The organism is Nonomuraea sp. NPDC049378, from assembly GCF_055586745.1.
Map to the genome: position 1 here is coordinate 109,452 of NZ_JBVJHP010000013.1, position 56,261 is coordinate 165,712.

Consider the following 56,261-nt stretch of genomic DNA (forward strand, 5'->3'; position numbering starts at 1 on the left):
ATAAAGTGAACCCATGTCAGTTCATATTCAGAACTCACCCGCCGCCGCCTATCGCCGGGCCGGCGAGGCACACGACCTCGACGCGCTCATGACCACGCTCGCCGCCGACGTGACCCTGCACTCCCCGCTCAGCGCCGGCGCCACCTTCGAGGGCAAGGAGCAGGTGGGCGAGCTGTTCTCCGTCGTGCTGAGCGTCCTGTCCGGCATGCGCTACCACAGCGACATCGGCGACGACCGGACCCGCGCGCTGACCGCCACCGCCCGCCTGGGAAGCCTGGAGGTCCACGAGGCCGCCATCGTCGAGGTGGACGGCGACGGGCTGGTCAGCGACATCACCCTGTTCGTCCGGCCGCTGCCCGCCTTGACCGCGCTGATGGGCGCGCTGGGCCCCGGCATGGCCCGCGCGTCCGGCCGGCCGGGTCTGGCGCTGCTCGTCGGCGCCGCCGTCAGGCCGCTGGCGGCGATGACCCGGCTGGGCGACAGGACGCTGGTGCCGCTGGTGACCCGGCGAGACAGAAGGTAGGCGATCTCATTCGAGAGCAGTGCTCTTGACATGGGCCGCATCAATAGAGAGCATTGCTCTCATGAAAGAGCGGCGCACATCTCAAGGAGCACCGATGTCTCCCAAGCCGGTCGCCGCGGCGTTCGCCGCGGCAGGGATCCTCTTCTTCCTCTATCCCGCGATCCGCCCCTCGGGCGACGATGCCGCGGCCATGGCCTCCTCCGCCTGGGTCGCCGGGCACTCCGCCGCGATGGCCGGGTTCGTCCTGCTCGGCCTGGCGGTGCTCGGGCTGCACCGGGTGCTGGGCGACCGGCTGTCGCTGCGGGCCGCGGCGGTGACCTGGGCGGGCGCGGGCCTGACACTCCCCTACTACGGCGCGGAGACGTTCGGGCTCAACGTGATCGCCCAGCGCTCCCTGCGCGACCAGGCGCCCGCGCTGACGGAGCTGGCGGCGGAGTTCAGGTTCGGGGCCGTCCCCGTCAGCATGTTCGCGGCCGGGCTCGTCCTGCTCGCCGCCGGCACCGTGATGGCCGCGGTGTCCGTCCGGCGGTCAGGAACGCTGCCCAGGTGGAGCGGGACGGTGCCGGCACTGGGTTTCGTGCTGTTCATCCCGCAGTTCTTCGGGCCGTACCCGCTGCGCATCGCGCATGGCGCCCTCATCATGGCCGGCGCGCTGTGGCTCGCGGCGGCGATCGTGAGCGGGCGCCGCGGGAAAGCGGTCACGGGCCGATCAACCGCCTGAAACGCGGTGCGTACGCGCTGAGCTGGCCCGGAACCCCCGAACCCCCCGGTCAGGAGACCCGCGGACGGGACCCGCAGGAAGAACCGAGGCCCCAAGCGCGATTGGATCACCCCTCGGGTGGGAATCCCATCACGGTACCAAGCGTTAGACACCGTGGGAGACAGACCCCCCACGCATGGGGGCCCTGTAGGAGGCATTTAAACATGGGCGAGCGCGCGCTTCGTGGCACCCGGCTCGGGGCAACCAGCTACGAGAACGACCGTAACACGGATCTGGCCCCACGCCAGGAGGTGTCCTACACCTGTCCTAAGGGGCATCGCTTCGAGGTTCCGCTTGCCGCCGAGGCTGAGATCCCCGCGACGTGGGAGTGCCGCATGTGCGGTGTGACCGCCGTTCGCGTGGACGGCGAGCAGCCGGAATCGAAGAAGACCAAACCGCCGCGGACACACTGGGACATGCTCCTGGAGCGGCGATCCATCGAAGATCTCGAGGAGGTGCTCAACGAGCGGCTCGCCGTGTTGCGAGCCCAGCGTCGTAAGAGCGCCTGATCTCCTCTCACGGTGAAACCCCCGGGCGGCGCCCGGGGGTTTTCTCGCGCGGGAACGTCAGGATTCGCGGTCTTCCCTGATCACCTCGCCGTGCACCACCCGGGCGCCCTTCGGCGCGCCCTCATCGGGAGAGGCGGCGCCGGGGAAGTCACCACCCGGCGGGAACATGCCGGCGTAGGGGGAGGCGGCGGCCATGCGCTTCACCCTGCGTTCGAAGAACGACGAGCCCAGGCGGCGCATCAGCGGCCGGGTCACCGGCAGGACGCACGCCAGCCCGAGAACGTCGGAGACGAAGCCCGGCACCAGCAGCAGCCCGCCGCCCACCAGGATCAGGCCGCTGTCGGCCAGCTCGCGCTCGGGCATGCGCCCGGTCTGCATCGACTCCTGAAGGACACGCCAGGCCCTGCGTCCCTCGCGGCGCATCAGCCAGGCCCCCAGCAGGCTGCCGCCGATGAGCAGGGCCACGGTCGCCGGCCCGCCGATCGCGGCCCCGACCTGGAACATCAGCCAGATCTCCAGGACGGGGAAGAGCAGGAAGGGCAGGAAGAGCAGGAGCCGCATCGTTTCCTCGTTTCCACACGCGCGTACAGCAGGAACAACGCGCGGCGCGGCCGAACCGTTCCGCCCGGCGGCGGATCGCGGACGGTCGGCGCGTTCCAGACGGCCCACGCCGCGCACACGGTGGTCCTGCCGGGGTCGTCGGGCTCGATCCGCCGCGAGGCGCCACCCGGACCAGGCGCGGCCATGCGCCGCCGCGTCCCGAGCTCGCGGATCCTCGCCCTAGCCGTGGCCTCGCCTGCCGCGCAGGCGTTTGGGCAGGCCCGTGACACCCCACAGCCCGATCCGCCACAACGCCTCGGACATGACCTTGCCGCTCATCTTGCTCTTGCCGACCGTACGCTCCACGAACGTGATCGGCACCTCGACCACCCGCAGCCCGTGCCGTGACGTACGCAGCGTCAGGTCGACCTGGAAGCAGTAGCCCTGCGACTCCACCCCCGCCAGCCCCACCTTGTCCAGCGTGGCCGAGCGGTAGGCGCGGAACCCGGCGGTCGCGTCGCGCACGGGCAGGCCGAGCATGACCCGCGTGTAGATGTTGGCGCCCTTGGACAACATCTCGCGCCGGTGCGGCCAGTTGACCACCTTGCCGCCGGGCACGTAGCGGGAGCCGATCGCCAGGTCGGCCCCGTCGGCCAGCGCCTCCAGCAGCTTGGGCAGCTCCTCCGGCTGGTGGGAGCCGTCGGCGTCCATCTCGACCAGCACGTCGTAGCCTTCGTCCAGGCCCCACCGGAACCCGGCGATGTACGCGGCGCCGAGGCCCTGCTTGCCGGGCCGGTGCAGGACGTGCACGTGGTCGTCGCCGGCGGCCAGCCCGTCGGCGATCTCGCCGGTGCCGTCAGGGCTGTTGTCGTCGGCCACGAGCACGTGGGCCACCGGCACCGCGGCCCGCAGCCGCTCGACGATCTTGGGAAGGTTGTCGCGCTCGTTGTATGTCGGCACGACGACGAGCACCCGGCCGAGAGTCTCCATGTCAGTCGTTCCTCATCCGGTCTTCTCGCCGCCTGCCACGCCACGCGACGACTCCGGCCGCCGCCGCTCCCATCATCATCAATGCCCACTCAGGAAACGCCCCCACCCTGGTTGCAAGCGTTTTCTCAGTGCGTACGGGCACCGTGACCACGTTCATGTCCGCGACCAGCTCGCGGGTCTGCCAGGAGACCTTACCGTCAGGCGTGACGAACGCGGAGATCCCCGTGGTGGCCGCGGTCACGACGGCCCTGTTGTGCTCCACCGCCCGCAGCTTCGACATCGCCAGCTGCTGCGGCGGCAGGTTGGACAGGGCGTAGCTGGCGTTGTTGGTCTGCACCACGAGAGGGGTGCCCCCGGCACGCACGGTCTCGCGCACGGTGCCGTCGTAGGCCACCTCGTAACAGTTGACCGCGCCGATCGTCACGGGCCCCATCCGCAGGTCGCCAGGCTTGTCGCCCGGCACCGACTGGCGGCCCACCAGGCCGGCCCGCTCCCACAGGGCCAGCACGATCTCCTTGAGCGGCGTGAACTCCCCGAACGGCACCAGGTGCTGCTTGTCGTAATAGTCGCCCGCGCCGGTCACCGGGTCCCACACGAGGCTGCGGGTGGCGCGGTGCTCGTCGCCGATCGCCACGACCGCGCCGACGAGCGTGGGAACCCCGACGTCCCGAACGGAGTCGTGGATGGTCTCCCGGGCGAACTGGTCGCGGTAGGGGTCGATGTCGGTGGAGTTCTCCGGCAGGACGACCAGGTCGGGCCTGGGGAGCTTGCCCTCGCGTACGGCCTGGGCCAGGCGCTTGGTCTCGTTCGCGTGGTTGCGCAGGACGACGGCGGGCTCGTCGCCGAGCACGTTCATGCCCCGGCCGGGCACGTTGCCCTGCACGATGCCGATGTTGACCGTACGGCCCTCGTCGCCGGGCCTCGGCACGGCCAGGCTCAGCACGGGCACGGCCAGGGCCAGCGCCACGGGAGCCGCCCTGCGCCAGAGCGCGCGCCCGCCGCGCGACAGGAAGGCGCGGGCCAGCAGGGCGCCGCACAACACGACGGCGAACGACACCAGCGGCACGCCGCCCAGCGCCGCGTAGGTCGTGAACAGCGACTCTCCCTGGCTGAAACCCACCCGCGCCCACGGGAACCCGCCGAAGGGCACCAGGCCGCGCAGCCACTCCATGGCCACCCACAGGCCGCCGAACCACACCGGCCAGCCCGGCAGGCGGAACACGAGCGCCGCCGCGGCGGCCATGGCGGCGTAGAAGAGGCTCTCCGCGCCGACGAGCATGAGCCAGACGTCGTCGCCGATCGTGCGCACCCACGCCACGCCGGGGAACAGGAACGCCGCGGCGCCCACGTAGCCGAGCCAGGCGGCCCTTCCGGGGCGGGTGCCGTGGAGGGAGGCGACGATCAAGGCGATGCCCAGCGGGGCCAGCCACCACCAGTCGAGCGGCGGGAAGGCGGCGAACAGCGCCAGCCCGCCGGCCACGGCCGCCGCGACCCTGGCCGCCAGCACGCGCCGCGGCTCGTGTCCCGGCCCGCCGGCGGCCTTGGGACCACGCACGTCCTGGCTCGCCTCGGACGCGGGCGCGGGCCCGGACCCGGCCGGGGACGGGGACGTCGGGTCAGGCCCGGACCCGGACACAGATCCAGGCTCGGACTCCGGCCCGGACCCGGACCCGGACACAGAACCAGGCTCGGAGGTGGGCGCGGGCTGGGACTTCGGCTCGGGTCCGGACCGCGACTCGGACGTGGGCTCGGGTCCGGGCAGGTCCGGTGCGGCGGCCGGGCCAGAGGGCGCCGCCGCCGCGGGCTGGGGCGACGCGGCGGCAGGGGCGTGACCACCGCCAGGGGTCGAGTCGCGCCCGGGTGTGGGCGGTAGGCTCGCTCTGTCCTGAACCACTCCGGGGTCTCCTCCGCCGTCATCGCACGCCTGCTTGCGAAAACGCTACCGTCCCACAGCCCCACTTCATGCAGCGCGGCGCGGGGAGATCGAAAAAAGGCGGGCGGTCGCGGCAGGGTGATCCCGCGGGTGACGGGACCACCCATGCGCACGGCGGTCCTGCGCACGAGAACGGGAAGAGGGCCCGGAAACCCTTCGGACCGGACCCGTCTCGTCGGCGGCGAGCGCGGAATTCCGTTGTCTACTGGGCTCCCGGGCCCGTCCCGGGTCCAACCCCCCGCCCGGTTGGGGTGCCCCGACTCGACGGACCGACGGCCCTGCACCTGGCTGTGTGGACGAAGTCACACTCCGTCACGGACGCAGGATCCGGCGATGTCAGAGACGGCCAACCGGCCAAGTCCCGTGCTGGACTGCGCAGCAAACTACCGACTCCACCTCAGATGTCAACCGTGTCCCGATCAGCAGAAACATCAAGTTTTCGCAGGTGGTACATGATCGGCGGCCCGCGGTAAAGCGGATCAAAGCCCTTTTGCGGGCGCCTGCGAGCGGCCGGGCAAGCCCCTCAGCGCCTCGGAGAGCGGCTGCTCGTGCACGACACCGAGCCGTTGCGTGGCACGGGTGAGAGCAACATACAGGTCGCTCGGCCCTCGTGGCGACTGGGCGGCGATGACGTCGGGCTCGGCCACGACGACCGAGTCGAACTCCAGCCCCTTCGCGTCCGTCACCCCCATCACGGCCACCGGCGCGTCGAGCGCCTCCGCGCCCTTCGCCCGGCCCGCACCCGGCGCCACCACCACGGTGCCGGCCACGGCCGCGGCGACCTCGGCGCCGAGCGTGCCGAGCAACCTGTCGGGCACCACCACGGCGACCTTGCCGCCCTCTCCCACCTCGGCCTTGACCAGCTCGGCCAGCGCGGAGAGCGGCGCGGACCAGGGTTGCACGCCCAGCTCGCGGACGGACACCGGGGCCTCGAGCGCGGAGTCGACGGTGGCCAGGACGCGCGCCGCGACCGCCATCAGCTCCACCGGCGTGCGGTAGTTGACGGTCAGCCGCTCCTGGCGCCAGCGCCCGGCCACGTACGGGTCGAGCACCTCCGCCCAGGAGCGCGCGCCGGCCACCGAGCCGGTCTGCGCGATGTCGCCGACGATCGTCATCGAACGCGTGGGGCAGCGCCGCATGACGGCCCGCCAGGCCATCGGCGAGAGTTCCTGGGCCTCGTCCACGATCACGTGCCCGTAGGCCCAGGTGCGGTCGGCGGCGGCGCGCTCGGCGGTGGTGAGGTGGGGGCCGTCGCCACGCTGGCGTTCGGCGAGGCGCTCGGCCTCCATGACGTCGGACAGGCCCGTCAGCTCCAGGACCTCGCGGGCGTAGGCGAGCTCGGCCTCGCGCTCGCTCTCCTCGGCCTGCCTGGCGGCGGCCAGCTCCTCCTCCGCCTGCATGGCGCTGGCGCGCAGCACCTGCTCGTCGATGTCGCCGAGCAGGTCGGCCGCCTCGTCGAGCAGCGGCACGTCGGACTCGGTCCACGCGCCGCCGTCCCGGCGCAGCAGCGCGCGCTCGCCGGGGGCGAGGGAGGAGGCCGCGTACTCCAGGCGCTCGGGCGAGCCGTACAGGCCGAGCAGGAGGCGCTGCGGGGTGAGGTACGGCCACAGCCGGTTGAGCGCGGACTTGACGACCGGCTCGGTGCGCAGCTCCTCGCGCATGTCGGCCAGGTCGTCCTCGTCGATGAGCCCCTTGCCGATCTTGCGGGCCTGCTGCCGGGCCAGCGCGTTGAGCAGCGACCTGACGAACACGGCCCGGGCCTGGTTGTGCGGGCGGCGCGAGCGGGTCGCCTTGTTCCTGGCCGCGTCGAGCATGGCGCGGTCGATGGTGAGGGTGAGGCGGCCGAGGGTGAGCTCGACGGGCCGGCGCGGCACCCGCTGCCGGTCGCGTACGGCCTTGGCGATCACCGCGGCCATCCGCGCGTCCCCCTTCAGCGCCGCCACCTCGGCCCGCTCGCGGGCGGTGGCGGTGACGCCGGGATAGAGCTCGCCGACCGTGGACAGCAGCACGTCGTTCTCGCCGAGCGAGGGCAGGACCTGCTCGATGTAGCGCAGGAACGTGAGGTTGGGCCCGAGGATGAGCACGCCCCTGCGCTCCAGCCGCTCCCTGTGCGTGTAGAGCAGGTACGCGGCGCGGTGCAGGGCCACCACGGTCTTGCCGGTCCCGGGGCCGCCCTGCACGACCAGGACCCCGTTCAGGTCGCCGCGGATGACGCGGTCCTGCTCGGACTGGATGGTGGCCACGATGTCGCGCATGCGGCCCGTGCGCCGCTCGTCCAGCGCGGCCAGCAGGGCCGCCTCGCCGTTGAGCGTGGCGCGGTCGTCGTCGGTGAGCGAGTCGAGGTCGAGCAGGTCGTCGTCGACGCCCACCACCGCGCGGCCCTTGGTCTGCAGGTGGCGGCGCCTGGTCACGCCCATCGGGGCGGCGGGTGTGGCGCGGTAGAACGGCTGTGCGACCGGCGCCCGCCAGTCGATCAGCAGGCGCTGCTGCTCGTCGTCGGTGAGGCCGAGCTTGCCGATGTAGAGGCGGCCCTCCTCGACGTGGTCGAGCCGGCCGAAGACCAGGCCGCGCTCGACCGCCCAGAGCCGGGCGAGCCTCACGGCGTACATCTCGGCGAACGTGTCGCGCTCCGACCTGTTCTGCATCGTGCCGACGGCGCCGCTGGCGAGCACCTCCTTCAGCTGTCGCTGGGTGCGCTCGCGCAGCTCGTCGAGACGGTCGTAGAGGCGGGTGACGTACGCCTGCTCTCTGGCGCGTTCCGTTTGACGCGTTACCGCCTGACCATTAATGTGGTTAATGGGACACTCCGGGCCATTCTGCTTGTTGTTACGACAAACGATGACATTAGCACGCCTGATGCGGCACTCCCATCGCTTCGTCCCGTTCACTGCAACTCTCGGATTATCGGTGATCCGCCGCGTAGCGGATATCCGGACCCGCGCCCGGTCATCCATAGCAGGTGCGGCAGGCGCGCTCCCCACACGACACACACGGCGGAAGCCTGGTGTGCCCGGGCGCCCGCTACTGACGGCCCCGGTGGGCGCCGCGGGCCGGGCCCACCGGGGCCGTGCGTGACCTGCGGAGAACGGCGCCCGCCAGGACCGCCGCGCCGGCGGCGGCGTAGGCGGGCGTGCCGACCTCCGGGGCGAGGTAGGCCACCGCGCCCGCCAGGGGGACGCCGAGCCACTCCCAGCGGCCGTCCAGGGCCACCAGGGCGACGATGAGCAGCGCGTACCACGGATATCCGGGGGTCAGCAGCAGGAACGCCGTGCCGGTGACCGCCAGCGCGCCCCGCCACGGCCGGTCCGGGTCGCCGCGCGTGACGACGTGGAACGTCACCGCCGCCATGACGAGGACAACGGCGGGCACGGCCCAGGAGTCGGGCAGCACCAGCCGCAGCAGCCCGTAGCGGCCGCGCGCCCCGGCCTCGCCGTAACCCTCCTCGGCCACGTACCCGGACAGGTAGCCCAGCACCGAACCCCGCGACACCAGGACGTAGGGCAGGTAGGCGGCGGCCACGACGAGAACGGCGAGCGCCGTCGTCCACACGGCCCGCCGTGCCGCCCGGCCGCTCGACGGCGCACCGGACAGCGCACCCGGCAGCACCACGGCAGGCACCAGCTTGACCGCGATCGCCCCGCCGAGCAGCGCCCCCCGCAAGGAAGGCCCCGCCCGCCCGCCGAGGGCGAGCACCACGGCGGCGACGGCGAGCATGTCGACGTGGGCGTTGTTCACCGCCTCCATGGGAACGGCCGGGCACCACGCCCAGCACGCGGCCCGCCGCGCATCGTTCCCGCGCAGCAGGACCAGCAGCGTGCCCGCGGCCAGCAGCGCACCGGCGACCTGGAGCGGCTTGTGCCGGGCGTCGCCGGGCGACAGCCGGTCCACCACCATGAAGTACGCCTCCGCCAGCGGCGGGTAGATCGTGTGCGCGGACGGCCTGTTGATCCTCGTGCACGCGTCCCCTTCGATCGGGTAGAAGTGCCCCTCCGAGCAGCGGGGGAACAGCCACGGGTCCCGGAGCGAGGCGAGGGCGGGGTCGGCCGGGGCGTGGTCGTAGGGCGAGATGCCGGCCGACTGGACGCGGCCGTCCCAGGCGTAGCGGAAGGAGTCGGTGCTGGTCGCCGGAGGCCCGAGCAGCCCGGTGGCGATCACGGCCAGGCCGCCCGCCAGCACCAGCCTTCCCGCCGCCGGGCCCGGCACGCCGCGCGACGCCCACACCGCGGCTCCGAACAACACCCACGTGATCGCGTACCACCCCACCAGGATGCTGCCGGGGGGCGCTTGGAAGATCCCGGCCAGCACGGCCGCCTGGAGGGCGAGCAGCGCGGCGACGGCCGGGCCCCGCCACTTCCCGCCCGGACCACCACGCCGCTCACCACCACGCGGCGCAACCCCACGCGACGGCCCGCCGTGTGGCGCCCCGACGCGCGGAGGGTCGGCGCGCGGAGGGTCCGCCGCGCGGCGACGGGGGCCCCGCCGTCCGGACTCCCCCATCGCCCGCCTCGCCTTCCCCGCCACGCCCGCGGCGTCTCCCCTGACAGGGACACGTCCACATCATCGGCCACGCTCCCCCGGAAGGCGCCGATCTCCGGCTCCCCTGGCGTGCCTCGCGAGGACCTCAGCGATCCTCCGGCGGGACGGGGTCAGCCGGTGCGTTCCGCCGGGGCTTCGCCGGCCAGTTCGGGGGCGCGGTGCTCGTAGGGGGTGCTCAGCACGACCGTGGTGCGGGTCGAGACGTTGGCCGAGGCCCGGATCTGCTGCAGCAGGTCTTCGAGCGCCACCGGCGAGGCCACGCGGACCTTCAGGATGTAGCTTTCGTCACCCGCCACGCTGTGGCACGCCTCGATGGCCGTCAGGTGCGCCAGCCGGTCCGGGGCGTCGTCGGGGGCGGCGGGGTCGATGGGCTTGATCGACACGAACGCGGTCATCGGCAGCCCGACGGCGTCGTGATCGATGATCGCTGCGTATCCGCGGACGACTCCTCGCTTCTCGAGCCTGCGTACGCGCTGGTGCACGGCCGAGACCGAGAGCCCGGTCTCCCTGGCCAGATCGGTGAAGCTCATGCGGCCGTCGCGGGCCAGCAGCGTGACGATCCGGCGGTCGATTTCCTCCACCGGTCAAAGGTAGCCGGTCATGGTCACGACATGGTCCCGACCGGGGTGACGCCCCTGCGGATGGCGTGCTCCATCAGCGTGATGAGCACCTCCCTGCCGGAGTCGCGCCTGCGGGCGTCGCAGAGCACGATCGGGATGTCCGGCTCCAGGCCGATCGCCGAGCGCACCTCTCCGACGGTGAAGGGCCTGCTGCCGTCGAAGCAGTTGAGCGCCACGACGAACGGCTGGTCGCGCTTCTCGAAATAGTCGACGGAGGGGAAGCAGTCGTCGAGGCGGCGGGTGTCGGCCAGCACCACGGCGCCGAGCGCGCCCACGGCCAGCTCGTCCCAGACGAACCAGAACCGTTCCTGGCCGGGGGTGCCGAACAGGTAGAGCATGTAGTCGTTGCGGATCGTGATGCGGCCGAAGTCCATGGCCACGGTGGTGGTGAGCTTGCGCTCGACGCCCGCGAGGTCGTCGATGTGCGCCCCGATATGGGTGAGCGCCTCTTCCGTGCGCAGGGGCCGGGTCTCGGACACGGCTCCGACCATGGTGGTCTTTCCCGCGCCGAAGCCCCCGGCGATCAGAATCTTGATCGCCGTGGGAAGCCGCCAACGGTCAGTGTGACCGAATTCCATCCAGCACCGCCTGTACCTCTCCCGCGCATGCACAACCCCGCCCCTGTGGTGCCGTGGTCAGTGGTACCTGTCAAGGCGCGTTGAGGAGGTCGATCCACATGCCTGGCATCGAGACACCCTAGCAACGCCACATTTTCCTCTCAAGCCGCAAGCTTTTACAAGAAACAAAATGTCACGGTTTGTTGCCTATAACACCCTTATTCGCCGATACTGCCGGGCCGGTGTCAAGCTCGCCTGTCAAGGAATCCGACAAGTCTTTTACGCTGTCCGGTCGAAGTCCGAAATTCCGTTGATGCCGGCGGTGAAGCCGATCTGTCGTCGCAGGTAGGTGGCGGTACGCGGGCTGCGCTCGCGTACCGGCTCGATGAGGTCCGCGGCCTCGCGTGCCAGCCCGGCCATCGCCTCCCTCACCTCGGTGCTGCTGACGCCGAGCGACAACACGTTCAGGTCGCCCCAGCTCACGTCCTTGCGGTAGGAGGTGACGTCGCCGAGCAGGTGCAGGTAGCGCTGGACCAGCCTGCTGACGTCCCGCAGGTCCTCCAGGTGCGCCCTGGCCCAGCGGTCGGCGGTGTAGATCCAGTGCGACAGGTCGACGAAGCACGAGCCGCGGCTGTCGGCGTTGTCGAGGTAGCGCTCCAGCGTCGGCACGGCGTTCCTGTCGCGCCACACCCACGCCCTGACCATGCACGCCAGCATCCTGGCGAGCTGGTCGCGCCAGAGCCACCGCAGCTCGCCGAACTCCCCGGCCGTGGCCAGTTCGTCCCGCAGGTCGGCGAGGAAACGGGTGGCCGCCGACCGGGGCACCGCTCCGTCGGCGACGGACAGGCACTCGCGGACCACGCGGCCGGCCTGCTCACGGGTGATCGCGGTGTGGTTGACCAGCCGGTCGACGGCCATCACCCACAACGCGGCCCTGTTGGCCACCTTAAGGCGGTCGGCGCTGGCCCAGGGCGCGCTGAAGGCCATGGTGAGGGTGAGGGCGTCGTAACACCCCGCGTCGAAGGCCGCCGCGCGGAACAGCCCGCTGTACATCTCCGCGCACCGTCGCAGGTCCGGCTCTGTGCTGTTACCGAATTGTTTCATGATCGCGCGCGTGCGATCAAGGTATCAGCAGCGTGACCGATCAGCCCGCTCCGATATCTGCGGGCGACACTCCCCTGGCCGGCCCCAGCCCGGCGGAGGACCCCCGGGGCGCCCTCCGCCCTGGGCGAAGACCCGGGCAGGTCTAGCCGTCCAGGCGTCCCCAGGCCACGGTGGCGTCGTCGTGCGGCTTGCCCGACACCGGCCCGCGGGCCGACTCCAGCTCCCGCACGGCCGCGATCAGCGCGGCGGGCCCCCTGTCGGCCAGCGCCGCCGGCACGTCCGACCAGCTCCATCCGTACCAGTCGACGAGCCGCGCCACCCCGTCGGTGAGCACGGCCGCCCCGGTGGCGGCCACCGCGCCGCACACGCTCTCCCTGGCCGCCTCGGGGCGCGCGCCCGCCACCCAGAAGCCGCCGGGCGCGTTGCGCGTCCGCCGCACCAGCTCCAGCGAGTACGGCCGCCCGCCAGGCAACCGCTCCAGCCGGTCGTCGACCACCGCCATGACCCCGCCATCGGCCAGGGAGCACACGACCGGCGAATCCCCCAGCACGAGGTAGTCGACCCGCCCCCGATCCGCCCGCACCATCGCCACCGTCGAGGACGGCGAATCGGGGTTGCCCAGGTCGCAGCCACCGCCGTGGGCCGCCGTCAGCTCCTCGATGGAGGCTTCCAGGATCGCGGCCAGCGCGTCGCCCTGGCCGGTGGCCAGCCGCGCCGCCAGCGCTCCCCCGAGCCGCGCCACGAGCCACGGGACGTCGTGCGCGCACCCGCTGTCCACCCCGGCCGCCGCGGTGGCCCCGTCGAGCACGACGATCCACGACGGCCCGGCGATCACCAGGTCCTCGTTCCTGCGCGGGGAACCGGCGCTGGTGGCGTACGTGACCTCAGAGAACATGGCAGCGACTGTGCCACACCCGCCCGGTCAGCGGGCGGACGGCACGCGCCGGCGCTCCTCGCCGGGGGCGGCGCCGCCCACCGGCCGGGCCCGGATCTCTCTGAGTTCGGCCCGGCTGTCGCGGATGCCGGTGATCAGCACGTACGCGACCAGCAGCAGCCCGAGGCAGAGGGCGTCGGCCGCCCACCAGGGGATCTCGGCGAGCAGCAGGTAGCCGTCGCGGTCGCTCAGCTCCCTGATCACCACCGTGACCACGGCGATCACCACGGTCACCAGTAACCAGGTGCGCAGCCGGGGCAGGCTGCCCTTGCTCCACAGCCGGAGCCGCCAGTTCATGAACACGGCGAGCACGCCGAGCAGCGCGCAGAACCCGATCAGCCACCAGGGCAGGGCGAAGGCGGTCTGGTCGGCGATCTGCTGCTGCGTGGTGCGCAGCTCCGCCTCGGCCTTGCGCTGGGCCGCCACGGCCGCGTCGAGCTCGCGTTCGAGCTGGGCCACGGTCTTCTGCTGCCGCTGGGGCGGCGTGGCGTCCTCCGTCGGCAACATCCGCGCCACGACGGTCAGCATGATCGCGATGAACGACAGCGCGAGCACGATGGCCATGAACAGGTCGATGAAGCGCAGGTCGAGCGGCGGCGCGAACGAGGTGGAGGGCCGCTTCCTCACGGCTCCCTCACCAGGGTGTACTTCTGCGGGCGGGTCTCGGCCGCGCTCATCCGCTCGACGGCGGTGCGCAGCGCGTCAAGGCCCTTGACCAGCTCTTCGGTCCTGCCCCTCGTCTGGGCCATCTCCTGCCGGGACTGGGCCAGCTCCTGCGTGAGGCCGTGCATGGCGGGAGCCGCCTGCTTGGCGGGCAGGCGCGCGATGTAGATGAGGAACACGTCGTCGGCGGCCACCACGCTGGCCCGCTCGGACCGCTCGACCAGCGCCATCGCGCCGAACGCGACCACGCTCAGGAACAGCGCGATCAGGGTGACGCCGAACGCCGAGGCCAGCTCGGGCAGCACGTGCTGCTTCAGCGCGTCGATCAGCACGCTGGGGTCGCCCTGGTCGTCCAGGGCGTTGGAGAACGAGGTGACCATTCCGGCCATGGTCAGGGCGGTGCCGATGAACCCGAAGACGGGCAGCGCCCAGATGAGCGCGTGGTCGAGATGGTGCTTGTTGGCCATCTCGCTGTCGTCGAGCGCGGAGCGGGCGCTCAGCACCGCCTCGCAGTCGTTGCCCGCCTCGGCCGCCTCCCTGAACAGGCGCAGCCGGCGCCCCACCAGGGTGTCGTCACCGGGCTTCACCGCCTGCACGTTCGCCACCGCCCGCGCCGTCGCGGCGCTCTCCCGCCGGATGTCGGGCACGGCCCTGACGATCCGGAGAACGGCGGTGAGGAACACCGCGATGATGAGCGTGACCACGAACGCCGCGCCCGCCGGCGCCGTCGTCGCGCCCACGAATGTCAGCAGCGCTCCCACCGCCCCCGACACCAGCAACAGCATCGAGACCATCAGGCTCACCGCCGGCGCGAACGCCGAATGACACCAGCCGTACCTTGACACCCTTCAACTCCACTCCGGCACACAACAAGTCAAAGGAATACCTAAGCACACGTAAAGGAGTCGTAGAGTCACGACTGGCGACCGATTCGCGGGAATCCGGACCGTCGTTCAGACGATCACCAGGTCACGCGGGGTGGTGTTCAGCCGTTCCCCGCCGTTTTCGGTGCAGACCACGATGTCCTCGATCCTGGCGCCGTGCCGCCCCCGCAGGTAGATGCCCGGCTCGACCGAGAACGCGAACCCGGGCTCCATCACCTCGCCGTTGCCGGCGACGATGTAGGGCTCCTCGTGCGTCTCGATGCCGATGCCGTGGCCGGTGCGGTGGATGAAGGCCTCGCCGTAGCCCGCCCCGGCGATCAGGTCGCGGGCCGCGGCGTCGATCGACTCGCAGGGCACCCCCGGCCGCACCGCCGCGCAGGCCGCGTCCTGGGCCCGGCGCAGCACCTCGTAGTAGGCGGCGAAATCGGCGGGCGGCTCGCCCACGCTGTAGGTGCGCGTGGAGTCGGAGCAGTAGCCGTTGTGCAGCTGGCCGCCGATGTCGACCACGACCGGCTCCCCGGCCCCGATCACCCGGTCGGAGACGTCGTGGTGCGGGCTGGCGGCGTTGGGGCCCGAGGCCACGATGACGAAGTCGACGGTCGCGTGCCCGGAGGCCAGGATCGCCTCGGCGATGTCGCGCCCCACCTCGCGCTCGGTGCGCCCGGCCCGCAGGAACTCCGGCACCTGCCGGTGCACCGAGTCGATGGCCTGACCCGCCTCGCGCAGCGCCGCCACCTCGGCCGGCGACTTGCGCATGCGAAGCTCCCGCAGCACGCTCCCGGCCAGCATCTGCTCGGCGTCCGGCAGCACCTCGCGGAAACGCAGCGACGACATGGCCCACATGCGGTCGGCCAGGCCCACCCTGGCCACCCGGCCCAGGCGCGCGGCCACGACCGCGTAGGGGTCGTCGGTCTCGTCCCACGCCACGAACTCCAGCCCCAGCCGCGCGGCGGGCGACGCCTCGGCGGCCGGCAGCTCCAGCCTGGGCACCATCATGAAGGCCTCGCCGGAGGCGGGCACCACCAGGCACGTCAGCCGCTCCAGCGGCTTGGCGTCGTAGCCGCTGACGTAGCGCAGGTCGGGACCGGGAGTGAGGAGCAGGGCGTCGAGACCGCTCTTGGCGGTGGCCTCGTGAACGGCGGCAAGGCGGGAGGTGGGATAAAGATCTGAGGACGTCACAGGCCCAAATCTACTCCTGACGGCGCCTCCTAAAATCCGCGAAAAGCTCTCACGACACCGGAAGACGTCGCTACACTCCGCCCCACGTCGCTCACGTAATGTGAGGCCAATTGTCCAGTTCCACTGCGCTTTGAGAGTGAGACCCCATGGTCGACGTCATAGGCGCCGCCGGGCTGCTCGGGCACGGGAGCGACGCCGAGCTGCTGGCCGTACGACTGGCGCACGCCCAGCGGCTGGGCAACATGGGCTGGGCGGAGTGGCACCCGCACACCGGCGAGACCATCTGGTCCGACCAGGTCTACGTGATCTTCGGGCGGGACCCCGCCCTGGGCCCGATCCCGCTGCCCGAGCTGGCCGAGCTCGTCGAACCCGCCGACATGGGCGCGCTCGACCGCCTGCTGTGGTCGGTCGTGCGCGGCTCCGAACCGGTGCAGGCCGAGTTCCGCATCCGCCGCGGAACGGGCTCCGGCGAGCTGCGCGACCTGCGGGTCGTCCTCGAGCCGCTGACCATGCCCGGCGGCCCTATGGGCATGCACGGCGTCATCCAGGACATCACCGGCCGCCGCCGCGCCGAACGCATGGTCTCCGAATCGCGCCGGCAGCTCCTCGAATCCCGCGAGCAGGCCGCCGAGGAACGCCACGTCATGCTCGCGATGCGCGACGCCGTCCTGCCCGGCCCCGCCGGACGCCTCGACCTGCCGCACGCCAGGATCGCCGTACGCTACGTGCCGGCGGAGAAGAGCGCCAACCTGGGCGGCGACTGGTTCGAGGCCGCTCACGCGCCCGACGGCCGGCTGCTGCTGGCCGTCGGCGACGTCTCCGGCCACGGCCTGCCCGCCATCGCGCGCATGGCCCAGCTCCGCCACGCCCTCGTCGCCCTCGCCATGACCGGCCGGCCCGCCCACCGCCTGCTGGCCTGGCTCAACGAGCTGGTCATGCACCAGGTGAAGGACACCACCGCCACCGCGATCGTCGGCCACCTCGACCCCGGCACGCGCGTGCTCACCTGGAGCCAGGCGGGCAACCTGGCGCCCGTCCTGGTGCGCGACGGCGTGGCGAGCCGGCTCGCCCAGCCCCGCGGTGTGCTGCTCGGCGCCGGCTGGCCGGGCCCGTACGAGCCGGCGACCACCCGGCTGCTGCCCGGCGACCTGCTGCTGATGTTCACCGACGGGCTGGTCGAGCGGCGCACCCGCGACATCGACGTCGGCCTCGACCTGGTCATGGCCGCCGCCCGCGACGTGTCCGTCCGCGACCTGGAGTCGGGTCTCGACCGCCTGCTGGCCGACATCGGCGGCCCCAACCCCGAGGACGACGCGTGCCTGCTCGCCGTCGGCGTGCCCGCGTGCGAGGAGGAGCGGTCCGGGTGAGCGGCGAGAGTGCGACGATAGAGGCGTGCTCATGCTTCTGGACACCCCATCGCTCTACTTCCGCGCCTTCTACGGCGTCCCCGAGTCGGTCAAGGGGCCGGACGGCTCGCCCGTCAACGCCGTACGCGGCCTGCTCGACATGATCGCCACCCTCGTGCGCGGCCACTCCCCCACCGCGATGGCGGCCACCATGGACGCCGACTGGCGGCCCGCGTTCCGGGTGGCGGCGATCCCGACGTACAAAGCGCACAGGGTCGCCCACGGTGACACCGAGGAGGTGCCCGAGGCGCTCGTGCCGCAGATCGCGGTCATCCAGGAGGTGCTCGACGCGCTCGGCATCGCCCTCCTGGAGTCGCCGGGCTACGAAGCCGACGACGTGATCGGCACGCTCACCCACCAGGCCGCGGGCGCCGTCGACATCGTGACCGGAGACCGCGACCTGTTCCAGCTCGTCGACGACGCGCGCCCCGTACGCGTCCTCTACACCGCCCGCGGGATCCGCAACCTGCAGATCGTCGACGAGGCGTTCGTCACCGCCAAGTACGGCATCCCCGGGCGTGCCTACGCCGACTTCGCGACGCTGCGCGGCGACCCCAGCGACGGCCTGCCCGGCGTCGCCGGCGTCGGCGACAAGACCGCCGCGGCGCTCATCACCCGCTTCGGCTCGCTCGACGCCCTGCTCGAAGCGCTCGACGCGGGCGTCACCGACGGTTTCCCCGCCGGCAGCCGCACCCGCCTGGCCGCGGCCCGCGACTACCTGCGCGCCGCACCCGCCGTCGTCGAGGTGGCCTCCGGCGCGCCGCTGCCGGCCGCCGACCTGACCCTGCCGGCCAAGCCGCGCAACCCCGAGGCGCTCGTCCGCCTGGCCGACCGCCACGGGCTCGACAGCCCGCTCAACCGGCTGCTCGACGCCCTGGGCGGTTAGCTCTCGAGCAGGGCCAGGACGGCCGCCTGGGCGGCGTCGCGCAGGCGGCCGTGCACGAGCACGTTCTCCTCGCGGTCGGTGCGCACCTCGACCAGGCGCGGCCCTTCGCCGCGCAGCGCCTTGGGCAACTCGGTGATCTCGCCCACCAGCGTGTACGGCGTCCCCGTCGCGGCCGCCACATGGCCGAGGTCCACCCCGTGCGGCGTGCCGAAGACCCGCTCGAACGGATCGCGGACCGCCGCCTGGGGCAGCAGCGAGAAGATGCCGCCCCCGTCGTTGTTGACGACCACGAAGCACAGGTCGGGCCGGGGCTCGCGAGGCCCGAGGATCAGGCCGTTCTGGTCGTGCAGGAACGACAGGTCGCCCATCAGCGCGTACGCCGGGCCGTTGTGCGCCAGCGCCGCCCCCATGGCCGTCGACACCAGCCCGTCGATGCCGGAGGCGCCCCTGTTGGCCATCAGCCGGATGCCGCGCCGCGGCCGCATCGCCTGGTCGAGATCGCGGATCGGCATCGAGGAGCCGCAGAACAGCAGGGCTCCGTTGGGCAGCGCGTCGACCAGGTCCCTGGCCAGGCGGGGCTCGCTCGTGCCCGATACGTCGAGCACCTCGTCGAGCGCCGTTCTCGCCGCCTGGTCGGCCTGGCGCCAGGAGTGCAGCCACGTGTCGTCACCGGAGGCCACCGGGATCTCCACGGCCTGCGCCACCTGCGTGGCCGACCTGGTGGGGTCGGGCCAGCGGTCGAGGTCGGGCGCCACGACGATGTGCTCCCCCGCACGCCGCAACCACGACAACAGCGGCCGCGACAGCCCGGGACGGCCCAGCGTCACCACCACGTCGGGCAGGTGCGTGTCGGCGAACTCGGGCGTGCCCAGCAGATAGTGGTAGGTGGAGACGGCGTGGTCGCCGTAGCGTCCGCCGCCGTTGGGCTCCGACAGCACCGGCCAGCCCGCCATGCCGGCCGCGGCGACGTAGCGGCGCACGTTGGCGGCTCCGTCGCCGACCACGAGCACGCCGCGTCTGGTCGGCGGGAGGTGCAGGGCGACCGGTGGAGGCGCGACCCTGGCCCGCACCCAGGGGCCGTTGGCGCCGCCGTCGAGCGGCTCGCACCAGGCGGTGTCGCCGTCGGGGATCAGCGGTTCCCTGAAGGCCAGGTTGAGGTGGACGGGCCCGGGCGCGGCCGGGCCCGACGCCCGCTGGTAGGCGCGGCAGGCCAGCGACCGCCAGTAGGCCACCTGGCCCGGCCGGTCCTCCGGCACGCCGACCTCGGCGAACCAGCGGGTGGCGTCGCCGTACAGCTTGATCTGGTCGATCGTCTGGTTGGCGCCGGTGCCCCGCAGCTCGGGCGGGCGGTCGGCGGTGAGCACCAGCAGCGGCACGTCCGCCTCGCCCGCCTCGATCACGGCGGGGTGGAAGTTGGCGACGGCCGTGCCGGAGGAGCAGATCAGCGCCACCGGGCGCTCGGAGCGCTTGGCCAGCCCCAGTGCCAGGTAGGACGCGGAACGCTCGTCGATGCGCACGTGCAGGCGCACCCGTGACTCGGCGTGCAGCGCCAGCGCCAGGGGCGCGGAGCGGGAGCCGGGGGCCAGCACGACGTCGGTCAGGCCGCAGCGCACCAGCTCGTCGATCAGCACCGTGGCCAGCGCGGTAGCGGGGTTCAACGTGACGCCTCCTGCATCCGGCTCAGCCACTGGGGAGAGTCGATTTCATATGCCGACAAATGCTGATAATTCACCGTCGGACGCCGTACGGCCAGCCGCCCGTCCACCGGCACCAGCGAGTCGTCCACGACGTCACCCGACAACAAGGGCATCGTGCCCAGCCCGCACGCGTACGGCAGGGACGGCAGCGCCGCGGCCAGCGCCAGCCCCGCGGCCAGCCCCACCGACGTCTCGACGGCGCTGGAGACCACCGCGGGCAGCCCGCACGCCTCCACCACCTGCAACGCCGCGCGCACCCCGCCCAGCGGCTGCACCTTGACCACCGCGATGTCGGCCGCCTCCGCCGCCTTGACCCGCAGCGGGTCCTCCGCCCTGCGGATCGACTCGTCGGCCGCGATCGGCACGTCGCACGCCCGCCGCACCGCCGCCAGCTCGTCGAGGGTGGCGCACGGCTGCTCGGCGTATTCCAGCCCGAACCGGTCGAGGCGCTTGAGCCGCTGCACGGCCTCGCCGACCTCCCACGCGCCGTTGACGTCGACCCGCAGCCGGCCGGACGGGCCGAGCGCGTCGCGCACGGCCTCGACCCTGGCCACGTCGTCGTCGAACGTCTGGCCCCGCTCGGCCACCTTCACCTTCGCCGTGCCGCAGCCGGAGCGGCGCACCATGTCGTGGGCCCGCACGGGATCGACGGCGGGCACGGTCGTGTTGACGGGCACGCTGTCGCGCACCGGCTCGGGCCAGCCCTCGAAGGCCGCCTCTCGGGCGCAGGCCAGCCAGCGGGCGCACTCGCGCGGGCCGTATTCGGGGAACGGGGAGAACTCGCCCCAACCGGCGGGACCCTGGAGCAGGACCCCTTCCCTGACGGTCTGCCCGCGAAAACGCGTGCGCATCGGGATGCGGAAGACATGGACCCGGTGGTGATCACGGTGGTGATCATGGTGACCTGGCCCGTGCTCGGGCTCCATGGGAGAACGCGTCACGACCCTCCCTGCGCTTCTGTCCGACCTGTCGCCACTAACCTTACGAGCATGTGGAGGAACCCGTCGCATCCGGACCGTCCGCTTCACGCCATTGTGCAATCTCCAGGACCTGCCCTGTTCGCGGCGATCCGGGACGCGCTCGCGGGCGACGGCCCGGCCGTGCTCCCCCTTCCGCCCGGCCACTCCGAGGCCGCGCTGGCGACCCTGCGCCCCACCCACGTCAACGGAGCCCTCCATGCCGGCGGCGAAGGCGTGCCGGGCGACGTCGCGGTCGTCATCGCCACCAGCGGCAGCACCGGCACACCCAAGGGGGTGCTGCTCTCGGCCACGGCCCTGCGCACCTCGGCCGCGGCCTCCCTGCGCCGCGTCGAGGCCTCCAAGGGCGAGCGCTGGTTGTGCTGCCTGCCCGTCTCCCACGTCTCGGGGCTGCAGGTGCTCGTGCGCGCCCTGCTGTCCGGGAGCGAGCCGATCATCCACCCGTCGTTCGACCCGCACGCGGTCCTCGCCTCCGGCGCCGACCACGTCTCCCTGGTGCCCACCCAGCTGCACCGGCTCGTCGGGCTGGGCGCGGACCTGTCGGTCTTCCGCACGATCCTGCTCGGTGGCGCGGCGCCGCGGCCCGGGCTGCTGGAGCAGGCGAGGGATCTCGGGGCGCGGCTGGTGACGACGTACGGGATGAGCGAGACGTGCGGCGGCTGCGTGTACGACGGCCAGCCCCTTTACAATGTAGATCTCAAGGTCGGCGACGACGGCCTGATCAGGATCGCCGGCCCCGTGTTGTTCTCGGGCTACCGTTTCGGCGGGCCGGCCCCGCTCGAGGACGGCTGGTTCGTCACCTCCGACCTCGGCGAGCTGACCGGGGGCCGCCTGCGCGTGCTGGGCCGCGCCGACGACGTCATCAACACCGGCGGCGAGAAGGTCGTGGCCGGCGCCGTGACCGCCGTGTTGTGCACGCATCCCGAGGTGGCCGACGCCGCCGTGTTCGGCACGCCCGACCCCGAATGGGGCGAGCGGGTCACGGCCGTCGTCGTTCCCGTCAACCCCGACACACCCCCCACGCTTGCACAATTAACGGCATACTGCCGCGATAGGCTTCCCCCCTATGCCGCCCCACGCGAGCTGCGCCTGGAGCTCCGGCTGCCGCTGTTGCCGAACGGAAAGACCGACCTTGTGCGGTTGAGGGCAGGAACCTGATGAGTTGCGGCTGCGTCAAACCGGGGAAAGGGAGGGAGCCTTCATGGACCAGACCCGCAAGATGTGGGCATCCGTCGCCGTCGTCGGCGTGATCGTGGTCGGAGGCGCCTCCATCGCGGCGGCCGCCTCGGCGGGCAAGCTCTCGCAGGTGGGCGAGGAGACCAGGGCCGTGGTGGAGCAGGCGTCGCCGTCCGGCGGGCCCGAGACCTCCACGTCCGATCCCAGTGGCGATCCCAGTGGCGACCCCACCGGCGACGACGTCGTCGTCTCCCGCGAGGTCAACCCCGATCCCGGCCAGGTCATCGAATACTGGACCGGCGAGCGCATGGAAGACGCCGATCCCATGCCGATGCCCGAGGTCTCGATCGAGGTGGGCGACTAGCGAGCGAGCCGAAGGGGTGGTCCGCCAGAAGAGGCGATCCGCCCCTTTTTCATGACATTCGTCCGCACGGGGAACAAATGGCGGCGATTGGCGTTATTGATACTGGTGCGCCGTGCGGACGACGAAGCCGCCCCACCACAACCTGCCTGATCGCTTCTACTCCGTACGGAGGAGGTGTCCTCATGCCCAGAACCGCCTTGGCGACCCCGCCCGTGTCTCTCGACCAGTTGCTCGAACGAGGGCGAGCCCAGGGTCACCTATCTCTGGCGGAACTGCGGGACGCGTTCGGCAAAGCCGGGATCAGCCCCTCTGAGGGCCGCACGATATTGCGTGAGCTGTCAGAGGCCGGCGTGAGCCTGGCCGCCGAGAACGAGCCGTCTCTCAGCACGACCGCCACCCCCGCGAAGACCACCCAGAAGAAGGCGGCGACTCCCAAGAAGGCTTCGCGGGCCAAGACTACCGGCCGCAAGGCAGCAGAGGCAAAAACCCTTTCCCCGGCGGACGCGAAGTCCGTCATCCCCCCGGACCCCAAGCCGGAGCACGAGGAGGACGTGCCGGAGGAGATCGAGCTGAGCGCCGAGGACGACGGCGACGCCGTCGACCTCGACGACACCCAGTCGGTCATGGGCGACTCGGTGCACACCTACCTGAAGTCCATCGGCCGCCGCACGCTGCTCACCGCGGCGCAGGAGGTCGAGCTGGCCAGGCGGATCGAGGCCGGCCTGTACGCCGAGTACAAGCTCGAGACCCAGCCCGATCTGCCGCCCGCCGCGCGGGAGGACCTGCGCCTGGTCGTCGAGGACGGCAAGCAGGCCAAGGACCACATGCTGGAGGCCAACCTGCGCCTGGTCGTGTCGGTGGCCAAGAAGTACACCGACCGCGGCATGTCGCTGCTCGACGTGGTCCAGGAAGGCAACCTGGGGCTCATCAGGGCGGTGGAGAAGTTCGACTACACCAAGGGCTTCAAGTTCTCGACGTACGCCATGTGGTGGATCAGGCAGGCCATCCAGCGCGGCTTCGCCGACTCGGCGCGGACGATCCGGCTGCCGGTGCACGTGCTGGAGATGTTGTCCAAGCTGTCACGCATCGAGCGCGACATGCACCAGCGCCTGGGACGCGAGCCCACCCCCGAGGAGCTGGCGGTCGAGCTGGACAAGACCCCGGACCAGATCGAGGAGCTGCTGCGCACCAGCCGCCAGCCGATCTCGCTGAACGCGACGATCGGCGAGGACGGCGAGACCACGATCGGCGACCTCATCGAGGACGTCGACTCCCCCGAGGCGTCGGAGATCGTCGACCGCCAGCTGCTGGGCGACCAGCTGCGCGGCGTGCTCGACAACCTCTCACCGCGCGAGTCGAAGATCATGGCACTGCGCTTCGGCCTGGTGGACGGCAAGCCGCACACGCTGGACGAGATCGGCAGGCACCTGGGGCTGACCCGGGAGCGGATCCGCCAGCTGGAGAAGGAGTCGCTGTCCAAGCTGCGCCACCCGAGCAACACCCGCCCGCTGCTCGACTGGGCCAGCTGACAACGGAGCCCCGGCACACCACGTGCCGGGGCTCTCGTTTTCCTGGACGCCTGGTGACCGGCGCTCAGACGGTGGCGGGCACCGGGCGCGGCACCCGCGGGATGCCCCACATCCGGTTGTCCTCGCGCAGCGTGCGCAGGCGCTCGACCTGGGCCGTCCACATGGCCCCCGCGGGGGTCGCCTTGGCCTTGCGGCGCGCGATCCGGTCGTCGTAGGCCTTCACCCCGAACGTGGCCCGCTGCCCCGCCTCCGCGGCCCGCAGCGCGTCGGTCAGCGCCCGGTCGAGGGCCTGGCCCGCCGCCAGCAGCTCGATCTCGTCGGCCGCCGAGGCCTGCAGCTCGCGCAGCGTCCGCTCGGCCTCGCGGGCCTTCTCGAGCAGCTCGGGGAAGCTCCTGGAGATCTCCTGGTCCGCGTGGAAGCGAACCTCGGCCTCCCGGCTCACCCGCGGACGGAAAAACGCCATCGACTCGGCCCCTTCACGCTGTCGTCATTCGTTCCGACGCTTAGCGTACGCCGTCCCGCGACACGTGCGGAAATCGGCCAGGAGCGAGCGCCTTTACATAGTAAGATGATCTCCATGCCCGCCAAGCGACCACCCGTCCCCCTCTCCCGCGAGCGCATCATCGAGGCCGCGCTCCACATCGCCGACGGCCAGGGCCTGCGCAGGCTCACCATGCGCCGCCTGGGCGACGCCCTGCAGGTGGAGGCGATGGCCATCTATCACCACCTGCCCCGGGGCAAGGAAGCGCTGATGGACGCGCTGGCCGAGCACGTCACCGCCATCCACGTCGAGCAGCGCTCCACCTGGCAGGAGACGGCCAGGGCCTGGTGCCGGGCGAGCAGGGAGGCGCTGCGCGAGCATCCCGGCGTGCTGGCCCTGGCCCTCACCAAGCCGCCCAAGGGCGCCACGGCGGTCGCCGTCAAGGAGCAGACCGAGCAGCTCGCCGACGCGGGGCTCCAGGACGCCGCCGAGGCCGTGCGCACGCTGCGGGCCTTCGTCTTCGGCAGCGTCGCCGTCGAGGTGCAGCAGTCAGGCTGGGCCGACCCAGACGTCGATGAATGGGTCAGACGGGACGAAAGAGCTGATATCGACTTCGAGCGCGGGCTCGACGCTCTCCTCAAGGGATTGCAAACGTGATGCGCGTGTCGCGCTTGGCCGGTTATCCTGCATAAGGCACGCTGTGTCGAAGGTCACACGCACCAGGGATCCTCCTGTAACAGCCCGAACGGGCTATGTCGGAACGCGTGACACAGTCGCACACTTGCCAGGACAACAACCCGAGCCGGCTCCCGCCCCTCCAGAACGGGAGCATCCCACGAGATATCGGAGGCACGCCGATGTGCCCGCACGACCCGGCCTGTCCGGATGCCGAGGCGCCTGACCGCGAGGCGGCACGCACCCTCGCCTGCCACCCCGAGCAGGGGTGGAGCCTGCTCTGCAACGGCGTCGTCCTGTTCGAGGACACCGGCGAGCTGCTGCCCAGCGGCACCGTCATCGCACCTCATCGGCCCGATCCGCTGGTGGGCGCGGCCTGATCCGCACGCGGGCGGCGCCGCCGGCCGGTGCTGCCCTGCCGTGGCGGCCCGCCGTAGCGGGTGATCCACTCCGCCACGACCTCGCCCACCCGGGCGGGGTCCTTTTTCAGGTCATGGCCCTCTCCCGGCAGCACCACCAGGCGCGCGGCATCCGCGGCGTCCGGCACTCCGAAGGGGTCACGATCACCGTTCACGACCAGCACGTCCACCCCGGCGCCGCGTAGCTCCCCGGCCCGGGAGCGCTCCGGCTTCCCCGGCGGATGCAGCGGAAAGGCCAGCGCCACCGCCGCCGCCGCGCCGACCGCCTTCGCCGTACGGCACGCCACCCGAGCCCCGTTGCTCCGCCCGCCCTGCACGAGGGGCAGCCCCGGCAGGCGCGCGCGCAGCTCGGACAGCACGATCTCCCACGCCTCGTCCTGCCTCGCCGGCGGGCCGGGCGCCCGCGCCCCCGCCATCCTGAACGCCTGCGTCACCCGCGCCACGCTGGCTCCCACGCCCATGGCGGCGTCGCGCACGGCCAGCAGATCGGGAGCGTCCACTCCCCCGGCCGAGCCATGGGTCAGGACCAGCAGCAGCCGCGCGCCCGGCACCTCGTCGATCTCCACGAGCGCGGGCCCGCGCGGGGTCATCACCTCCATGCCAGCACCGTACCTGGGGAGGATGACGCGCTAGCCCTCAGGTCGGATGACGACACCACTTCCGGGATGGATGATGACCTTATGCCGGACCAGCGTCCCATCAGGGAAGACCTTCAGGCCACGCTCGACGCCCGCCGCGATCTCGGGCCCGACTACGAGGCGGCGCTCGTCGACTCGTTCACCGAGCGCCTCGAGGCCACCATCGCCGCCCGGGTGCGGGCCGAGCTCGACCGCCACGGGCCCCCGCCGCACAAGAAGTCCGCGCCGGGCGCGACGATGATCCCGGTCGCGCTGGGCTCGATGGGCATGGGCATCCCGCTGACGGCCATCGGGGTGGTCAACGCCGGACTGGTGGGGCTGATCATCACGTGGCTGGCCATCGTCATCATCAACGTGGCCGCCGCGGCGGCCATCATGCGCCGCGGCTGACCTCCGGCCGGCGGAGGGAACGGGAGCACCTCCGCCGGCCCGCGGGCACGCCCGGGAGGAGCGCCTCGGTGGCGTGGGCCGGGACGTCACGCACACCGGGCCCCGGGCGTCAGGTGTCGCGCTGGTAGCGGAGCCTGACCTCCGCGGCCAGCGTCTCGTCGGCGTGCTCCAGCCCGTACGACCAGACCCGCCCCGCGTCGTCGTCGCGCCCGCGCAGGGGCAGGGTGCGGGCGAGCAGCTCGATGGCCAGCGCGCTCGTCTGCGCGTCCGCGCCTCCCTCCACGGTCTCCGCGAACTCCGCGCAGGCCAGCTCCAGGTGCGCGATGCCGAGCCGGACCCGCAGCCCCGGCGTCTCCTCCTCGGGCACGGCCTCCAGGGCGTCCAGGAGGAGCTCAGCCGCCGCCCCGGGCTCTCCGTGCTCCATCAGCAGGTCGGCCAGCTCCTGCGCGGCGCGCGCGGCGACCTCGCCGTCGCCGGCCGCCATCGCGGCCCGCAGCTCCTGCTCCGCCTCCTCGAGGTTGAGCGCCCGCACGGCCAGCCGGGCCAGCGCGAGATGGGCCAGCGGGACGTACGCGGCCGCGCCGACCCCCAGCACGGCCTGCCAGGCGGCCCTGGCCTGCTCGGCCCGCCCTTCGCGCTCGAACCCCTGGGCCAGGTGGCAGGCGGCCTGCGAGGCGTATTCGGGGTGCCCCGTCGCCAGCGCGGTCCTGGCGGCGGTCCTGGCGGCCTCGACGTCGCCGCGCTCCTCCAGCACCACGGCCAGCCCGACGGCGGCCTGAGCCCTGTCGGGCTCGTCGGGGTCGGCGGCGAGCTCGCTGAGGATGGCGGCGGCGCCGTCGAGGTCGCCGCGTTCGGCCAGACGCCGGGCGGTGTCGAGAGGCGGGGTCTCCAGCTCTGAGGACGTCAAGAGAGCTCCTTCTGGCGACGGTCGCCCTGAGCCTAACGACTTCCGGCGATCATGTCTGCCCCGTTGACGCCGAAGGTCTGGCCCTCCCGGTGACTAGTCCTCGTACGCCTCCAGCGGGGGGCACGAGCACACCAGGTTGCGGTCGCCGTAGGCCTGGTCGATGCGGCGCACCGGCACCCAGTACTTGCCGTCGCGCAGCGACGGCAGCGGGTAGGCGGCCTCGGTCCGCGTGTACGGGTGGTGCCACTCGTCGGCGCTCACCGACTCCGCGGTGTGCGGCGCGTTGCGCAGGGGGTTGTCGGCCTTGTCGTAGTCGCCGGACGCCACCTTGGCGATCTCGCCCCTGATGGCGATCATCGCGTCGGCGAACCGGTCGAGCTCGCCGAGGTCCTCGCTCTCGGTCGGCTCGATCATGAGGGTCCCGGCGACGGGGAACGACATGGTGGGCGCGTGGAAGCCGTAGTCGATGAGGCGCTTGGCCACGTCGTCCACGGTGACGCCGGTCTCCTTGGTGATCTGGCGCAGGTCGATGATGCACTCGTGGGCCACCAGCCCGCCGCGTCCGGTGTAGAGCACCGGGAAGTGGGGGGCCAGCCGCTTGGCGAGGTAGTTGGCCGACAGGATGGCCTGCTCGGTGGCCGCCGTGAGCCCGTCGGAGCCCATCATCCGGATGTACGCCCACGAGATCGGCAGGATCCCGGCCGACCCGTAGGGCGCCGCGGAGACGGGCCCCACCGGCGAGCCGTCGCGCAGCGGGTGACCGGGCAGGTAGGGCGCCAGGTGGCCGCGGACCGCGACCGGGCCGACGCCGGGGCCGCCGCCGCCGTGCGGGATGCAGAACGTCTTGTGCAGGTTGAGGTGGGACACGTCGGCCCCGAACTCGCCGGGCTTGGCCAGCCCGACCAGCGCGTTGAGGTTGGCACCGTCGACGTAGACCTGGCCGCCGGCCTGGTGGACCTTGGCGCAGATCTCGGTGATGGTCTCTTCGTAGACGCCGTGCGTCGACGGGTAGGTCACCATGATCGCGGCGAGCGCGTCGCGGTGCTTGGCGATCTTGGCGTCGAGGTCGGCCAGGTCGACGTTACCCTCGGAGTCACAGGCCACGACCACGACCCGCATGCCGGCCATGACGGCGCTGGCGGCGTTGGTGCCGTGGGCCGAGGAGGGGATGAGGCAGACGTCCCGCCCGCTGTCACCGCCCGCGTGGTGGTAGGCGCGGATGGCCAGCAGCCCGGCGAACTCGCCCTGGGAGCCGGCGTTGGGCTGGATGGAGACGGCGTCGTAGCCGGTCACCTCGGCCAGCCAGCGTTCCAGCGTGCCGATCAGCGCGAGGTAGCCCTCGGCCTGGGCGGCGGGCGCGTAGGGGTGGACGGCGGCGAACTCCGGCCAGGTGATCGGCTCCATCTCGGTGGTCGCGTTGAGCTTCATCGTGCAGGAGCCCAGCGGGATCATGGACCGGTCGAGCGCGATGTCCTTGTCCTGCAGCCGGCGCAGGTAGCGCAGCATCGCGGTCTCGGAGCGGTGGTCGTGGAAGACCGGGTGGGTCAGGTAGGCGGACTCGCGCAGCAGCGGGGCGGGCAGCGCGTCGGCGGCGCCCTCGACGTCGGTGCGGGGGGTCGTGACCCCGAACGCGGCCTGCACCGTGACCAGCTCGGCGGCTCCGGTCTTCTCGTCGCAGGCGATCGAGACGTGGTCGGCGTCCACCTGCCAGAGGTTGACGCCCCGCTCGGCGGCGGCGGCGACCACGGCGGACGCCCGCCCGGGCACGCGCACGAGCACGGTGTCGAAGAACTCGGCGTGCACGACCTCCACGCCCGCCCGGCGCAGCCCCTCCGCCAGGGCGGCGGCGTGGCGGTGCACCCGGTGGGCGATGCGGCGCAGGCCCTCCGGGCCGTGGTAGACGGCGTACATGCTCGCGATGACGGCGAGCAGGACCTGCGCGGTGCAGATGTTGCTGGTGGCCTTCTCGCGGCGGATGTGCTGCTCGCGGGTCTGCAGGGCCAGGCGGTAGGCGGGGTCGCCGTCGGCGTCGACGGAGACGCCGACCAGGCGGCCGGGCAGCTGCCGCTGCAGGCCCTCGCGTACGGACATGTAGGCGGCGTGCGGCCCGCCGAACCCGAAGGGCACCCCGAACCGCTGCGAGGAGCCCACGGCGATGTCGGCGCCCAGCTCGCCGGGGGCGGCCACGAGCGTCAGTGCCAGCAGGTCGGCGGCGGCCACGACGAGGGCGCCCGCCTCGTGCGCGGCGGCGGCCACGGCGCGGAAGTCACGCAGCCGGCCGGACGCTCCTGGGTACTGGACGAGCACGCCGAAGCACTCGGGCAGCTCGCCGTCGAGGGAGTGCTCCACGAGCGTGATGCCGAGCGGCTCGGCCCTGGTGGCGAGGACGGCCTTGGTCTGGGGCAGCGCGTCGGCGTCGACCACGAACACGGCGCTCTTGGACTTGCCCGCCCTGCGGGCCAGCGTCATGGCCTCGGCCGCGGCGGTCGCCTCGTCGAGGAGCGAGGCTCCGGACACGGGCAGGCCGGTGAGGTCGGAGACGACGGTCTGGAAGTTGAGCAGCGCCTCGAGGCGGCCCTGCGAGATCTCCGGCTGGTAGGGGGTGTAGGCGGTGTACCAGCCCGGGTTCTCCAGCAGGTTGCGGCGGATGACGGCGGGCGTGACCGTGTCGTGGTAGCCCAGCCCGATCATCGAGGTCAGCACCTGGTTACGGTCGGCCAGGGCGCGCAGCTCGGCGATGGCCTCGGCCTCGCCGGCGGGGGCGGGCAGCGTGAGCCGGTCCTTCGCCCTGATGGACTCGGGGACGGCGACCGCCACCAGATCCGCCACGGACTCGAAGCCCACGGCCTCGAGCATGCGCTGCTGTTCGGACTCGGAGGGGCCGATGTGCCGGGACGAGAACGGCGGGGCGGACAGATCGGTCATGGAGATGCCTCCCGAGGCTGTGGAGACCGGCGCCAGGGCGCGGGCGTGTGCCGGATCTCCCCCTCTGTCAGCGCGGGCCCCGGACAAGCGCGGGGCCGCGACCTGAGAGCTTCACCCCGGTGGGGCTTGCACCGTCGGTGAGGCGCGCCTGGCGGGTGCGCCTGCTTTCCAGAGTTGCCTCGCCCGAGCGGTACGGGATGCCTGAGAGATTCCGGGGAGGGTTGCTCCTTCGGCGCCCCGGAGCCCAGGGGGCCCGGAGACTCTCCCGCACGGGGTCGTCGGCCTTTCTGCCCTCAGGTTACTACGCCCGATTCGTACGGCTGCCAGGAGCCGTGCTCACCCCGTGCGGCGGGCGCGGCGGCGCCGGGCGAGTTCGTCAGCGGGATGGTCGGCCGGGACGGTGTCCTCGACCGCCGCGCGTTCCCCCGGCAGCTCCGCGAGGGAGCCCTCGACCTCGCGCCAGACCCGGCCGAGCGCGATGCCGAACACGCCCTGCCCGCCCTGGAGCAGGTCTATCACCTCGTCGGCCGAGGTGCACTCGTAGACGCTGACGCCGTCGCTCATGAGCGTGATCTGCGCGAGGTCGGCGACCCCGCGGTCACGCAGATGTTGCACGGCCGTGCGGATCTGCTGCAACGACACCCCGGTGTCGAGGAGCCGCTTGACGACCTTGAGGACCAGGATGTCGCGGAAGCTGTAGAGACGCTGGGAGCCGGAGCCCTGCGCGGCTCTTATCGTGGGCTCGACGAGGCCCGTGCGCGCCCAGTAGTCGAGCTGCCGATAGGTGATGCCGGCCGCCGAGCATGCCGTCGGCCCGCGGTATCCGATGTCGCCCGGCAGCGCCGCGGGCTGTTCGTCGAAGAGCAGACCCTGCTCCCCGGCACGCTGCCGCGCGCTTTCGCGCCGCACCGGATCTTCCTGGCCGGCCGTCTTTCCCTCGCCGCTGCTGACCGCCACGCGGACCTCCGGCTTTCTCTCATCCCGTGGCCTGATCTGGGGGTACGTGAAGCGCGGCCACGGGTTTCACTTGCACCGTAGGACCGCGACCATGCTCAGTCAACGATCCGGCTCGGCGCGTCGTGAAGCGTAAATGCACTGAAATACCTACCCCGCCCGGCCGAAGTCCTCGGGAGTGATCGTGTCAAGAAACTCCCTGAACTTCTCCACCTCGTCTTCCTGGTCGTCCGGGATGATCACCCCGGCCTCCTGGACGACCTCTTCGCTGGCGAAGATGCGCGCCCCGGTGCGCAGGGCGAGCGCGATCGAGTCGGACGGCCGCGCGCTCACCTCCACGCCGTTGGAGAACACCAGGTCGGCGAAGAAGATGCCGTCACGCAGGGCGACGATGTTGACCGCCCGCAGGCCTACGCCCAGCGCGCTCAGCACGTCACGGAAGAGGTCGTGGGTGAGCGGCCGCGGCGGAGGCTCCTCTGCCTGGGCCAGAGCGATGGCCGTGGCTTCCGTCATGCCAATCCATATAGGAAGGAACCGCTCCCCGTGTGCCTCCTTCAGCAAGACGATCGGCTGATTTGTGGGCATTTCAACCCGAACGCCCACAACCTCCATCTGCAACACGGGCTGCTCCGTATTCCTGACCGGTGACCCGGCACAGCTATTTGGTCGTTGCTTCTGCTGACTGGCTTCTGCATTTCAACGTAACACCCGGCGGGCCTGGAATGTGCCGCCGCCTCCCAGCTCGCCGCGGTCTCAGCGCCCCAGCACGGACCGGACACCCGTGCGCACAAGGGATGCGTGCAGGTCGAGCAGGAGTGCGGAAAGCTCCCTGGCCACCTCGTCGGCCTCGCCGATGGCACCGGGGGCGCGCCGCTTGAGTATCGGTGCGACGGTCTGCTCGACCAGGCCGCACTCGCGCTCGGCCGCCGCCTTGACCGCGCGCAGATGCCGGGCGCGCAGGCCGAAGCGGGCCAGGGCGCCGACGGTGCGGGCCACCGCGAGCGCCTCCTCGTCGTAGCGACGGGCCACCGGGGCGAGCAGGCCGTAGTCCTCCAGCTCGGCGAGGGTCTCCTCGTCGATGCTCGCGGCCTCGATCAGCTCGGCCCGGCTGAGCCTGCTCTCCTGCTTGCCGTTGTCCTGCAGGGCGCGCGGGCGGCCGAAGCCCTCCGCCATCTTGTCCTTGATCACCCGCAGCGGCAGGTAGTGGTCGCGCTGCTCGGTGAGGATGAAGCGCAGCTGCTCCACGTGCAGGTGCGTGAACTTGCGGTAGCCGGACGGGCTGCGCTCGGGCTCGATCAGCCCTTCGCCCTCCAGGAAACGGATCTTGGAGATGGTGACATCGGGGAACTCGCCCTGCAGGAGCGCGAGCACCTCCCCGATGCTCATGTGCGAGCGTGCCGCCTGCGACGTCATGCGCGCTCCTCCCCTTGCCGCATGGTCACGCACGAGACGGCGTCCGCCGGTCGCCCGCTTCGCCCCCTCATGCCCCGGAGCTGCCCCGCATCAGGAAGACAAGGCGGAACTTGCCGATCTGCACCTCGTCGCCGGAGTGCAGGGGAACCTCCTCGATCCGCTCCCTGTTGACGTAGGTGCCGTTGAGGCTGCCCACGTCGCGCACGGAGAACTGGCCGCCGCGGTGGCGGTAGAACTCGACGTGGCGGCGGGAGACGGTGATGTCGTCGAGGAAGATGTCACTCTCCGGATGGCGCCCGGTCGTGGTCAGGTCCTTGTCGAGCCGGAAGCGGCTGCCCTGGTTGGGCCCCCTGGTCACCGTGAGCAGCGCCGCGCCGGGCGGCAGCTGCTCGACCAGCGCCCGCTCGGCCAGGAGCATGTCGCCTGTCTCAGCCTCATACGCCTCGATTCCCGCCACCGAGATCGTCGATGTGGTGTCCCCGGAGACCTCGAGTCTGGTCAGCGGTGACCCACAGCGGGAACAGAAACGGGCATCCTCGGGGTTGGCGTGCCCGCACTGCGTGCAGTAGACGCTCGGCATCGATCGGCTCGGCCTCCTACCGCGAAGACGCGGCGACGGTGCTCTGGAGCGCGCCTCGCTTCGCTTTTTCAAGTTTGCGAATGCCGCAACTTACGCTGATCAGCGGCAAAGGTCAAGACGGGGCGCTGGACTGTGGTCAGGACGCAGACAAAGTTACCGCCGCCCCTGCCCTGCGGTCCATGCCGCCGCGCGTTTCTACATTACGATCTTGCGGGACCGTCCGCGCACAATCGCGGCCCGGCCGTTCTCGCGCCCGCCCGGCCGGGGGTCACGTGGCGGCCTGTTCCACGACGCGGGCCCAGCGTTCGAGCAGCGCCTGCGCGCCGTCCACGTCGGAGGCCTCGGCCCACAGGTCGGTGACGGGCTCGGCCGCGGCCGGCAGCACCAGCACCCAGCTGCCGTCGTCGCGGGCCACCCGCACCCCGTCGGTGGTGTCAATGCGGCGGCCCTCCGGCTCGGCCTCGGCCGCCTCGATGACGGAGCGCATCACGGCTCCCTTGGCCGCCCACGGCGTGGGCACGGTCCGCCTGAGCAGCTTCACCTCGGGGATCCTCGCGTCGATCTGGCTGAGCGACAGGCGGGTGCGGGCGACCAGGCCGAGCAGGCGCAGGAACGCGGCCAGCCCGTCGATCGCGGGGCTGAACTCCGGCACCACGAAGCCGCCGCGCCCGTCGGCCGCGAAGATCATGTCGGGGCCGGCGGCGGCCGAGGTGAGCGCGTCGAGCGCGGTGGACGTCCACTGCACCTGCACGCCGTGGAAGCGGCACACCTGCTCGGCGACCCTGGTCGTGGTGACGGGCAGGGCCACCCGGCCGCTCCTGCGTTCGGCGGCCACGAGGTCGAGCACGACCAGCAGCGCGCGCTCCTCGCTGATGAGCTGGCCCATCTCGTCGACCAGGGCGATGCGCTCGCCGACCGGGTCGAACCTGACGCCGAAGGCCGCCCGCGAGGAGCTGACCAGCTCCGACAGGCGTTGCAGGTCGCGCCGCCGGCCGGCGAGCGTCTCCGTGGGCGAGACGTCGTCGAGGCGGGCGTTGACGGTGAGCACCTCGACGCCGACCCGGCCGAGCAGCGTGGGCAGCACCAGCGAGGAGGTGCCTCCCGCGCAGTCGACGACGACCTTCATGTCCTTGACGCCGGTCACGCCGGCGTGACGCAGCAGTTCGTGGGTGTAGTCCTCGACGGCCCTGGCCGGGTAGGCGAGCTCCGCGATCTCCCCGGGGAAGGCGCGGCGGAACTCCTGGCGGGAGAAGACCCGCTCCAGCTTGCGCTGGGCGGCCGGGGGCAGGTCGGCGCCGCGGTCGTCCATGATGACGATGTCCACGCTCTGCGGGTCGCCCGGCGTGGTGCGCAGCGCGATCCCGCCCGCCGCCGAGCCCCTGGCGGTGTGGAAGCGGGCCACCGGCAGCGGGGCCGCCTCCAGATCGAGCACGTTGATCGCGCCGGCGGTCAGCGCGCCGATGACGGCCCGCTTGAGCGCCCTGGCGGCCAGGGAGCAGTCGCGCGAGGTGACGACGTGCTCGCCCTTCCTGAGGGTGGTGGCGTACGCGCTGGCCAGGCGGACGCACAGTTCGGCGGTGATCTCGACGTTGACCAGGCCGCTGACGCCTCTCGTGCCGAAGAGGTTGCGCTGGCCGCGCGACTCCCAGATGACACTGGTGTTGACGACCGCGCCGGCCTCGATCGTCTTGAACGGGTAGACCCGGACGCCGCTGGAGACGTACGCCTCCGCCTCGATGACGCATTCGTCGCCGATGACGGAGTTCTCCTCGATGCGGGCGCCGGACATCACGTCGGTGCTCTTGCCGATGACGCAGCCCCGCAGGTGGGCGCCGGGGCCGAGGTAGACGTTGTCGTGGACGACCGCGCGGTGCAGGAAGGCGCCCTCGCGGACGACGACGTTGTTGCCGAGCACGGTGTATTCGCGCAGCTCCGCCCCCGCCTCGACCTTGGCGTAGTCGCCGATGAGCAGCGGGCCCTTGAGCACGGCGTCGGGGTCGACCGCGGCGGAGTCGGCGACCCAGACGCCCGGCGAGAGCTCGAAGCCGCCGATGTCCACCGCGACCCTGCCGGACAGGGCGTCGGCGTGGGCCTTGAGATAGCTTTCGTGGGTGCCGACGTCCTCCCAGTAGCCGTCGGCCACGTAGCCGTAGATGGCCGCGCCGCGGGCGAGGAGCGCGGGGAAGACGTCGGAGGACCAGTCGACGGGCTCGCCGGTGGCCACGGCGTCGAGGACCTCGGGTTCCATGACGTAGACGCCGGTGTTCACGGTGTCGGAGAAGACCTGTCCCCAGGTGGGCTTCTCCAGGAAGCGCTGCACCCTGCCCTCGTCGTCGACGATGATGATCCCGAACTCGAGCGGATTCGGCACACGTTTCAGCCCGATGGTCACCAGGGCGGCATTCTCGCGATGGAACCGGATCATGTCCGTTAAATCAATATCCGTCAGAGCGTCGCCGGAGATGACCAGGAAACGATCGTCGCGGAGGCGGTCGGCGGCGTTCTTGACGCTGCCCGCGGTGCCGAGGGGCAGGTCCTCGGTGGCGTACTGGAGGTTCATGCCGAGCTCGTCGCCGTCGCCGAAGTAGGTGCGCACGAGGGCGGCCAGGAACTGGACGGTGACCACCGTCTCGGTGATGCCGTGCCGCTTGAGCAGGCGCAGGACGTGCTCCATGATCGGGCGGTTGGCCACGGGGAGCAGAGGCTTGGGCTGGTTGGCGGTCATCGGACGCAGCCGAGTGCCCTCCCCGCCCGCCATGACGACCGCCTTCACCCGATCACTCCTTCTTGGCCGAGATTACGAGCCGGCGCACCTGTACCACATACAGCACCCCCGCCCACCAGTACAGGCCCGTTCCCCATAGGGCGAACGCCCACCCGACAATTCGGGCTATATCGGCATACCACCCAGTGTGGGAGGCAAGGAAGAGGAGAGGGAAGGCGTACATGAGATTGAACATGGCGGCCTTGCCCAGGAAATGCACCTGAAGTGCCTTATAGCCATGTTTGCGAAGTACGGGGAAGGAACACGCGACGAAGAGTTCGCGACCGACGATGACCGCGACCAGCCACCACGGGATGACGTCGCGCAGCAGCAGCGCGAAGATGGTGGCGAAGACGTAGAGCTTGTCGGCGGCCGGGTCGATGATCCGGCCCAGCCTGCTCGTCTGGTTGAAGGCCCGGGCGATCTTTCCGTCGAGCCAGTCCGTGAACCCGGCGACCGCGAGGATCCCGATCGCCCACCCGTCCGCCTTGGGCCCCAGAACCAGCCAGAGGAACACGGGGACGCCCAGGAGGCGCAGGAAGCTCAGCAGGTTAGGAACCGTCCAGATCCGGTCCTCGGCGGAAGTATCGCTCACGCAGGAGACCCTACTGCGTGGAACTCCACCGCAGCGGTCCCGCCCGAACTCCCTTCACGGCGGGCCCCCGCGGCCTCGACGGCGGTCCGGGGCGCCCGCCGGCCGCTCGCACACGAGCGCCCGCTCAGCGGCCCGCTTCCGGTCCGGCGAGCCCCTGGGCACCGCCTCCGCGGGTAGCCGGAGCGGGTAGCCGAGCGGGGTCGCCGGAGCGGGCCGTCAGAGCAGGCCCGCCGGAGCAGGGCCGCCGGAGCAGGGCCGTCAGGCGCGGAGGAAGGCGTGGGTGGAACCGAGGGGTTCGAACCCGAGCCGGCCGTAGAAGTCTTTCGGCCAGTCGGCCGCATCGGCCACCAGGAAGATCAGCTCGGCCTCCGCCTGCTCCGCGAGCAGCGCGGTCATCAGGGCCCGCGCATGGCCCTTGCCCCGGTGCTGCTCGCCGGTGAAGACGCTCTCGATCTGGGCGACCCCGCCGTCGACGTACAGGTCGGCCCTGGCGGCGATCTCCCCCGCCTCCCCGTCGCCGGCGCGGACCCCGCGGAAACCCACCGTGCCCGCCGTGCCCGCCCCGCGCAGCCGGCGCTGCACGCGCCGGGCGAGCCCGTCGATCACGTCGTCGGGCGCCTGCGGCAGCGCCTGGCGCCAGTCGCGGCGCAGCACGGGCAGCAGCTCCTGCAGTTCCAGCCGGTCGGCCGCGGGCGGGTCGTGGGGGATCGCGCCGCGGTAGGCCATGATCAGGTTGGTCTCGTGCTCGTAGCCGGCGGCGGCGAAAGCGGGTGCGAGGGTGGCGCCGAGCCGGTCGTCGTCCACGCACACCAGCCGGTGGGCCCGCTCGGCGAGCACCTCGTCCGCCGCCCGGAGCAGCTCGTCCGCATCCGGGTCGCCGGACCAGACGATCAGCTTGTTGTCGTCGTAGGAGCGGGGGAAGCTGTCGTCCAGCACCGCGAACCCGCCAGGGACCGGCACCTCGACGGGCGCCCTGCGCCGGGCGAAGGCGTGGGTGAAGCCGATGGCACGGGCCAGGTCTCCCGGCGCGGCGGCGCCGGCGTGCCCGTCCATCAGCCGCGTACGGCCGTCAGGAACGCCCTGATGAGAGCCGGGTCCTTCACTCCGGGCGACGTCTCCACGCCGCTGGACACGTCGACCCCCCACGGCTCGGCCGCCGCGATCGCGTCGGCGACGTTGCCCGGGGCGAGGCCGCCCGCCAGCAACCACCGGCCGGACGGCCTGCCGCGCACGGCCGCCCACTCCCAGGGCAGGCCGGATCCGGCGTGTGGCGCGTCGACGATGAGCAGGTCCTCGTCGAAGGCGCCGCACCGCAGGTCCGCCTCCGCGTCGACGGCCCTGACCAGGCGCACGCCGAGGTCCTTCAGAGCGGTGAAGTCGCCGTGCGGATGCCTGCCGTGCAGCTGCACGGCACGCACCCCGGAGGCCAGCGCGGCCGCGCGCACCGTCTCGGGGTCCTCGCCCCGGAACACCCCGACGGTGAGCACGTGGGCGGGAACGAGCGCGGCCAGCGCGGCCGCCCGCTCGACGGTGATCCTGCGGGGGCTGCGGGTCATGACCAGCCCGATGGCGTCGGCTCCCGTCTCGACGGCGGCGGCAACGTGCTCGGGCTCGCTCAGCCCGCAGATCTTCACGTACACACTCCCGACCTTAGCGGCGGCGGCCGCCCTCCGGCGACCGCGGCCCTCCGGCGGTCAGGACCGTCCGGCGGCGACCCGCAGGACGTGCCGCCGGACGGTACGCCGACCGGTACGCCGGCCCGCGTACCGGCGGCGCTCAGCCGGAGGGCGGGGGCGGGCGCTCAGCCGCGGGGCGGGCGTACGGGGCGGAAGGAGGCGTCGACCAGGCCGGTGCGGTGGGCGACGACGGCGGCCTGGATGCGGTTGCGCAGGCCCAGCTTGTCCATCGCCGCCGCGATGTGGGTCTTGACGGTGGTCACGCCCACGTACAGTTCCTCGGCGATCTCGGCGTTGGACAGACCTGCCCCCACCAGGGCGAGCACCTCGACCTCCCGCTCGGTCAGCCCGGCGGGCGGGGCGGGCGCGACGTGCTGCTCCCCCGCGGCCAGGAACCGCTCCACGACCCTGCGCAACACGGACGGCGCCAGCAGTTGCTCCCCGGCCGCCGCGCGGCGAACGGCGTCCACCATGCGCTCGGGATCGTCGTCCTTGACCAGGAACCCGACCGCGCCGGCCCGCAGGGCGGCGTAGACGTTGGCGTCCTCGGCGAACGTCGTCAGCACCACGATCCTGACCCCCGGACGGGTCCTGACCACGCGTTTGATCGCCTCCAGGCCGTCGACCTTGGGCATGCGCAGGTCCATGAGGATCACGTCGGGCAGGTGGCGTTCGGCCAGCCGCACCGCCTCGGCGCCGTCGACGGCCTCGCCGATCACCTCCATGTCGCCCGCGGCCTGCAGCAGCATGCGCACGCCCGCGCGGACGAGCGCCTGGTCGTCGGCGATCAGCACGCGGATCACGCGGTGCTCCCCTGGGACAGGCGCGCGGGCAGGCTGGCGGCCAGGAGCCAGCCGCCCTCGCCGTCGGGGCCGGCGGACAGGGTGCCGCCGAGGGCGCGGACGCGTTCGCGCATGCCGGCCAGCCCGCGCCCGGAGGAGGGCAGCCGCTCGATGTCGGTGGGCGGCCGGCCGTTGCGGATCTCCACGGAGAGCCCGTCGCGTGACGGGGTGACGCTGACGCGGACCTGCGTGCCTGGTCCGGCGTGTTTGAGCACGTTGGTGAGTCCTTCCTGGACGATACGGGCGGCGGAGGCGCGGGCGATGAGCGGGGCGCGGTCGGCGGCCGGGTCGAGGTCGAGCTCGACGTCGAGGCCGGCGGCGGCCATGCGGTCGGCCGACTCGCGGATGACGTCGGCGGGGTTGGCCAGCAGGCCGGGCTGCCTGTCGGGGTCGCGCAGCAGGTCGAGCAGCTCGCGCAGGTCCTGCAGCACCTGGTGGCCGGCGTCGCGGATGTCGGTGAGCGCGTCGGCGACGGGGCCGTCGGGCGCGGCGTAGCGGGCGGCGCCGGCGCGCAGCACCATGGCGCCGACGTGGTGGGCGACGATGTCGTGCACGTCGCGGGCGATGCGCTCGCGTTCGGCCAGCTGGTCGGCCCGCACCTGCGCGACGGCGGCGCGGGCGGACTCCTCGGCGCGCAGCCGTTCCGCGGCCAGGGCGGCCTGCCGCATCCCGAGGTAGCGGCCGATCGCGATCGGCGTGGCCACCAGCGTCATCAGCACGCCGGCGCGGAACGGGGTGATCTCGGTCTCGGGGCCGACCACGGCGATCGCGGTGAGCAGGCAGCCGGTCAGGTAGGCGGCCCCGACCCAGGCCCACGACCCCACCCGCATGGAGAACACGCCGATCGCGGTCAGGGTGAGGATCACGCAGGTGTTGACGGTGTTGTTCAGGTAGGTGTCGGCGGAGACGAGCAGCACGCCCTGCAGCAGGAACACCAGTCCCGGCAGCCGCCTGGCGATGCCCAGCGACAGGCCGCCCACGACGGCCAGCAGCCCCACCACCCAGACGGGCTGCGCGCCCAGGTGCCAGGAGCTCCACGTGCTGAGCACGGTGATGGCGACCCCGCCGGCGGCGAGCAGCGCGTCGGGCGTGACGTCGCGCTCCTCCAGCCGCCCCGCCGTGCTGCGCAGGTAGGCGCCGAGCACGGCGGGGAAGACCGGCAGGAGGACGGAGTACATCCAGGTGTTGGCGGTCGGCGCGAAGCCGGGGTCGGCGATGTTGCACGCGGTGGCGAGGATCGTGACGGCCACGGCCGCGGTGGTGGCCCGCAGGCCGGAGCGGTGCCCTGCCACGCCGAGGGCGACGCAGATGAGGATCTGCGCGGTGTTGGAGGTGAACGAGCCGATCTGGTCGGTCACCATGAGCAGCGCGGCCAGGCAGAAGGTGACGGTCACCGGCCGGTGCCGGACGAGCCCCATGGGCAGGCCCACCAGCAGCGCCATCGGGAGGTTCATCTCGGCGGGCAGGAACTCGGTGTCGCCCGCGTGCGCCGTCGTCAGCAGGTCGAGGCCCACGCCGGAGACGGCGAGCAGGACATCGAGAGGGACACCGCGCCAGCGCATGCGCACAACCGTATCCGCCCAGCGTGGAAGGCCGATCCTTCCCGTGGACGGCTCCGCCTCCTCCTACTGGCCGCACATCCGCCCGGAGGAGGGAGCGACCCACCTAAGATCCTGCCCATAAAGTCGTGCCATGTCGAACGACAGCGCACTCTTCCTTGGCCAGTTCCTGCGTGCCCCCTCCAAGATCGGCGCGGTCGCCCCGAGTTCGCGCCGGCTGGCCGCGAACGTCTGCGCGCCGATCCCCGAGCGCGGCGAGCCGACCGTGGTGGAGCTGGGACCCGGCACCGGCCCGTTCACCGCGGAGATCCAGCAGCGGCTCGCCGGGCGGGGCCACCACCTCGCCGTCGAGGTCAACGACCTGATGGCGCAGCTGCTCGCCGAGCGCTTCCCCACCGTGGACGTGGCGCACGCCGACGCGGCCCGGCTCGGCGAGTTGCTGCGCGAGCGAGGGCTGCGGCAGGCGGACGTGGTGGTCAGCGGGCTGCCGTGGGCGGCGTTCCCCGAGGAGACGCAGCGTGACCTGCTCGGTGCGGTGACGTCGGCGATGAGCCCGGTGGCGGCGTTCACCACGTTCTCCTACGTGCACGCCATCCCGCTCAGCTCGGCGCGGCGCTTCCGTGCGCTGCTGGCCGAGCGCTTCGAGGAGGTCGTGCCGGGGCGTACGGTGTGGCGCAACCCTCCCCCGGCCTTCGTCTTCCACGCGCGGCGGCCTCGACCCTGATCAGAACATGATTCTACGATGGCGTGATGGACTTCACCCTTCCCGAGAGCGCCCTCGCCGTCCAGCGGGGCATCGGCGCCATCTGCTCGCGATACGACCTCGCCTACTGGCAGCGGTGCGAGAGCGACAAGCGCTGGCCTGAGGAGGTCTGGGACGAGCTGGCCAAGGGCGGCTGGCTGGGCCTGGCGGTGCCGGAGGAGCACGGCGGCGGCGGGCAGGGGCTGCTGGAGCTGGCGGTGGCCACGGAGACGCTCTCGGCGTCGGGCGCGGCGGGCGGGTCGGCGTTCACGTACGTGCTGACCCCCGGCTTCGGCGCGCTCACGATCGACCGGCACGGCAGCGCCGGGCAGCGGGCGGAACTGCTGCCGAGGCTGGCCACGGGCGAGGTCGAGACCTGCTTCGCGCTGACCGAGCCGGACGCCGGATCCAACTCGCTGGCGATCACCACGTCGGCCCGGCGCGACGGCGGGGATTTCGTGGTCAACGGGCAGAAGATCTGGATCACCGGCGTGCAGCGGGCCACCTGGATGCTGCTGGTGACCAGGACGGTCCCGGCCGCCAAAGCGCGCCCGCGCAGCCACGGGCTGACGGTGCTGCTGGTGAACGTGCCCGAGGCGGTCGCCTCCGGAGGCCTGTCCTACCGGCCGATCCCCAAGATGGGCGCGAACACGACGCCGTCGAACATGGTGTTCATCGACGATCTGCGGGTGCCCGCCTCCAACGTGGTCGGTGAGGTGGACCAGGGTGTGGCGGTGTTGTGGGACATCCTCAACCCCGAGCGGGTGCTGCTGGCCGCCTCGGCGCTCGGCACGGCGGAGGTCGCGTTGCGGGTGGCCGTCGACTATGCCAGGGAGCGGGAGGTGTTCGGCCGGCCGATCGGCGCCAACCAGGCGATCTCCTTCCCGCTGGCGCAGGTGAAGGCCAAGATCGAGCTGGCCAGATTGATGATCTACAAGGCCGCGTGGTGCTTCGACCGGCGGCTGCCGTGCGGCACCGAGGCCAACATCGCCAAGCTCACGGCGTCACAGGCGGCCTGGGAGGCGGCAGACGCGGCGTTCCAGACGCACGGCGGGATGGCCTATTCCCACGAGTATCCGGTCGCCAGGCTGCTGACCGACGCCAGGATCGCGAAGGTGGCACCTGTGACCGAGGAGCTCCTGCTCAACTACCTCGCGACCCAGGTGCTCGGACTCCCCCGCAGCTTCTAGCGGCCGGGCCGGTCGGGCCGGCCGCGAGGCGTGGAGCGCCGACGCCCGCCCGTTCTGGCGCGTTCGCCCCGCTCGTCCACCCTGCTCGTCCACTGGGCCATCGCCGCGCGCTCTCCCCCTTCGTCGTACGGCGTGCGCCGGACGCCCTGCGAGGCTTTCGGCTCCGCGTCCGCCGGGGCGACGTTCTCGGCCTCGGCGAACAGTGCCCGCCGGTGCCGGCGCGGTCATCTGGTCGACCTTGGGGCTGCGCCTACCCGGGCGGGCGGCAAGCACACCCGGCGCATCAGCCGAACGACGGCGGCCGCTTGTCCCGCAGGGCGCGCAGGCCCTCGGTCACGTCGGGCCCGGTGAAGCCGAGGAACTCCATGGCGAGGGAGGCGTCGAACGACGGGCCCGCCAGGCGCAGCCAGTTGTTGAGCGAGTATTTCGTCAGCCTGATCGCCTCCTGGGCGCCGGCGGCGAGGCGTACCGCGATCTCCAGCGCCCTGTCGTGCACCTGGTCGTCGTCGACGCAGAGGCTGACCAGCCCCATCCGCTCGGCCTGCTCGCCCGTCACGGGCTCGCACAGCAGCAGGTGGTATTTCGCCTTGGCCAGCCCGCACAGCAGCGGCCAGACGATCGCGGCATGGTCGCCCGCGGCGACGCCGAGCCTCGTGTGACCGTCGATGATCCGCGCGGTGCGCCCGGCGACGGAGATGTCGGCCAGGAGCGCGACGGCGAGCCCGGCGCCGACGGCGGGGCCCTGGATGGCCGAGACGATCGGCTTGGAGCAGTTGAGGACGTTGTAGACGATGTCGCGGGCCTCGGCGAAGACGCGCAGCCTGGTGGCGTGGTCGCGGGTCATCTCCTCGATCATGGACAGGTCGCCGCCGGCGGAGAACGCCGTGCCCTCTCCCCGGACGAGCACGGCCCTGACGCCGTCGTCGCGGTCGGCGTCGCGCCAGATCTCGCCCAGCTCGCGGTGGGCCGCGGCGTCGACGGCGTTGAGCCGGCCCGGCTCGCTGATCGTGACCCGCAGCACGCCGTCGGCCGGGGTGTCGATCTTCAGCTTGGTGTAGGTCACAGCGCCTCTCGCAGCCGCCCCGCGATGTGGTCGCGGGCCTCGCCCGCCTGGTCGAACAGGCCGGGCAGGCCGAAGAAGTTGTGCACCGCGCCGTCGAACCTGCGTAGCTCGACCGGCACGCCGGCGTCCGTCAGGCGCCGGGCGTAGCTCTCGCCCTCGTCGCGGAGCACGTCGTATTCGGCCGTCACGATGGTGGCGGGCGCCAGGCCGGCGACGTCGGGCAGGCACAGCGGGGACAGCCGCGGGTCGGCCGGGTCGGCGTCGGGGGCGTACTGGCGGGCGAACCACGCCATCTCCTCGGCCTCCAGCCCGAAGCCCTTGGCGAACTCCGTGTAGCTGGGCGTCCGCATCGCCACGTCGAGCACCGGGTAGACGAGCACCTGGTGGGCCAGCCGGAGCCCGGCGTCGCGGGCCTGCCATGCGGCGACGGCCGCCAGGTTGCCGCCCGCGCTGTCGCCGACGACGGCCACGCGGCCGTTGCTCTGGTAGAAGGCGGGCCTGGCGAAGATGTCGCGCACGACCGTCCACGCGTCGTCGGCGGCGGCCGGGAAGGCGTGCTCGGGGGCCAGCCGGTAGTCGACGGACACGACCACCGCGCCGGTGCGGATGGCCAGGTCGCGCCCCAACGCGTCGTTGCGCTTGACGCTGCCGAGGACCCACCCGCCCCCGTGGAAATAGACCACGACGGGCAGCTGGCCGTCGCCCGGGTCGGCGCGGTAGATCCGGATCGGCACGCCCTCGGCGCGCTCGTCGCGGACGAACGGCAGCTTGGTGAGCGGACCGCGCTGGGCCGCCAGGCCGTCATGTGCGCGCAACTCCTGGATCCCGGCCAGGTCGAGCATGGCCGGATCGGCGCCCAGATCCGACGGATGGACGGCGATGTAGTCCCGCGACTGAGGGTGCAGCGGCATGATCGAAGCTTATCGGGCCGCCTCCATGAACGCATCGAAGAGCCGATCCTCGAGATCGCGCTCGGGATGCCATTGCACGCCCACGCCGAACCTGTGGCCCTGCACCTCGACGCCCTCGACGATCTGGTCGTCGGCCCAGGCCACGGCCAGCAGCCCGGTGCCGAGGCGGCGGACGGACTGGTGGTGCGGCGCGACGACCTCGACCCGGTCTCCGATCGCCTTGCCGAGCTTGCTGGACACGCTGACCTGGAGCGTGTGGGGCGTGCCCGGCTCGGCGTGATGGTGGTCGCCGAGCACGTCGGGCAACCAGGGGATCAGCGTGCCGCCCTGGGCGACGTTGAGCACGTGCATGCCCCTGGCGATGGCCAGGATCGGCACGTCGGCCTTGACCGCCGCCCTGGCCAGGGCCAGTTCGAAGCGGTCGCGGTGCGGCTGCCCGTCGGGGACCCGGTCGTCGCGCTCGCCGTTGTAGGCGGAGGCGTCCACCTCGACCCCTCCGGCCAGGACCACCCCCCGCAGGCCGCGTACGTAGTCGTCGATGGCGTTCAGGCCGAGCGGCGGGAGCACCACGGGCGCGCCCCCGGCCCGGTCGACCGCCTTGGCGTAGGAGGGCGGCGAGAGCACGGCCTCCCGCACCCAGTCGCTCCAGCGGGCGGCCTCGAAGTAGGCGGTGATACCGATCAGCGGACGGGACATGCGATCTCCAGGGGCATGGTGGAGTTCGTTCGGCCACCAGCCGGTCGAGGTGACGGCTACATGCCCATCATGGCGCACAGCCTTTCCGATTTGTCACCCCTCCCCAAGATCCCCTCCCGCCACGTGCCTCCCACGGCCCCCGGCGATCGACCCGGTGATCGACCCGGCGACTGACCCGACGATCGACGGGGCCGTCCTCGAGGCGAGGCGCCGTGACGCCCGGAGGGCGCATCCGGCTCCCCCATCACATGAATGCGACTTTTATTCACGATTATTGTCCGAAAAACCTAGAAATATCGTACGGACAGCCCTGCGCAAGATTCTGCTTCGCACCTTATTGGAGGGAAATGGTTGTGACGCGTCATCGGTGGTGTAAGACTCATTTGCGAGCGCAGCAGAAGTGCCGGGGAGGGACGTGCGCTCATCACCCGGAACCGTCAGGGAGGTGAACGGCAAGACCGGAATGCGTTTCCGGTCACAAGTGGGGTGGGAATATGTCGTTGAATCCGCGCCTGGTCAAGGAGAGTTTCTCCGTCATCGAGCCGGTGGCCGAGCAGGCCACGGCCTACTTCTACGGCCGGCTGTTCGCTGAGAATCCACACCTGCGAGGCATGTTCCCGCCGGCTCTGGACGTCCAGCGCGACCGGTTGTTCAGCGCGTTGACCAGGATCGTGTGGAGCCTGGACAGCCCGGACAGCATGGCGGGGTTCCTCGGCCAGATGGGCCGGGACCACCGCAAGTACGGCGTGGTCGCCGACCACTACGCGGCCGTGGGCAAGGCGCTGCTCGCCACGGTCCGCCGCTTCGCCGCCGAGGTATGGAGCCCCGAGATCGAGGAGGCGTGGGTGGCGGCGTACGCGGCCGCCGCCAAGATGATGATCGACTCGGCCGAGGCCGACGCGGGGGTCTCGCCCGCCTGGTGGCTCGCCGAGGTCGTCGGCCACGAGCTGCGCCACCAGGACATCGCGGTCATCACGTTGCGGCCCGCGCAGCGGCTGCCGTACACGTCCGGCCAGTACGTCACCGTGCAGACGGCGCGCTGGCCCCGCGTGTGGCGCACGTTCTCCATCGCCAACGCGCCGCGCCAGGACAACACGATCAGCCTGCACGTGCGCTCGGTGCCCGGCGGCTGGGTGTCGACGACCCTGGCCAGGCACACGCGGGTCGGCGACACGGTCATGCTGGGGCCGCCGATGGGCACGATGACACCGCGCGAGCAGAGCGTGCGCGACGTGCTGTGCGTGGCGGGCGGCACGGGCCTGGCGCCGCTGAAGGCGATCGTGGAGTCCATCATCGCCTCCGGCCGGCGGCCCGCCATCCACCTGCTGCACGGCGCCCGCACCGCCGGCGAGCTGTACGACCTGCCCGACCTGATCAGGATGGAGTCGGCCTTCCCGTGGCTGCGGGTCGTGCCCGTGGTCTCGGACCAGCCGTCGTACGACGGGATGCGCGGCCACCTACCCGAGGTCACCCGGCGCCTGCGCTCCTGGACCGAGCACGACGTGTACGTCTGCGGCCCGTCGCCCATGGTGAACGAGACGGTCCGCTGCCTGCAGCGCGACGGCGTGCCCCTGTCGCGGATCCACCGCGACGTCGTGCGCGCGGAACGATGAGGGGGCCCGATCGGCGATCAGGAGGTTGACAGGGGCGGCGGAACGGTGCCAGCTGGAACTGACACGCCAAGTGGAGGTGGACTGTGCCATCCCCCGCCGGGCGCCGAGGAAACGGGCTCCTGTCCGTACCGGCCGCCGTCGCCGCGACCCTCCTGCTCACCTCCTCCTCCCCCGCCGCCGCGGCGGTCCCGCTGACCGAGATCGGGTCCGACGCGTACGCCAACGCCACCAGCCAGCACGGCACCCAGGCCGGGCCCGACACCTTCCAGTGGGGCTCGGCCCTCGTGACCGCGCACCAGTCGGGCCGGTTCTTCGACGGCGGCGCCACCGGCATCGCGTTCGCCGCCTCCTCCGACAACGGCGGCACCTGGACGAAGGGGGTGCTGCCCGGGATCACCACGTTCGGCGGCGGCTCCCACGACCGGGTCAGCGACCCGTCGGTGGCCTACGACGCCCGGCACCGCGTCTGGCTGATCGCGTCGCTGGCGCTGTCGGAGGAGGGCGGGATCGCAGGGACGGCGGTGCTCGCCAGCCGCTCCGCCGACGGCGGCCGTACGTGGGACGCGCCCGTCACGGTGGCCACGGCGGGCGACGACGACGGCGACAGGGGCGGGGACGGGGACGGCGGGAACGGCGGCGATGAGGGCGGGGACGGGGGCGGCGACCTGGACAAGACCTGGATCGCCTGCGACAACAGCCTGTCCAGCCCTTTCCACGGCCACTGCCACGCGACCTTCGACGACCACGCCGCGGGCAACGCGATCACGATGGCGCGTTCCTCCGACGGCGGCCTGACCTGGACGGTGACCGCCACCCCCGCGAACGGGCTCGGCGGGCAGCCGGTCGTGCGGCCTGACGGGGTCGTGGTGGTGCCGTACCTGAGCGACGAGGGCGAGATCCGCTCCATCCGCTCCGGCGACGGCGGCGCGAGCTGGGAACCCAGCGTGCTGGTCACGGCGGTGCGGCGGCACACGGTCGCGGGCGGCCTGCGGGCGGCGCCGCTGCCGTCGGCGGAGACGGACGCGACCGGCGCCGTGTACGTCGCCTGGCACGACTGCCGCTTCCAGTACCGGTGCTCCGGCAACGACATCGTGCTGAGCAGGTCCGCCACCGGCGAGGAGTGGAGCCGTGTCATGCGGGCCACCAGCGACGGCGGCGACCACTTCATCCCCGGCCTGGGCGTCGACCGCGCCAGCGCGGGCGGCACGGTACGGCTCGCGCTCACCTACTACCGCTACCCCGACGCCGCCTGCACCGCCGCCACCTGCAGGCTGACGGTCGGCTACACCTCCTCCACCAACGGCGGGGCCACCTGGGCGGCCCCTCAGGAGCTGCACGGGGCGATGCCGCTGGACTGGTTCGCCGACACCGCGCAGGGCCGCATGGCGGGCGACTACATCTCCACCTCGGTCGTCCCCGGCGGCGCGGCCCACGCGGCCTTCACGGTGGCGGCGCCGCCTTCGGGCGGGGCGTTCGACGTCCGCACCTGCACCGTCACCGGCGGCCTGCCGATCACGGGCGGGGGCCCGGCTCCGATCTCCGTCGAGGTGGCCACCGTGACGGGCGAGGAGACACCGGTCCCGCCCGCCACGGCCCGCTAGCCCCATCGCCGCGGGCGTAACGGCCAGGAGCGGTCAGCGGAAGGTGGCGGCGGTCTCCTCGTCGGCGGGCCAGAAGGTCTCGATGGCCAGCTCGGAGACCGTCACGTCCATCGGCGTGCCGAACGTCGCGATCGTGGTGAACATCGACAACACCCGGTCACCGGCGGCGACGCGCAGCGGCAGCAGGATGTCGCCGGGTCCCGGCACGTGCGCCACGTTCAGGTCCACGCCCGGATAGGCGTAGGACGCCAGCTCGTCGTGGAGCTCGGCCAGGCGCCCGTCGCCGGACGTCTCGGCCTGCCTGCGCAACCGGTGCAGCAGGTGGGCCCGCACCTCGGCCAGGTTGAGCAGCCGCCCGCCCATCGCGTCCGGGTGCAGCGACAACCGCATCACGTTGACCGGCTCCGCCAGCAGTTCCGCCGGCACGCCCTCCATGAACATCGCGGCCGCCTTGTTGGCCGCCACCAGGTTCCAGGCGGCGTCCACCACGAGCGCCGGATACGGCTCGTGCCCGGCCAGGATCCTGTCCAGGGCCTGCCGTACGAGGTGCATCTCCGGAGCCCGGACGGCGCGCTCGGGATAGATCGGGGCGAACCCCGCGGACACCAGCAGCCGGTTACGGTGCCGCAGCGGCACCTCCAGCTCCTCGGCCAGCTTCAGCACCATCTCGCGGCTGGGCCGGGCGCGCCCGGTCTCCAGGAAGCTGACGTGGCGCGCGGAGACGCCGGCCTCGATGGCCAGATCGAGCTGGCTCACCCGCCGTCGTTGCCGCCACGACCGCAACAAATCACCAAAAGATTCCTCATGTACGGCTACCGCTCCCATATCTGGAACGTTAGCGCCTGGCGGGAATGGCGACGATTACGTCCCGGGTCATGCGCGACCGGACCGGTGCGGAGCGACGGGAATCTCCCAGACCTCGGTAACTGTCGGTGGCGCGTGACACGATGGCCGCAAAGCGAACCTGGGAGCGTGTCATGAGTGACGCAGTGCTCGCGATCGGCACCCGCAAGGGCCTGTTCCTGGCCCGCTCGGCGGGCGGTGGCCCGTTCGAGATCCAGCCGATCCAGTTCTCCACGATCGCGGTGCCCTCGGTGGCCGTCGACACGCGCGGCGGCGCGCCCCGGCTGCTGGCCGGCGTCGAATACGGCCACTTCGGTCCGTCCGTCATGTATTCGGATGACCTCGGGCAGACCTGGCAGGAGGCGGAGCAGCCGCCCATCGCCTTCCCCGAGAAGACCGGGGCCACGCTCACGCGGGTGTGGCAGCTCGCGCCCTCGCCGTCCGAGCCCGGCGTGGTGTGGGCGGGCGTCGAGCCGGGCGCCCTGTTCCGCTCGGAGGATCGCGGGGTCACCTACCGGCTCGTCGAGGGCCTGTGGGAGCACCCCCACCGCCCGCTCTGGGAGCCCGGCGGCGGCGGGCTGTGCCTGCACACGATCGTCAGCCACCCCACCGACCCGGCGGTCATGGGGGTGGCCGTCTCGACCGGCGGCTTCTACCGCACGACCGACGGCGGCCTGACCTGGGAGGCGGCCAACCAGCACATCCGCGCCCCGTTCATGCCGGAGGGCAGGCAGTTCCCCGAGTTCGGGCAGTGCGTGCACAAGGTGACCACCGACGCGGCCCGGCCGGAGCGGCTCTACCTGCAGCACCACTTCGGCGTCTATCGCAGCGACGACTTCGGCGGCAGCTGGCACGACATCGGCTCGGCCCTGCCGTCCGACTTCGGGTTCCCGATCGTGGCCCATCCGTCGCGGCCGGACACGGTCTTCGTGCTGCCGCTCACGGCCGACATGGACCGCACGCCCGTCGGCCACCGCTACCGCGTCTTCCGCAGCGACGACGCCGGCGAGACGTGGCGGCCCTTCTCCGCGGGCCTGCCGGAAGGGCCGGTGCACGCGGCCGTGCTGCGTGACGCGATGACCGCGTCGGAGGCGGGGGTCTTCTTCGGCACGCGCGACGGCGAGGTCCACTGCTCGCGCGACGACGGCGAGACCTGGTCACTGGTCGCCCGGCACCTGCCCGACGTGCTCACCGTGCGCGCGGCGGTGCTCTAGCCGATGAGCAGGCCGGTGATGTTGGTCGTGTTCGTGCTGCCCAGCTCGTTGCGCAGGTGGGTGAGCGGGATGCAGGAGGTGAAGGTCTTCGCGGTCGGCGCCGACCGCGACTCCCCGCCCACCCTGGGCTCGGCCCTCGACATGCTCCGGCGCACGCATCCGCTGCTGGAGGAGCGGCTGCGCGACGAGTACGGCCGCATCCGCAGGCACATCAGCATGATCGTGTGCGGCGAGAACGCCCGGGGCTTGGGCAGCCTCGACTGCGCGCTGCCGCCGGGCGCCGAGGTCTACGTGCTGCCCGCCCTCGCCTGAGCCCGGCCGGCCGGCCGCCGTCCGGGCCCGTGACAACGGTCGGCGCCCGACGGATGTCGGGCACGGCGAACCAGGGCGACCTGCCCGGGGTCGCCCAGCGAGGCCGGCTCACTTCCCGGTGGCGACCGAGACGGTGGCGTCGACGATGCGGTGGTCGGAGCAGGGCTTGTCGCGGTTGCCGCCGCAGACGTTCCCGATCGGATGGGCGTCGGCGCTGTAGCGGGTCAGCCGCTCGGCGGGGACGAAGATCAGATCGGCCTTCCCCGACTGGCCGCAGGCCCCGAGCTTGTTGCTCTCGGTGGTCTGCTCGCCCCAGCCGGGGCACACGGCCTCGCGGTCGTCGAGCTCGTGGTAGCGGCCGGTGTTGCCGTGGTTGGCGTCGGTGTTGACCGTGGCGTCGTACCAGGTGTCCAGCAGCGGTGAGTCCGGCTGCACGTTGAAGTCGCCCGCGATGATCGGGACGTCCCCCCTGGAGCGGTACGACTCCAGGACGCCGTGCACCTGGCCCAGCTGGGCGGACTTGGAGGCGGCGACCGTGGTCAGGTGGGTGGTGCAGAATCTGGTGCCGGGTCGCGCGGCGACGTGCGCGCAGAGGAGCTTGCGCTGCTTGCCCGACCCGTCGTACGGCAGGGTCTGCCGTAGGGTCTCGCCCAGCGCGAAACGGCTGAAGACCGCGATGCCGATGCCGTGCCCGGCACAGTAGCCGGGGTCGCCGGCCGCCGTCATCGGCTCGAAGCGGGCGAAGTTCGTGGCGTTCTGCGGCCAGCCCATGCCCTGCAGCGCGTCGATCACGGCGCCGTACTGGTTGCGGCAGATCTCGTTGATCGACACGAGGTCCGGCTTGCGATAGCTGATCGATCCGGCGATCGCCTGGATGATGCCGTTCGTGGTCGAGCCCAGGTGCGAATGGTGCCCGGCCATGTTCCAGTGCCAGATCTTGTACGTCGCGGTCGCCGAGGAGGCCGCCGACGCGGGAGCCGTCAGAAGGGCGGCGGTGGTGACGAGGGAGGCCACCACCGTCCACAACAGGCGCCCGAAGCCGGGCACACGCGAGATCCCCATGAGAGCCGTCCCCTTCTTCGTGACCAGCTCCCAGCGATCCTGCCGGAGGGGATCTTCCGGCACCAGACGGATAGCGGACAGAGATCCCTCCCGATCGGACGGCGAGCACGATGTCGTGCCCGGGTTCCTCAGGGAGAGCCGGCCGTCACGTCGTTGACCGGGCTACGGGCGCGTCGCCCGGTCAGGACCCGTACGGCCTCTTCCGCGGCGATGCGCCGCACTGTCGTGACGGCTTCCTCGGAGTAGTAGGCGGCATGGGGAGAGATGATCACGTTGGGCAGCGTGAACAGGGGGTTGCGCGGACGCCAGTCCCGCTGTTTCGCGGGCTCCTCCTCGAGGTCGTCCAGCGCCGCGCCCGCGATCCATCCCTCGGTCAGTGCCTGGTGGATCGCCGCGTCCTCCACGATCGGGCCGCGCCCGGTGTTGACGAGGATCGCGGTCGGCTTCATCCTGCGCAGCGTCGTACGGTCGAAGGTGTGGTGTGTCCCGGGGGTGAGCGGCGCCTGGATCACGAGGTAGTCGGCACCTTCCACGAGCTCGCCGAAGGACACCGGCCGCACCTGGCGCGATCGGATCTCGGACTCGTCGAGGAACGGGTCGTGCGCCCAGACCTCGACGCCGAACGCTCTGGCGCGTTCGGCGATGAGCTGGGCGATGAAGCCGAAGGACAGCAGCCCGAACACCCGTCCCCGCAGCCGCCAGATCGGCTCCCCGCTCTGCCACTGCCATACGCCCTCGCGGGTCTCCCGGTCATACACGCAGATCTTGCGGGCGGCGGCCAGCCAGAGCGCGACGGCGTGATCGGCGACCTCCTCCGCGCACCACTCGTTCGGCGCGTTCGTGACCTGGATGCCCCGCCGGGTCGCGGCGTCGACGTCGACGATGTCCACGCCCGTGCCGTAGCGGGCGATCACCCGGCACCGGGTGAACGCGTCGATGGCGCGGGCGCCGACCCGGACGTACTGGGTCAGCAGGCCGTCGACGTCCCGGCCCTTCTCGATCACCTCGTCCTCGCTCTTGCACTGCGCGGCGAGCAGCTCGAATCCGGCGCCCTCGACGATCGCGCGTTCGATGTCCACGTCGCCGAAGTCGTAGTCGGCGATCATGATGGTGCCTCTGGCGTCAGTGCGAGTCACGGGGAATCCCCTTGGTGTGTACGAGGTCCTGGTAGGCCAGAGCCAGCTCCAGGCAGCCTCCGCTGTCCAGTTGCCCGACTGTGGAGCGGTAGATCTCCTGCCACGGTGTCTGGTTCTCGACCACCGGCGGTGTGTGGTCGGCCCACCGCGCGGCGATCTCCTCATCCGGCAGGAGGACGTCGACGCGTGCGTTGTCCACGTCGATGCGGATGCGGTCGCCGGTGCGCAGGATGGCGAGATTGCCGCCGACCGCGGCCTCGGGGCTGGCGTTGAGAATCGACGGCGCGTCCGAGGTGCCGCTCTGGCGGCCGTCACCGAGCGTGGGCAACGTGGTGATGCCCCGCCGGAGCAGCGCGGCGGGGACCTCCATGTTGACGACCTCGGCCGAGCCCGGATAGCCGATCGGCCCGGTGTAGCGGATGACGAGGATGCAGTCCTCGTCCAGGCCCAGTTCTGGATCTTCGATGCGGGCGTGGTAGTCCTCGGGCCCGTCGAAGACGATGGCGCGATAGTCGGACACCGCGCGGAAGTCGCCGGTGAGGACCGAGGTCTTCATGACCGCGGAGTCGAACAGGTTGCCCGTCATGATGAGAAGCCCGCCGTGGGCGGCGAGAGGCTCGTCGAAGGGACGGATGACCGTCGGGTCGGCGGGCGGGGCATCGGCCAGGTTCTCGGCCACGGTACGGCCGGAGACGGTCACGGCGTCGCCGTGCAGGCGCCCCGCCGTCAGCAACGACCGCATGACGGCGGGGACACCGCCGGCGCGGTAGAAGTCCTCGCCGAGGAACTCACCGGCGGGGGCGACGTTCGCCAGCGCCGGGATGTCGGCTCCGACCCGTTGCCAGTCCTGGATCGACAACGGCACCCCGACGTGTCGCGCGATGGCGTTGATGTGGATGGGCACGTTGGTGGAGGCGGAGATGGCCGAGGCGACCATGATCGCGTTCTCGAAGGCCCGCAAGGTCATGATCTTGCGCGGGGTGAGGTCCTCGCGTACGAGATCCACCGCTCGACGGCCTGTGTCGTAGGCCATCTGCGCTCGCCGGCGATAGGGGGCCGGGATCGCCGCGCAGCCCGGCAGGGACATCCCCAGTGCCTCGGCCAGGCTGTTCATGGACAGCGCGGTCCCCATCGTGTTGCAGTGACCGATGCTGGGCGCGGAAGCGCACACGCGCGCCATGAACTCGTCGTAGTCGATCTCCCCGGTGGCCAGCAGCCGCTTCGACTGCCAGATCACCAGCCCTGAGCCGGACGCGCCGATCCGCTCGCCCTCGCGATAGCCGTTGAGCATCGGCCCTCCGGACAGGACGATCGCCGGGATGTTCACCGTCGCCGCCGCGGCCAGGCACGCGGGCGTGGTCTTGTCACAGCCGGTCGTCAGCACGACCCCGTCGAGTGGATACCCGTAGAGCACCTCGACCAGCCCGAGGTAGGCGAGGTTGCGATCCAGCGCGGCGGTCGGGCGTTTCCCGGTCTCCTGCAGCGGATGGACGGGGAACTCGAGCGGGATGCCACCGCCGTCGCGGATCCCGTCCCTGACCCGGCCGGCGAGGTCGAGGTGGTGGCGGTTGCAGGGCACCAGGTCGCTGCCCGTCTGGGCGATGCCGATGACCGGCCTGCCGGACCGGAGTTCGGCCGGGGTCAGCCCGAAGTTGAGATAGCGTTCGAGATACAGGGCCGTCATCTCCGGGTTGCCGGCGTTGTCCCACCAGATCTGGCTGCGCAGGGCGCCCGTGGCGCGCTCCGTCGACGGCATCAGCTGCTCCTCACCGAGGCAGGACCGTCCGATCCGGCCGGATACTCGCCAAGCGGCGCCAGATCCCTCGACCAGGCCGACATGACCGGCGCGAGGACCCGCCAGGCCTCTTCGGCCTCGTCGCCGCGGATGGGCAGGGCCGCGTTCCCCAGCAGCACGTCCAGCAGCAGGCGGCCGTAGGCAGGCAGTTCGGAGGGCGCCGGCCGTGCGGTGAGGGTCAGCGGGGCGAGAGTGCGGGCGTCGGTGCCGATGCCGGCCAGCGCCAGGGTCATGCTCTCCGGCTCCAGCCCGAAGCGCAGCACGTTGGGCTCGGCCTCCTCCCCGAGGCCGAGGGGCAGGTGCGGGACGGGCCGGAAGCGTACGGCGACCTCTTTGCGGTCATGGCCGAGCGCCTTGCCGGTGCGGAGCCGGAAGGTCGTGCCGGACCAGCGCCAGCTCTCGAGCTCCAGCTCCACCTCGGCGAAGGTCTCGGTGCGGCGTCGCGGGTCCACGCCCTCCTCCTCGGCGTAGGCGGGCACGTCGCGGTCGCCGGCGCGGCCGGCCAGGTAGCGTGCGCGGCGAGTTCGGCGTACGACGTCGTCGTCGGTGAGCGGGCGCACCGAGCGGAGCACGTCGATCTTCCGGTCCCGCAGGTCGCGTTCGCCGAGGCTGAGCGGCGGTTCCATGGCCACCAGGCACAACACCTGGAGCAGATGGTTCTGCACCATGTCCTTCAGCGCCCCTACGCCGTCGTAGTAGCCCGCCCTGCCCTCCAGCGCGAGGGTCTCGTCCCAGATGATCTCCACCTCGGAGATGTGGGCGCTGTTCCAGAGGGGCTCCAGGACGCGGTTGGCCAGCCGGCTGCCGAGCACGTTCTGGACGGTTGTCATGGCCAGGAAGTGGTCGACACGGAACACCGCCTGCTCGGGCACGACCCCCGCCAGCAGCCGGTTCAGCTCCACCGCGCTGTCGAGGTCTTCGCCGAACGGCTTCTCCAGCACGATCCGGCTGCCCGGCGGCAGGTTCGCGGCGCCGAGGGCGGCGACCACGCCGGGAAAGATCGCCGGCGGGAGGGCGAGGTAGACGGCGACGGGACCGTCACCGGCGACGAGCGAGGCGATGTCGGCGGCGTCGGTGGCGTCCGTCCGCCGGTACCGGGCGCGGTCGGCGATCGCCTTCCTGGTCTCGCCGGACTCCGCCGCGGCGTGCCGGTCGAGCTGGTCGGACGCCCAGCGGCGGAACTCCTCGCCGGTCCAGTCCCGACGGTCGGCGCAGACGAGTTCGAACCGGTCGCCGACGTGGCCGGCCGCGCGCAGGGCGGCCAGGGCCGGCAGCAGGAAGCGGGCGTTGAGGTCGCCGGTGGCGCCGAGGATGACGAGGCGGTCGATCATGCCGGGGTGCCTCCTTCGGCTCGTGCCAGGTTGACGCCGCTGGCGATGATCCCGATGTGGCTGAACGCCTGCGGAAAGTTGCCCATGAATGTCCCCGTGGACGGGTCGATCTGCTCGGGCATCAGCCCGACCGGGTTGGCGCGGGCGCACAGCGTCGCGTACAGGTC

At 72.0% G+C, this 56,261-nt stretch carries 54 protein-coding genes and 1 riboswitch (1 of these 55 only partly in view); of the genes, 17 read left to right on the forward strand and 37 right to left on the reverse strand.

Going from position 1 to position 56,261, the window contains the following annotated elements:
* The first annotated feature begins 13 nt into the window (after positions 1-13).
* The 3 genes from ACZ6SA_RS27710 to ACZ6SA_RS27720 all read left to right on the forward strand — a co-directional run bounded on the left by ACZ6SA_RS27710 (position 14) and on the right by ACZ6SA_RS27720 (position 1,792).
* Positions 14-523, forward strand: a complete 510-nt coding sequence (locus ACZ6SA_RS27710) for a nuclear transport factor 2 family protein (protein ID WP_465831338.1) — start codon at positions 14-16, stop codon at positions 521-523.
* A gap of 94 nt (positions 524-617) precedes the next feature.
* Positions 618-1,244 carry a hypothetical protein gene (locus tag ACZ6SA_RS27715; RefSeq protein ID WP_465831340.1) on the forward strand — a complete coding sequence of 209 codons (627 nt, stop codon included), beginning with the start codon at positions 618-620 and terminating at the stop codon, positions 1,242-1,244.
* A gap of 203 nt (positions 1,245-1,447) precedes the next feature.
* Entirely contained in the window at positions 1,448-1,792 is a 345-nt protein-coding gene (locus ACZ6SA_RS27720) for an RNA polymerase-binding protein RbpA (RefSeq protein ID WP_125637410.1), read from the forward strand.
* 57 nt (positions 1,793-1,849) lie between these two features.
* On the opposite strand, the gene ACZ6SA_RS27725 is transcribed toward ACZ6SA_RS27720, so the two are convergent.
* The 12 genes from ACZ6SA_RS27725 to ACZ6SA_RS27780 all read right to left on the reverse strand — a co-directional run bounded on the left by ACZ6SA_RS27725 (position 1,850) and on the right by ACZ6SA_RS27780 (position 15,732).
* Entirely contained in the window at positions 1,850-2,353 is a 504-nt protein-coding gene (locus tag ACZ6SA_RS27725; protein ID WP_347645083.1) for an FxsA family protein, read from the reverse strand.
* 219 nt (positions 2,354-2,572) lie between these two features.
* Positions 2,573-3,322: a polyprenol monophosphomannose synthase gene (locus tag ACZ6SA_RS27730; RefSeq protein WP_347645082.1), complete on the reverse strand. Its 750-nt coding sequence runs from the start codon at positions 3,320-3,322 to the stop codon at positions 2,573-2,575.
* A gap of 1 nt (position 3,323) precedes the next feature.
* A complete protein-coding gene (gene lnt, locus ACZ6SA_RS27735; RefSeq protein WP_465831344.1) occupies positions 3,324-4,877 on the reverse strand; it encodes an apolipoprotein N-acyltransferase in 1,554 nt (517 codons plus the stop codon).
* Positions 4,878-5,734: 857 nt separating this feature from the next.
* The gene (locus ACZ6SA_RS27740) at positions 5,735-7,927 is read right to left on the reverse strand and encodes a HelD family protein (protein ID WP_465831346.1); all 2,193 of its coding nucleotides are present in this window, start codon (positions 7,925-7,927) and stop codon (positions 5,735-5,737) included.
* 349 nt (positions 7,928-8,276) lie between these two features.
* Positions 8,277-9,776, reverse strand: coding sequence for a glycosyltransferase 87 family protein (locus ACZ6SA_RS27745; protein WP_465831348.1), 1,500 nt, complete (start codon positions 9,774-9,776; stop codon positions 8,277-8,279).
* Positions 9,777-9,901: 125 nt separating this feature from the next.
* Positions 9,902-10,372, reverse strand: coding sequence for an Lrp/AsnC family transcriptional regulator (locus ACZ6SA_RS27750; protein WP_347645078.1), 471 nt, complete (start codon positions 10,370-10,372; stop codon positions 9,902-9,904).
* Between the two features lie 23 nt (positions 10,373-10,395).
* Positions 10,396-10,989, reverse strand: a complete 594-nt coding sequence (locus tag ACZ6SA_RS27755; protein ID WP_347645076.1) for a GTP-binding protein — start codon at positions 10,987-10,989, stop codon at positions 10,396-10,398.
* 258 nt (positions 10,990-11,247) lie between these two features.
* Positions 11,248-12,072, reverse strand: coding sequence for a terpene synthase family protein (locus ACZ6SA_RS27760; RefSeq protein ID WP_465831351.1), 825 nt, complete (start codon positions 12,070-12,072; stop codon positions 11,248-11,250).
* A 142-nt stretch (positions 12,073-12,214) separates the two neighbouring features.
* Positions 12,215-12,967: a protein phosphatase 2C domain-containing protein gene (locus ACZ6SA_RS27765; RefSeq protein WP_347645073.1), complete on the reverse strand. Its 753-nt coding sequence runs from the start codon at positions 12,965-12,967 to the stop codon at positions 12,215-12,217.
* Between the two features lie 27 nt (positions 12,968-12,994).
* The gene (locus ACZ6SA_RS27770) at positions 12,995-13,633 is read right to left on the reverse strand and encodes a hypothetical protein (protein ID WP_443152618.1); all 639 of its coding nucleotides are present in this window, start codon (positions 13,631-13,633) and stop codon (positions 12,995-12,997) included.
* The gene (locus ACZ6SA_RS27775) at positions 13,630-14,463 is read right to left on the reverse strand and encodes a hypothetical protein (protein WP_347645071.1); all 834 of its coding nucleotides are present in this window, start codon (positions 14,461-14,463) and stop codon (positions 13,630-13,632) included. The genes ACZ6SA_RS27770 and ACZ6SA_RS27775 overlap by 4 nt, the downstream gene beginning before the upstream one ends.
* Before the next feature lie 159 nt (positions 14,464-14,622).
* The gene (locus tag ACZ6SA_RS27780) at positions 14,623-15,732 is read right to left on the reverse strand and encodes a M24 family metallopeptidase (protein WP_465831354.1); all 1,110 of its coding nucleotides are present in this window, start codon (positions 15,730-15,732) and stop codon (positions 14,623-14,625) included.
* A gap of 146 nt (positions 15,733-15,878) precedes the next feature.
* Between ACZ6SA_RS27780 and ACZ6SA_RS27785 the strand changes: the two genes are divergently transcribed.
* Together ACZ6SA_RS27785 and ACZ6SA_RS27790 are read left to right on the forward strand one after the other, a co-directional pair.
* Positions 15,879-17,099 carry a PP2C family protein-serine/threonine phosphatase gene (locus tag ACZ6SA_RS27785; RefSeq protein ID WP_465831356.1) on the forward strand — a complete coding sequence of 407 codons (1,221 nt, stop codon included), beginning with the start codon at positions 15,879-15,881 and terminating at the stop codon, positions 17,097-17,099.
* A gap of 31 nt (positions 17,100-17,130) precedes the next feature.
* On the forward strand, positions 17,131-18,024 hold the full coding sequence (locus ACZ6SA_RS27790) for a 5'-3' exonuclease (protein WP_465831570.1): 894 nt from the start codon (positions 17,131-17,133) through the stop codon (positions 18,022-18,024).
* Here ACZ6SA_RS27790 and menD read toward each other — a convergent pair.
* Positions 18,021-19,682: a 2-succinyl-5-enolpyruvyl-6-hydroxy-3-cyclohexene-1-carboxylic-acid synthase gene (gene menD / locus ACZ6SA_RS27795; protein ID WP_443152615.1), complete on the reverse strand. Its 1,662-nt coding sequence runs from the start codon at positions 19,680-19,682 to the stop codon at positions 18,021-18,023. The two genes, ACZ6SA_RS27790 and menD, sit on opposite strands and share 4 nt — an antisense overlap.
* The gene (locus ACZ6SA_RS27800; protein ID WP_465831572.1) at positions 19,679-20,572 is read right to left on the reverse strand and encodes an o-succinylbenzoate synthase; all 894 of its coding nucleotides are present in this window, start codon (positions 20,570-20,572) and stop codon (positions 19,679-19,681) included. The genes menD and ACZ6SA_RS27800 overlap by 4 nt, the downstream gene beginning before the upstream one ends.
* A gap of 138 nt (positions 20,573-20,710) precedes the next feature.
* Between ACZ6SA_RS27800 and ACZ6SA_RS27805 the strand changes: the two genes are divergently transcribed.
* From ACZ6SA_RS27805 to ACZ6SA_RS27815, 3 genes are all read left to right on the forward strand, one after another.
* Entirely contained in the window at positions 20,711-21,856 is a 1,146-nt protein-coding gene (locus ACZ6SA_RS27805; protein WP_465831358.1) for an AMP-binding protein, read from the forward strand.
* A 43-nt stretch (positions 21,857-21,899) separates the two neighbouring features.
* A complete protein-coding gene (locus tag ACZ6SA_RS27810) occupies positions 21,900-22,238 on the forward strand; it encodes a hypothetical protein (protein WP_443152613.1) in 339 nt (112 codons plus the stop codon).
* 182 nt (positions 22,239-22,420) lie between these two features.
* A complete protein-coding gene (locus ACZ6SA_RS27815; protein ID WP_465831361.1) occupies positions 22,421-23,767 on the forward strand; it encodes an RNA polymerase sigma factor in 1,347 nt (448 codons plus the stop codon).
* A 64-nt stretch (positions 23,768-23,831) separates the two neighbouring features.
* Here ACZ6SA_RS27815 and ACZ6SA_RS27820 read toward each other — a convergent pair whose 3' ends face one another.
* Complete coding sequence (locus ACZ6SA_RS27820) at positions 23,832-24,230, reverse strand: hypothetical protein (protein ID WP_347645063.1); 399 nt, start codon at positions 24,228-24,230, stop codon at positions 23,832-23,834.
* A 114-nt stretch (positions 24,231-24,344) separates the two neighbouring features.
* Here ACZ6SA_RS27820 and ACZ6SA_RS27825 point away from each other — a divergent pair, with 114 nt between their 5' ends.
* Both ACZ6SA_RS27825 and ACZ6SA_RS27830 read left to right on the forward strand, forming a co-directional pair.
* Entirely contained in the window at positions 24,345-24,905 is a 561-nt protein-coding gene (locus ACZ6SA_RS27825; protein WP_443152610.1) for a TetR/AcrR family transcriptional regulator C-terminal domain-containing protein, read from the forward strand.
* A 200-nt stretch (positions 24,906-25,105) separates the two neighbouring features.
* Positions 25,106-25,303, forward strand: coding sequence for a DUF5999 family protein (locus ACZ6SA_RS27830; protein WP_132341476.1), 198 nt, complete (start codon positions 25,106-25,108; stop codon positions 25,301-25,303).
* Here ACZ6SA_RS27830 and ACZ6SA_RS27835 read toward each other — a convergent pair.
* Entirely contained in the window at positions 25,270-25,941 is a 672-nt protein-coding gene (locus tag ACZ6SA_RS27835; protein WP_347645061.1) for an alpha/beta hydrolase family protein, read from the reverse strand. The genes ACZ6SA_RS27830 and ACZ6SA_RS27835 overlap by 34 nt on opposite strands.
* A gap of 81 nt (positions 25,942-26,022) precedes the next feature.
* Between ACZ6SA_RS27835 and ACZ6SA_RS27840 the strand changes: the two genes are divergently transcribed.
* The gene (locus ACZ6SA_RS27840; protein ID WP_347645060.1) at positions 26,023-26,370 is read left to right on the forward strand and encodes a hypothetical protein; all 348 of its coding nucleotides are present in this window, start codon (positions 26,023-26,025) and stop codon (positions 26,368-26,370) included.
* Between the two features lie 109 nt (positions 26,371-26,479).
* Here ACZ6SA_RS27840 and ACZ6SA_RS27845 read toward each other — a convergent pair whose 3' ends face one another.
* The 12 genes from ACZ6SA_RS27845 to ACZ6SA_RS27900 form a co-directional block, all read right to left on the reverse strand.
* The gene (locus ACZ6SA_RS27845; RefSeq protein WP_443152608.1) at positions 26,480-27,277 is read right to left on the reverse strand and encodes a tetratricopeptide repeat protein; all 798 of its coding nucleotides are present in this window, start codon (positions 27,275-27,277) and stop codon (positions 26,480-26,482) included.
* Between the two features lie 93 nt (positions 27,278-27,370).
* On the reverse strand, positions 27,371-30,202 hold the full coding sequence (gene gcvP / locus ACZ6SA_RS27850; RefSeq protein ID WP_465831365.1) for an aminomethyl-transferring glycine dehydrogenase: 2,832 nt from the start codon (positions 30,200-30,202) through the stop codon (positions 27,371-27,373).
* Positions 30,203-30,380: 178 nt separating this feature from the next.
* Positions 30,381-30,480, reverse strand: a riboswitch (glycine riboswitch).
* A gap of 58 nt (positions 30,481-30,538) precedes the next feature.
* Positions 30,539-31,159: a MerR family transcriptional regulator gene (locus tag ACZ6SA_RS27855; RefSeq protein WP_132507171.1), complete on the reverse strand. Its 621-nt coding sequence runs from the start codon at positions 31,157-31,159 to the stop codon at positions 30,539-30,541.
* 147 nt (positions 31,160-31,306) lie between these two features.
* Complete coding sequence (locus tag ACZ6SA_RS27860) at positions 31,307-31,777, reverse strand: bifunctional nuclease family protein (RefSeq protein WP_090771501.1); 471 nt, start codon at positions 31,775-31,777, stop codon at positions 31,307-31,309.
* A gap of 132 nt (positions 31,778-31,909) precedes the next feature.
* The gene (gene ftsR, locus ACZ6SA_RS27865; protein WP_465831368.1) at positions 31,910-32,569 is read right to left on the reverse strand and encodes a transcriptional regulator FtsR; all 660 of its coding nucleotides are present in this window, start codon (positions 32,567-32,569) and stop codon (positions 31,910-31,912) included.
* A 67-nt stretch (positions 32,570-32,636) separates the two neighbouring features.
* Entirely contained in the window at positions 32,637-33,149 is a 513-nt protein-coding gene (locus ACZ6SA_RS27870) for an FHA domain-containing protein (protein WP_132603765.1), read from the reverse strand.
* Positions 33,150-33,417: 268 nt separating this feature from the next.
* Entirely contained in the window at positions 33,418-35,922 is a 2,505-nt protein-coding gene (locus ACZ6SA_RS27875) for a mannose-1-phosphate guanyltransferase (RefSeq protein ID WP_347645054.1), read from the reverse strand.
* A 4-nt stretch (positions 35,923-35,926) separates the two neighbouring features.
* Positions 35,927-36,508 carry a CDP-alcohol phosphatidyltransferase family protein gene (locus ACZ6SA_RS27880; RefSeq protein WP_347645053.1) on the reverse strand — a complete coding sequence of 194 codons (582 nt, stop codon included), beginning with the start codon at positions 36,506-36,508 and terminating at the stop codon, positions 35,927-35,929.
* A 258-nt stretch (positions 36,509-36,766) separates the two neighbouring features.
* Entirely contained in the window at positions 36,767-37,561 is a 795-nt protein-coding gene (locus tag ACZ6SA_RS27885; protein WP_465831371.1) for a GNAT family N-acetyltransferase, read from the reverse strand.
* Entirely contained in the window at positions 37,561-38,148 is a 588-nt protein-coding gene (locus ACZ6SA_RS27890) for a phosphoribosylanthranilate isomerase (protein ID WP_465831373.1), read from the reverse strand. The genes ACZ6SA_RS27885 and ACZ6SA_RS27890 overlap by 1 nt, the downstream gene beginning before the upstream one ends.
* Positions 38,149-38,309: 161 nt before the next feature.
* A complete protein-coding gene (locus tag ACZ6SA_RS27895; RefSeq protein ID WP_465831375.1) occupies positions 38,310-38,987 on the reverse strand; it encodes a response regulator in 678 nt (225 codons plus the stop codon).
* Entirely contained in the window at positions 38,984-40,588 is a 1,605-nt protein-coding gene (locus ACZ6SA_RS27900; RefSeq protein ID WP_347645049.1) for a sensor histidine kinase, read from the reverse strand. The genes ACZ6SA_RS27895 and ACZ6SA_RS27900 overlap by 4 nt, the downstream gene beginning before the upstream one ends.
* Before the next feature lie 130 nt (positions 40,589-40,718).
* Here ACZ6SA_RS27900 and ACZ6SA_RS27905 point away from each other — a divergent pair, with 130 nt between their 5' ends.
* The gene (locus tag ACZ6SA_RS27905; RefSeq protein WP_347645047.1) at positions 40,719-41,309 is read left to right on the forward strand and encodes a class I SAM-dependent methyltransferase; all 591 of its coding nucleotides are present in this window, start codon (positions 40,719-40,721) and stop codon (positions 41,307-41,309) included.
* 26 nt (positions 41,310-41,335) lie between these two features.
* Positions 41,336-42,517, forward strand: coding sequence for an acyl-CoA dehydrogenase family protein (locus ACZ6SA_RS27910; RefSeq protein WP_465831378.1), 1,182 nt, complete (start codon positions 41,336-41,338; stop codon positions 42,515-42,517).
* Positions 42,518-42,800: 283 nt separating this feature from the next.
* Here ACZ6SA_RS27910 and ACZ6SA_RS27915 read toward each other — a convergent pair whose 3' ends face one another.
* From ACZ6SA_RS27915 to ACZ6SA_RS27925, 3 genes are read right to left on the reverse strand one after another with little or no spacing between them, the layout of a single operon-like run.
* Positions 42,801-43,580 (reverse strand): enoyl-CoA hydratase/isomerase family protein, encoded by a 780-nt coding sequence (locus ACZ6SA_RS27915; RefSeq protein ID WP_347645045.1) that lies wholly within the window; start codon positions 43,578-43,580, stop codon positions 42,801-42,803.
* On the reverse strand, positions 43,577-44,491 hold the full coding sequence (locus tag ACZ6SA_RS27920; RefSeq protein WP_443152601.1) for an alpha/beta hydrolase: 915 nt from the start codon (positions 44,489-44,491) through the stop codon (positions 43,577-43,579). The genes ACZ6SA_RS27915 and ACZ6SA_RS27920 overlap by 4 nt, the downstream gene beginning before the upstream one ends.
* Before the next feature lie 9 nt (positions 44,492-44,500).
* On the reverse strand, positions 44,501-45,187 hold the full coding sequence (locus ACZ6SA_RS27925; RefSeq protein ID WP_347645042.1) for a gamma-glutamyl-gamma-aminobutyrate hydrolase family protein: 687 nt from the start codon (positions 45,185-45,187) through the stop codon (positions 44,501-44,503).
* A 494-nt stretch (positions 45,188-45,681) separates the two neighbouring features.
* Here ACZ6SA_RS27925 and ACZ6SA_RS27930 point away from each other — a divergent pair, with 494 nt between their 5' ends.
* Both ACZ6SA_RS27930 and ACZ6SA_RS27935 read left to right on the forward strand, forming a co-directional pair.
* Positions 45,682-46,800 (forward strand): globin domain-containing protein, encoded by a 1,119-nt coding sequence (locus tag ACZ6SA_RS27930; protein ID WP_347645041.1) that lies wholly within the window; start codon positions 45,682-45,684, stop codon positions 46,798-46,800.
* Between the two features lie 83 nt (positions 46,801-46,883).
* Positions 46,884-48,401, forward strand: coding sequence for a sialidase family protein (locus ACZ6SA_RS27935; protein WP_465831381.1), 1,518 nt, complete (start codon positions 46,884-46,886; stop codon positions 48,399-48,401).
* Between the two features lie 33 nt (positions 48,402-48,434).
* On the opposite strand, the gene ACZ6SA_RS27940 is transcribed toward ACZ6SA_RS27935, so the two are convergent.
* Positions 48,435-49,226 (reverse strand): helix-turn-helix domain-containing protein, encoded by a 792-nt coding sequence (locus ACZ6SA_RS27940; RefSeq protein ID WP_347645039.1) that lies wholly within the window; start codon positions 49,224-49,226, stop codon positions 48,435-48,437.
* 152 nt (positions 49,227-49,378) lie between these two features.
* On the opposite strand from ACZ6SA_RS27940, the gene ACZ6SA_RS27945 reads away from it, so the two are divergent.
* Positions 49,379-50,458 (forward strand): WD40/YVTN/BNR-like repeat-containing protein, encoded by a 1,080-nt coding sequence (locus ACZ6SA_RS27945; RefSeq protein WP_347645038.1) that lies wholly within the window; start codon positions 49,379-49,381, stop codon positions 50,456-50,458.
* A gap of 3 nt (positions 50,459-50,461) precedes the next feature.
* Entirely contained in the window at positions 50,462-50,770 is a 309-nt protein-coding gene (locus ACZ6SA_RS27950; RefSeq protein WP_201761224.1) for a ubiquitin family protein, read from the forward strand.
* 108 nt (positions 50,771-50,878) lie between these two features.
* Here the strand turns inward: ACZ6SA_RS27950 and ACZ6SA_RS27955 are convergent, their stop codons facing one another.
* From ACZ6SA_RS27955 to ACZ6SA_RS27975, 5 genes are all read right to left on the reverse strand, one after another.
* Entirely contained in the window at positions 50,879-51,832 is a 954-nt protein-coding gene (locus tag ACZ6SA_RS27955) for an endonuclease/exonuclease/phosphatase family protein (RefSeq protein WP_465831385.1), read from the reverse strand.
* Between the two features lie 128 nt (positions 51,833-51,960).
* Positions 51,961-52,968, reverse strand: a complete 1,008-nt coding sequence (locus ACZ6SA_RS27960) for a C-terminal binding protein (protein WP_443152597.1) — start codon at positions 52,966-52,968, stop codon at positions 51,961-51,963.
* Complete coding sequence (locus ACZ6SA_RS27965) at positions 52,955-54,724, reverse strand: IlvD/Edd family dehydratase (RefSeq protein WP_347645034.1); 1,770 nt, start codon at positions 54,722-54,724, stop codon at positions 52,955-52,957. Before ACZ6SA_RS27965 ends, ACZ6SA_RS27960 begins: the two co-directional genes overlap by 14 nt.
* Complete coding sequence (locus ACZ6SA_RS27970; protein ID WP_465831387.1) at positions 54,724-56,094, reverse strand: glucose-6-phosphate dehydrogenase; 1,371 nt, start codon at positions 56,092-56,094, stop codon at positions 54,724-54,726. The genes ACZ6SA_RS27965 and ACZ6SA_RS27970 overlap by 1 nt, the downstream gene beginning before the upstream one ends.
* Positions 56,091-56,261: the 3' portion of a glycoside hydrolase family 15 protein gene (locus ACZ6SA_RS27975; protein WP_465831389.1), read on the reverse strand. 1,659 nt of this gene lie beyond the right edge of the window; 171 of the gene's 1,830 nt are visible here — the last part of the coding sequence; its start codon lies off the right edge, out of view — the gene reads right to left on this strand; its stop codon occupies positions 56,091-56,093. The genes ACZ6SA_RS27970 and ACZ6SA_RS27975 overlap by 4 nt, the downstream gene beginning before the upstream one ends.

Coding starts and splice junctions, on each gene's coding strand:
- ACZ6SA_RS27970 (WP_465831387.1), bottom strand. CDS start 56,094: ATGATCGACCGCCTCGTCATCCTCGGCGCCACCGGCGACCTCAACGCC.
- ACZ6SA_RS27885 (WP_465831371.1), bottom strand. CDS start 37,561: ATGGACGGGCACGCCGGCGCCGCCGCGCCGGGAGACCTGGCCCGTGCC.
- ACZ6SA_RS27790 (WP_465831570.1), top strand. CDS start 17,131: ATGCTTCTGGACACCCCATCGCTCTACTTCCGCGCCTTCTACGGCGTC.
- ACZ6SA_RS27925 (WP_347645042.1), bottom strand. CDS start 45,187: ATGTCCCGTCCGCTGATCGGTATCACCGCCTACTTCGAGGCCGCCCGC.
- ftsR (WP_465831368.1), bottom strand. CDS start 32,569: ATGACGTCGCAGGCGGCACGCTCGCACATGAGCATCGGGGAGGTGCTC.
- ACZ6SA_RS27785 (WP_465831356.1), top strand. CDS start 15,879: ATGGTCGACGTCATAGGCGCCGCCGGGCTGCTCGGGCACGGGAGCGAC.
- ACZ6SA_RS27840 (WP_347645060.1), top strand. CDS start 26,023: ATGCCGGACCAGCGTCCCATCAGGGAAGACCTTCAGGCCACGCTCGAC.
- ACZ6SA_RS27825 (WP_443152610.1), top strand. CDS start 24,345: ATGCCCGCCAAGCGACCACCCGTCCCCCTCTCCCGCGAGCGCATCATC.
- ACZ6SA_RS27775 (WP_347645071.1), bottom strand. CDS start 14,463: ATGGTCTCGATGCTGTTGCTGGTGTCGGGGGCGGTGGGAGCGCTGCTG.
- ACZ6SA_RS27800 (WP_465831572.1), bottom strand. CDS start 20,572: ATGCGCACGCGTTTTCGCGGGCAGACCGTCAGGGAAGGGGTCCTGCTC.
- ACZ6SA_RS27955 (WP_465831385.1), bottom strand. CDS start 51,832: ATGGGGATCTCGCGTGTGCCCGGCTTCGGGCGCCTGTTGTGGACGGTG.
- ACZ6SA_RS27720 (WP_125637410.1), top strand. CDS start 1,448: ATGGGCGAGCGCGCGCTTCGTGGCACCCGGCTCGGGGCAACCAGCTAC.
- ACZ6SA_RS27965 (WP_347645034.1), bottom strand. CDS start 54,724: ATGCCGTCGACGGAGCGCGCCACGGGCGCCCTGCGCAGCCAGATCTGG.
- ACZ6SA_RS27835 (WP_347645061.1), bottom strand. CDS start 25,941: ATGGAGGTGATGACCCCGCGCGGGCCCGCGCTCGTGGAGATCGACGAG.
- ACZ6SA_RS27810 (WP_443152613.1), top strand. CDS start 21,900: ATGGACCAGACCCGCAAGATGTGGGCATCCGTCGCCGTCGTCGGCGTG.
- ACZ6SA_RS27725 (WP_347645083.1), bottom strand. CDS start 2,353: ATGCGGCTCCTGCTCTTCCTGCCCTTCCTGCTCTTCCCCGTCCTGGAG.
- ACZ6SA_RS27815 (WP_465831361.1), top strand. CDS start 22,421: ATGCCCAGAACCGCCTTGGCGACCCCGCCCGTGTCTCTCGACCAGTTG.
- ACZ6SA_RS27940 (WP_347645039.1), bottom strand. CDS start 49,226: ATGGGAGCGGTAGCCGTACATGAGGAATCTTTTGGTGATTTGTTGCGG.
- ACZ6SA_RS27820 (WP_347645063.1), bottom strand. CDS start 24,230: ATGGCGTTTTTCCGTCCGCGGGTGAGCCGGGAGGCCGAGGTTCGCTTC.
- ACZ6SA_RS27730 (WP_347645082.1), bottom strand. CDS start 3,322: ATGGAGACTCTCGGCCGGGTGCTCGTCGTCGTGCCGACATACAACGAG.
- ACZ6SA_RS27755 (WP_347645076.1), bottom strand. CDS start 10,989: ATGGAATTCGGTCACACTGACCGTTGGCGGCTTCCCACGGCGATCAAG.
- ACZ6SA_RS27905 (WP_347645047.1), top strand. CDS start 40,719: ATGTCGAACGACAGCGCACTCTTCCTTGGCCAGTTCCTGCGTGCCCCC.
- ACZ6SA_RS27715 (WP_465831340.1), top strand. CDS start 618: ATGTCTCCCAAGCCGGTCGCCGCGGCGTTCGCCGCGGCAGGGATCCTC.
- ACZ6SA_RS27765 (WP_347645073.1), bottom strand. CDS start 12,967: ATGTTCTCTGAGGTCACGTACGCCACCAGCGCCGGTTCCCCGCGCAGG.
- ACZ6SA_RS27710 (WP_465831338.1), top strand. CDS start 14: ATGTCAGTTCATATTCAGAACTCACCCGCCGCCGCCTATCGCCGGGCC.
- ACZ6SA_RS27830 (WP_132341476.1), top strand. CDS start 25,106: ATGTGCCCGCACGACCCGGCCTGTCCGGATGCCGAGGCGCCTGACCGC.
- ACZ6SA_RS27930 (WP_347645041.1), top strand. CDS start 45,682: ATGTCGTTGAATCCGCGCCTGGTCAAGGAGAGTTTCTCCGTCATCGAG.
- ACZ6SA_RS27870 (WP_132603765.1), bottom strand. CDS start 33,149: ATGCCGAGCGTCTACTGCACGCAGTGCGGGCACGCCAACCCCGAGGAT.
- ACZ6SA_RS27920 (WP_443152601.1), bottom strand. CDS start 44,491: ATGCCGCTGCACCCTCAGTCGCGGGACTACATCGCCGTCCATCCGTCG.
- ACZ6SA_RS27910 (WP_465831378.1), top strand. CDS start 41,336: ATGGACTTCACCCTTCCCGAGAGCGCCCTCGCCGTCCAGCGGGGCATC.
- gcvP (WP_465831365.1), bottom strand. CDS start 30,202: ATGACCGATCTGTCCGCCCCGCCGTTCTCGTCCCGGCACATCGGCCCC.
- ACZ6SA_RS27900 (WP_347645049.1), bottom strand. CDS start 40,588: ATGCGCTGGCGCGGTGTCCCTCTCGATGTCCTGCTCGCCGTCTCCGGC.
- ACZ6SA_RS27945 (WP_347645038.1), top strand. CDS start 49,379: ATGAGTGACGCAGTGCTCGCGATCGGCACCCGCAAGGGCCTGTTCCTG.
- ACZ6SA_RS27760 (WP_465831351.1), bottom strand. CDS start 12,072: ATGAAACAATTCGGTAACAGCACAGAGCCGGACCTGCGACGGTGCGCG.
- ACZ6SA_RS27805 (WP_465831358.1), top strand. CDS start 20,711: ATGTGGAGGAACCCGTCGCATCCGGACCGTCCGCTTCACGCCATTGTG.
- ACZ6SA_RS27950 (WP_201761224.1), top strand. CDS start 50,462: ATGAGCAGGCCGGTGATGTTGGTCGTGTTCGTGCTGCCCAGCTCGTTG.